At 69.5% G+C, this 54,007-nt stretch carries 49 protein-coding genes and 2 pseudogenes (1 of these 51 only partly in view); 31 read left to right on the forward strand and 20 right to left on the reverse strand.

The window, feature by feature from the left end; genetic code table 11:
• Positions 1–438, reverse strand: the 5' portion of a protein-coding gene (locus tag ACYVO7_RS22180) for an RNA pyrophosphohydrolase (RefSeq protein WP_460451955.1). 90 nt of this gene lie to the left of the window's left edge; the window shows 438 of its 528 coding nt (coding positions 1–438); it begins with the start codon at positions 436–438; the stop codon falls past the left edge of the window.
• Positions 439–475: 37 nt separating this feature from the next.
• A complete protein-coding gene (gene putA, locus ACYVO7_RS22185; protein ID WP_460451956.1) occupies positions 476–3,559 on the reverse strand; it encodes a bifunctional proline dehydrogenase/L-glutamate gamma-semialdehyde dehydrogenase PutA in 3,084 nt (1,027 codons plus the stop codon).
• A 137-nt stretch (positions 3,560–3,696) separates the two neighbouring features.
• On the opposite strand from putA, the gene ACYVO7_RS22190 reads away from it, so the two are divergent.
• Complete coding sequence (locus ACYVO7_RS22190) at positions 3,697–4,158, forward strand: Lrp/AsnC ligand binding domain-containing protein (protein WP_460451957.1); 462 nt, start codon at positions 3,697–3,699, stop codon at positions 4,156–4,158.
• 10 nt (positions 4,159–4,168) lie between these two features.
• Here ACYVO7_RS22190 and ACYVO7_RS22195 read toward each other — a convergent pair whose 3' ends face one another.
• A complete protein-coding gene (locus tag ACYVO7_RS22195; protein WP_460451958.1) occupies positions 4,169–5,164 on the reverse strand; it encodes a TerC family protein in 996 nt (331 codons plus the stop codon).
• A 262-nt stretch (positions 5,165–5,426) separates the two neighbouring features.
• On the opposite strand from ACYVO7_RS22195, the gene ACYVO7_RS22200 reads away from it, so the two are divergent.
• Both ACYVO7_RS22200 and ACYVO7_RS22205 read left to right on the forward strand, forming a co-directional pair.
• Positions 5,427–6,479, forward strand: a complete 1,053-nt coding sequence (locus ACYVO7_RS22200; protein WP_460451959.1) for an ABC transporter substrate-binding protein — start codon at positions 5,427–5,429, stop codon at positions 6,477–6,479.
• Between the two features lie 63 nt (positions 6,480–6,542).
• A complete protein-coding gene (locus ACYVO7_RS22205) occupies positions 6,543–8,162 on the forward strand; it encodes an acyl-CoA synthetase (protein WP_460452001.1) in 1,620 nt (539 codons plus the stop codon).
• Here ACYVO7_RS22205 and ACYVO7_RS22210 read toward each other — a convergent pair.
• Entirely contained in the window at positions 8,159–9,313 is a 1,155-nt protein-coding gene (locus ACYVO7_RS22210) for a GNAT family N-acetyltransferase (protein WP_460451960.1), read from the reverse strand. The two genes, ACYVO7_RS22205 and ACYVO7_RS22210, sit on opposite strands and share 4 nt — an antisense overlap.
• Positions 9,314–9,392: 79 nt before the next feature.
• Here ACYVO7_RS22210 and ACYVO7_RS22215 point away from each other — a divergent pair, with 79 nt between their 5' ends.
• Complete coding sequence (locus tag ACYVO7_RS22215) at positions 9,393–9,638, forward strand: sulfurtransferase TusA family protein (RefSeq protein WP_460451961.1); 246 nt, start codon at positions 9,393–9,395, stop codon at positions 9,636–9,638.
• 5 nt (positions 9,639–9,643) lie between these two features.
• Here the strand turns inward: ACYVO7_RS22215 and ACYVO7_RS22220 are convergent, their stop codons facing one another.
• From ACYVO7_RS22220 to ACYVO7_RS22230, 3 genes are read right to left on the reverse strand one after another with little or no spacing between them, the layout of a single operon-like run.
• Positions 9,644–10,780, reverse strand: coding sequence for a CobW family GTP-binding protein (locus ACYVO7_RS22220; RefSeq protein WP_460451962.1), 1,137 nt, complete (start codon positions 10,778–10,780; stop codon positions 9,644–9,646).
• 6 nt (positions 10,781–10,786) lie between these two features.
• Entirely contained in the window at positions 10,787–11,683 is an 897-nt protein-coding gene (locus tag ACYVO7_RS22225) for a DMT family transporter (protein WP_460451963.1), read from the reverse strand.
• Between the two features lie 46 nt (positions 11,684–11,729).
• Entirely contained in the window at positions 11,730–13,412 is a 1,683-nt protein-coding gene (locus tag ACYVO7_RS22230; protein ID WP_460451964.1) for a D-alanyl-D-alanine carboxypeptidase family protein, read from the reverse strand.
• 275 nt (positions 13,413–13,687) lie between these two features.
• On the opposite strand from ACYVO7_RS22230, the gene ACYVO7_RS22235 reads away from it, so the two are divergent.
• Positions 13,688–14,587 carry a DMT family transporter gene (locus ACYVO7_RS22235; protein WP_460451965.1) on the forward strand — a complete coding sequence of 300 codons (900 nt, stop codon included), beginning with the start codon at positions 13,688–13,690 and terminating at the stop codon, positions 14,585–14,587.
• Between the two features lie 33 nt (positions 14,588–14,620).
• On the opposite strand, the gene ACYVO7_RS22240 is transcribed toward ACYVO7_RS22235, so the two are convergent.
• Positions 14,621–15,064 carry a hypothetical protein gene (locus ACYVO7_RS22240; protein WP_460451966.1) on the reverse strand — a complete coding sequence of 148 codons (444 nt, stop codon included), beginning with the start codon at positions 15,062–15,064 and terminating at the stop codon, positions 14,621–14,623.
• Between the two features lie 184 nt (positions 15,065–15,248).
• Here ACYVO7_RS22240 and ACYVO7_RS22245 point away from each other — a divergent pair, with 184 nt between their 5' ends.
• Positions 15,249–16,415, forward strand: a complete 1,167-nt coding sequence (locus ACYVO7_RS22245) for an acetyl-CoA acetyltransferase (RefSeq protein ID WP_460451967.1) — start codon at positions 15,249–15,251, stop codon at positions 16,413–16,415.
• A 27-nt stretch (positions 16,416–16,442) separates the two neighbouring features.
• Here the strand turns inward: ACYVO7_RS22245 and ACYVO7_RS22250 are convergent, their stop codons facing one another.
• Entirely contained in the window at positions 16,443–16,709 is a 267-nt protein-coding gene (locus ACYVO7_RS22250) for a BolA family protein (RefSeq protein WP_460451968.1), read from the reverse strand.
• A 148-nt stretch (positions 16,710–16,857) separates the two neighbouring features.
• Here ACYVO7_RS22250 and ACYVO7_RS22255 point away from each other — a divergent pair, with 148 nt between their 5' ends.
• The 4 genes from ACYVO7_RS22255 (at position 16,858) to ACYVO7_RS22270 (ending at position 21,627) form a co-directional block, all read left to right on the forward strand.
• The gene (locus ACYVO7_RS22255; RefSeq protein ID WP_460451969.1) at positions 16,858–17,484 is read left to right on the forward strand and encodes a J domain-containing protein; all 627 of its coding nucleotides are present in this window, start codon (positions 16,858–16,860) and stop codon (positions 17,482–17,484) included.
• Positions 17,485–17,654: 170 nt separating this feature from the next.
• Entirely contained in the window at positions 17,655–18,641 is a 987-nt protein-coding gene (gene cobS / locus ACYVO7_RS22260) for a cobaltochelatase subunit CobS (RefSeq protein ID WP_406855147.1), read from the forward strand.
• A gap of 35 nt (positions 18,642–18,676) precedes the next feature.
• Positions 18,677–20,584 (forward strand): cobaltochelatase subunit CobT, encoded by a 1,908-nt coding sequence (gene cobT / locus ACYVO7_RS22265; protein ID WP_460451970.1) that lies wholly within the window; start codon positions 18,677–18,679, stop codon positions 20,582–20,584.
• Positions 20,581–21,627, forward strand: coding sequence for an esterase-like activity of phytase family protein (locus ACYVO7_RS22270; RefSeq protein ID WP_460451971.1), 1,047 nt, complete (start codon positions 20,581–20,583; stop codon positions 21,625–21,627). The genes cobT and ACYVO7_RS22270 overlap by 4 nt, the downstream gene beginning before the upstream one ends.
• Positions 21,628–21,657: 30 nt before the next feature.
• On the opposite strand, the gene ACYVO7_RS22275 is transcribed toward ACYVO7_RS22270, so the two are convergent.
• The gene (locus tag ACYVO7_RS22275) at positions 21,658–22,269 is read right to left on the reverse strand and encodes a queuosine precursor transporter (RefSeq protein WP_406855150.1); all 612 of its coding nucleotides are present in this window, start codon (positions 22,267–22,269) and stop codon (positions 21,658–21,660) included.
• Between the two features lie 94 nt (positions 22,270–22,363).
• Positions 22,364–22,666 (reverse strand): 50S ribosomal protein L28, encoded by a 303-nt coding sequence (gene rpmB, locus ACYVO7_RS22280; RefSeq protein WP_406855151.1) that lies wholly within the window; start codon positions 22,664–22,666, stop codon positions 22,364–22,366.
• Positions 22,667–22,991: 325 nt separating this feature from the next.
• Here rpmB and ACYVO7_RS22285 point away from each other — a divergent pair, with 325 nt between their 5' ends.
• From ACYVO7_RS22285 to ACYVO7_RS22305, 5 genes are all read left to right on the forward strand, one after another.
• Positions 22,992–23,873, forward strand: a complete 882-nt coding sequence (locus ACYVO7_RS22285; protein ID WP_460451972.1) for a DUF3108 domain-containing protein — start codon at positions 22,992–22,994, stop codon at positions 23,871–23,873.
• A 510-nt stretch (positions 23,874–24,383) separates the two neighbouring features.
• A complete protein-coding gene (locus ACYVO7_RS22290; protein WP_460451973.1) occupies positions 24,384–27,845 on the forward strand; it encodes a helicase-related protein in 3,462 nt (1,153 codons plus the stop codon).
• 6 nt (positions 27,846–27,851) lie between these two features.
• Complete coding sequence (locus tag ACYVO7_RS22295; RefSeq protein ID WP_460451974.1) at positions 27,852–28,169, forward strand: RNA-binding S4 domain-containing protein; 318 nt, start codon at positions 27,852–27,854, stop codon at positions 28,167–28,169.
• Between the two features lie 139 nt (positions 28,170–28,308).
• On the forward strand, positions 28,309–28,647 hold the full coding sequence (fdxA, locus tag ACYVO7_RS22300; RefSeq protein WP_460451975.1) for a ferredoxin FdxA: 339 nt from the start codon (positions 28,309–28,311) through the stop codon (positions 28,645–28,647).
• A gap of 328 nt (positions 28,648–28,975) precedes the next feature.
• Positions 28,976–29,572 (forward strand): CarD family transcriptional regulator, encoded by a 597-nt coding sequence (locus ACYVO7_RS22305; RefSeq protein ID WP_460451976.1) that lies wholly within the window; start codon positions 28,976–28,978, stop codon positions 29,570–29,572.
• Positions 29,573–29,662: 90 nt separating this feature from the next.
• On the opposite strand, the gene ACYVO7_RS22310 is transcribed toward ACYVO7_RS22305, so the two are convergent.
• Complete coding sequence (locus ACYVO7_RS22310; protein WP_460451977.1) at positions 29,663–30,526, reverse strand: dienelactone hydrolase family protein; 864 nt, start codon at positions 30,524–30,526, stop codon at positions 29,663–29,665.
• Positions 30,527–30,752: 226 nt separating this feature from the next.
• On the opposite strand from ACYVO7_RS22310, the gene ACYVO7_RS22315 reads away from it, so the two are divergent.
• Entirely contained in the window at positions 30,753–31,622 is an 870-nt protein-coding gene (locus ACYVO7_RS22315; protein WP_406855157.1) for an RNA polymerase factor sigma-32, read from the forward strand.
• A 104-nt stretch (positions 31,623–31,726) separates the two neighbouring features.
• Here the strand turns inward: ACYVO7_RS22315 and ACYVO7_RS22320 are convergent, their stop codons facing one another.
• The gene (locus tag ACYVO7_RS22320) at positions 31,727–33,172 is read right to left on the reverse strand and encodes a M48 family metalloprotease (protein ID WP_460451978.1); all 1,446 of its coding nucleotides are present in this window, start codon (positions 33,170–33,172) and stop codon (positions 31,727–31,729) included.
• A 149-nt stretch (positions 33,173–33,321) separates the two neighbouring features.
• Positions 33,322–34,074 carry a thermonuclease family protein gene (locus ACYVO7_RS22325; protein ID WP_460451979.1) on the reverse strand — a complete coding sequence of 251 codons (753 nt, stop codon included), beginning with the start codon at positions 34,072–34,074 and terminating at the stop codon, positions 33,322–33,324.
• 225 nt (positions 34,075–34,299) lie between these two features.
• Here ACYVO7_RS22325 and ACYVO7_RS22330 point away from each other — a divergent pair, with 225 nt between their 5' ends.
• The 4 genes from ACYVO7_RS22330 to ACYVO7_RS22345 all read left to right on the forward strand — a co-directional run bounded on the left by ACYVO7_RS22330 (position 34,300) and on the right by ACYVO7_RS22345 (position 37,463).
• A complete protein-coding gene (locus ACYVO7_RS22330; protein ID WP_460451980.1) occupies positions 34,300–34,530 on the forward strand; it encodes a hypothetical protein in 231 nt (76 codons plus the stop codon).
• 81 nt (positions 34,531–34,611) lie between these two features.
• Positions 34,612–35,106: a YciE/YciF ferroxidase family protein gene (locus tag ACYVO7_RS22335; protein WP_460451981.1), complete on the forward strand. Its 495-nt coding sequence runs from the start codon at positions 34,612–34,614 to the stop codon at positions 35,104–35,106.
• Between the two features lie 153 nt (positions 35,107–35,259).
• Positions 35,260–36,279 carry an LLM class flavin-dependent oxidoreductase gene (locus ACYVO7_RS22340; protein ID WP_460451982.1) on the forward strand — a complete coding sequence of 340 codons (1,020 nt, stop codon included), beginning with the start codon at positions 35,260–35,262 and terminating at the stop codon, positions 36,277–36,279.
• A gap of 194 nt (positions 36,280–36,473) precedes the next feature.
• Positions 36,474–37,463, forward strand: coding sequence for a DMT family transporter (locus tag ACYVO7_RS22345; protein ID WP_460451983.1), 990 nt, complete (start codon positions 36,474–36,476; stop codon positions 37,461–37,463).
• Between the two features lie 73 nt (positions 37,464–37,536).
• On the opposite strand, the pseudogene arsC reads toward ACYVO7_RS22345, so the two are convergent.
• From arsC to ACYVO7_RS22360, 3 genes and pseudogenes are all read right to left on the reverse strand, one after another.
• Positions 37,537–37,943 (reverse strand): annotated as a pseudogene (gene arsC, locus ACYVO7_RS22350) (arsenate reductase (glutaredoxin)).
• Positions 37,940–38,641 (reverse strand): aquaporin, encoded by a 702-nt coding sequence (locus ACYVO7_RS22355; protein WP_460451984.1) that lies wholly within the window; start codon positions 38,639–38,641, stop codon positions 37,940–37,942. The pseudogene arsC and the gene ACYVO7_RS22355 overlap by 4 nt, the downstream one beginning before the upstream one ends.
• A 1-nt stretch (position 38,642) precedes the next feature.
• The gene (locus tag ACYVO7_RS22360; protein WP_460452002.1) at positions 38,643–38,981 is read right to left on the reverse strand and encodes an ArsR/SmtB family transcription factor; all 339 of its coding nucleotides are present in this window, start codon (positions 38,979–38,981) and stop codon (positions 38,643–38,645) included.
• A gap of 349 nt (positions 38,982–39,330) precedes the next feature.
• Here ACYVO7_RS22360 and ACYVO7_RS22365 point away from each other — a divergent pair, with 349 nt between their 5' ends.
• From ACYVO7_RS22365 to ACYVO7_RS22415, 11 genes are all read left to right on the forward strand, one after another.
• Positions 39,331–39,747, forward strand: coding sequence for a hypothetical protein (locus ACYVO7_RS22365; protein WP_460451985.1), 417 nt, complete (start codon positions 39,331–39,333; stop codon positions 39,745–39,747).
• A 139-nt stretch (positions 39,748–39,886) separates the two neighbouring features.
• Positions 39,887–40,138, forward strand: a complete 252-nt coding sequence (locus ACYVO7_RS22370) for a hypothetical protein (RefSeq protein ID WP_460451986.1) — start codon at positions 39,887–39,889, stop codon at positions 40,136–40,138.
• 1 nt (position 40,139) lies between these two features.
• Positions 40,140–41,597 carry a TolC family protein gene (locus tag ACYVO7_RS22375; RefSeq protein WP_460451987.1) on the forward strand — a complete coding sequence of 486 codons (1,458 nt, stop codon included), beginning with the start codon at positions 40,140–40,142 and terminating at the stop codon, positions 41,595–41,597.
• 16 nt (positions 41,598–41,613) lie between these two features.
• Positions 41,614–43,029, forward strand: a complete 1,416-nt coding sequence (locus ACYVO7_RS22380; protein ID WP_460451988.1) for a multicopper oxidase family protein — start codon at positions 41,614–41,616, stop codon at positions 43,027–43,029.
• 20 nt (positions 43,030–43,049) lie between these two features.
• A complete protein-coding gene (locus tag ACYVO7_RS22385) occupies positions 43,050–43,532 on the forward strand; it encodes a cupredoxin domain-containing protein (RefSeq protein WP_460451989.1) in 483 nt (160 codons plus the stop codon).
• Positions 43,533–43,600: 68 nt separating this feature from the next.
• Positions 43,601–44,269: a copper-binding protein gene (locus tag ACYVO7_RS22390; RefSeq protein WP_460451990.1), complete on the forward strand. Its 669-nt coding sequence runs from the start codon at positions 43,601–43,603 to the stop codon at positions 44,267–44,269.
• Positions 44,270–44,348: 79 nt separating this feature from the next.
• Complete coding sequence (locus ACYVO7_RS22395) at positions 44,349–46,121, forward strand: DUF3141 domain-containing protein (protein WP_460451991.1); 1,773 nt, start codon at positions 44,349–44,351, stop codon at positions 46,119–46,121.
• Positions 46,122–46,128: 7 nt separating this feature from the next.
• Entirely contained in the window at positions 46,129–48,507 is a 2,379-nt protein-coding gene (locus tag ACYVO7_RS22400; protein WP_460451992.1) for a heavy metal translocating P-type ATPase, read from the forward strand.
• Positions 48,508–49,073: 566 nt separating this feature from the next.
• A complete protein-coding gene (locus ACYVO7_RS22405) occupies positions 49,074–49,682 on the forward strand; it encodes a hypothetical protein (protein ID WP_460451993.1) in 609 nt (202 codons plus the stop codon).
• 211 nt (positions 49,683–49,893) lie between these two features.
• On the forward strand, positions 49,894–50,190 hold the full coding sequence (locus ACYVO7_RS22410) for a hypothetical protein (protein WP_460451994.1): 297 nt from the start codon (positions 49,894–49,896) through the stop codon (positions 50,188–50,190).
• A gap of 296 nt (positions 50,191–50,486) precedes the next feature.
• On the forward strand, positions 50,487–50,969 hold the full coding sequence (locus ACYVO7_RS22415; RefSeq protein WP_460451995.1) for a DUF411 domain-containing protein: 483 nt from the start codon (positions 50,487–50,489) through the stop codon (positions 50,967–50,969).
• 612 nt (positions 50,970–51,581) lie between these two features.
• On the opposite strand, the gene ACYVO7_RS22420 is transcribed toward ACYVO7_RS22415, so the two are convergent.
• The 3 genes and pseudogenes from ACYVO7_RS22420 to ACYVO7_RS22430 form a co-directional block, all read right to left on the reverse strand.
• Positions 51,582–52,037 (reverse strand): MarR family winged helix-turn-helix transcriptional regulator, encoded by a 456-nt coding sequence (locus tag ACYVO7_RS22420; protein ID WP_460451996.1) that lies wholly within the window; start codon positions 52,035–52,037, stop codon positions 51,582–51,584.
• Positions 52,038–52,664: 627 nt separating this feature from the next.
• A complete protein-coding gene (locus ACYVO7_RS22425) occupies positions 52,665–53,054 on the reverse strand; it encodes a DUF1330 domain-containing protein (RefSeq protein ID WP_460451997.1) in 390 nt (129 codons plus the stop codon).
• Between the two features lie 288 nt (positions 53,055–53,342).
• Positions 53,343–54,007, reverse strand: a pseudogene (locus ACYVO7_RS22430) (methyltransferase); the annotation flags it as partial.

The raw sequence follows: 54,007 nt of genomic DNA on the forward strand, positions 1-54,007 counted from the left end.
GACCAGCCGGGGCAGTTCGGTGAGCGGAAACCAGTCCCACGCCGTGAACTCCGGCGCGGCGCCGTTCGGCGGGTTGAGCACGTCGATGCCGCGCTCGTCGCCTTCCAGGCGCAAGGCCACCCAGCGCTGCTGCTGGCCGCGGAAGCCGGCGAGCCGGTGCGGCGGCCCCGCATAGGGCGGAAAGTCGTATCGCAGCCACTCGTGCGTGACCGCCAGCAAGGCGGTTCGGGTGACGCCGGTCTCTTCCGCCAGCTCGCGCCGCGCCGCGGCCACGATCTCCTCGCCGTCCTCCACGCCCCCCTGCGGCATCTGCCACTCGCGGCCGGGCTCCACCCGCTCGGGTCCGCTGGAGACCGAGCGGCCGGCGAAAACCAGGCCTGCCCGGCTGAAGAGGGCGATCCCGACATTCGGGCGATAGGGACGGTCGATCAGCGTCATGCGCCGATCCTAGAGCGCGGCCGTGAAGTGCGCCCGTCTATTCTCCCATCGCGATCAGGCTGGCGTTGCCGCCGGCGGCCGCGGTGTTCACCGTCACGGTCTGCTCGACGGCGAACCGCTTCAGGTAGTTGGGACCGCCGGCCTTAGGACCCGTGCCGGACAGGCCGGAGCCGCCGAAGGGCTGCGTGCCCACCACCGCGCCGATCATGTTGCGATTGACGTAGCAATTGCCGACGTCGAGGCGCGAGAGCACCTGCTCGATCGTCGTGTCGATGCGCGAATGGACGCCCAGCGTCAGGCCGTAGCCGGTCGCCTCGATGGCGTCGAGCACGGCCGGCAGGGAGCCGGCCTTCCAGCGCACGACATGCAGCACCGGCCCGAAGATCTCGTCCGTGAGGTCGGCCTGGGAGGCCAATTCGAAAACGTGCGGGGCGACGAAATAGCCCTGCTCGGGGGCGGGCGCGGCGAGATGGACGCGCGAGGCGCCCTTCTGGCGGGCGATATGCGCCTCCAGCCGCTCCTTCGCCTCCGCGTCGATCACCGGGCCGATCTGGACGCTGAGGTCGCGCGGATCGCCCAGCTTGAGCTCGCGCGCCGCTCCGACGATCATTTCGATCATCTTGTCGGCCACGTCCTCCTGCACGCAGAGGAGCCGCAGCGCCGAGCAACGCTGCCCGGCGGAGCGGAACGCCGACGTGACCACGTCGTCGGCCACCTGCTCGGGCAGGGCCGTGGCGTCCACCACCATGGCGTTGACGCCGCCCGTTTCAGCGATCAGCGGCGCGATCGGCCCGTCCTTCTCGGCCAGCATGCGGTTGATCCGGCGCGCCGTCTCGGTGCTGCCCGTGAACGCGACCCCGGCCACGTGCGGGCGCCCGACGATGCGCGCCCCGACGCGGCCGTCGCCGGCGACGAACTGGAGCGCCGTGGACGGGACCCCGGCCTCGTGCAGGATCCGGACGGCCTCATGCGCCACGAGGGGCGTCTGTTCGGCCGGCTTGGCCACGACGGCGTTCCCGGCCGCGAGCGCGGCCGAGACCTGGCCGAGGAAAATCGCGAGCGGGAAGTTCCAGGGGCTGATGCACACGAAGACGCCCCGTCCGCGATGCAGCAGCCGGTTGTCCTCGCCGGTCGGTCCCGGCATCGCCTCGCCCTCGCCGAAGATCGCCCGGGCCTGCGCCGCATAGTAGCGCAGGAAATCGACCGCCTCGCGCAGCTCCGCGACGGCGTCGTCCAGCGTCTTGCCCGCCTCGGCCTGGAGCAGGCCGAGCAGCAATCCGCGGCGGCTCTCCAGCAGGTCGGCGGCCTTGTCCAGGGCGGCGGCGCGGTCCCCCGCGGGCGTGCGTTCCCAGGCCCGGAACCCGCGGCGCGCCGCTTCCACCGCCCGGTCGGCGACGGCCTCGTCCGCCTCGGCGACCACCCCGACGACCGTGGCGCCGTCCACGGGCGACAGCACGGGCCGCGGCGGCCCCGGCTGCACGATCCCATCGATCAGGCTGGCCGCGGCCGAGGGGGCCGACGCCGCGCGGATCTCGCCCAGCAGCGCCTGCAGGCTGGCCTCGTGGCCGAGCTCGACGCCGCGCGAGTTGCGCCGTCCCGGCCCATAGAGGTCCTTCGGCAAGGGCAGGCGCGGATTGCGGGCCGCCTCGGGCCGCCCGATCACGGCGGCGGGCCGGCGCAGCAGTTGCTCCACCGGCACGTCGGCGTCGGCCGCGACGGAGACGAAGGACGAGTTGGCCCCGTTCTCCAACAGGCGGCGCACCAGATAGGCCAGCAGGTCGCGGTGTCCGCCGACCGGCGCGTAGGTGCGGCAGGCGAGGCCGGGCGTGGCCTCCATCAGGTCCTGGTAGAGCGCGTCGCCCATGCCGTGCAGGCGCTGGAACTCGAATCCGTCGACGCTTCCGGCGCGCTCCAGGATGGTCGCCACCGTCAGCGCGTTGTGGGTCGCGAATTGCGGATAGATCACGGGCCGCGCCGCCAGAAGCCGGTCGGCGCAGGCCACGTAGTTCAGGTCGGTCATCGCCTTGCGGGTGAAGACCGGATAGTCGTCCAGCCCGCGCTCCTGGGCGCGCTTCACCTCCGTGTCCCAATAGGCGCCCTTGACCAGCCGCACCATGAGCCGCCGGCCATGCGCCTTGGCGAGACCGGCGATCCAGTCGATCGCCTGAGGAGCCCGCTTCTGATAGGCCTGGATGGCGAGGCCGAACCCGTCCCAGCCGGCGAGTCCCTCGTCGGCCAGCACGGCCGCGATCACGTCGAGCGAGAGTTCGAGCCTGTCCGCCTCCTCGGCGTCGACCGTGAAATTGAGGTCGTAGCGCTTCGCCATCCGGGCGAGATCGATCACCACAGGGACCAGCTCGGCCATCACGCGGCCGCGGGACAGCGCCTCGTAGCGCGGGTGCAGGGCCGAGAGCTTCACCGAGATCCCTGGCCGGTTGGGGAGCGGCTCGTTGCCCGCCGCCTTGCCGATGGCCTCGATGGCGTCCGCATAGGACTTCGCGTAGCGCGTCGCGTCGGCCTGCGTGCGCGCGCCCTCGCCCAGCATGTCGAAGGAGTAGCGGAACAGCCGGCCCGAACCCGACCTGGCCCGCCCGAGCGCCTCGCCGATGGATTGGCCGAGCACGAAATGGCTGCCCAGGACGCGCATCGCCTGCCGGGTCGCGGTGCGCACCGCCGGGGCGCCGATGCGCTTGGCCAGGGAGCCCAGGATGCTCTCCGGCGTCTCTCCCGGCTGGATGATCCGGGCCGTGATCCCCAGAGCCCAGGACGATGCGGACACCAGCAGCGCGTCCGAATGGCTGCGGCGGTGGGTGAAGTCGCCCTGCCCGATCTTGTCCTCGATCAGCAGGTCCGCCGTGGCGGCGTCGGGCACGCGCAGCAGCGCCTCGGCGAGCACCATCAGGGCCAAGCCCTCGCGGCTGGAGAGCGAGTATTCCCGCAGAAGCTCCTCGACCCCGCCGAGGCCGCCGCTGCGCGACCGGATCGCCTCGACCAGCCGCGTCGCGGTCGCGTCGATCCTGGCCTCGCGGTTGGGCTCGAGGGTCGCGGTGGCGAGGAGGCTGCGGGCGACGGCCACGTCGTCCGGGGAGTAGGGCGCGCGAAACGGGGCGATGGCGGTCATGCGGGACTTCCTGGCGCAGACCGGAATGGACTGCGATTTGCCCACAATACATCAGGATTGACCGAGCCTAAACACACGTATGATGGACAGAATGCCATGATCACGCTACGGAAGAACGCTTTCGTAGGGAATTGCACATGGACGACCTGGACCGCCTCGACCGGAAGATCCTCACGCTGCTGCAGGAAGACGGGCGCATCACCACGGTGAACCTGGCGGACCGGATCGGCCTGTCGCCGACGGCGACCAGCGAGCGGGTGAAGCGGCTGTTCCGCGAGCGCTACGTCACCGGCTTTCGGGCGACGCTCGACCCGCAGAAGCTCGGCCGGGGCCTGCTCGTCTTCGTCGAGGTGAGCCTGGACAAGACGACGCCCGACGTGTTCGAGCGCTTCGCCGAGGCCGTCAGGCGCTCGCCCGAAGTGCTCGAATGCCACATGGTGGCGGGCGGCTTCGACTACCTGGTCAAGACGCGGGTGGCGGACATGCCCGCCTACAGGCGCTTTCTCGGCGACGTGCTCCTGTCGCTGCCGGGCGTGAAGGAAAGCCGCACCTACGCCGTCATGGAGGAGGTCAAGACGGACGGGCTCCTGCCCGTCTGAACGCGCCAGCTCACTCCGCCCCGTCCCGGACCAGGACCGGCGCGGCCCGGGTCTTCCAGAGCGACCACCCGACGCCCGCCCCCAGGATCGCGAAGGTGGCGCCCAGCGAGACGGCGGGCGGGATCTTGGCGACGCCCAGCATGTCGGCGACGACGATCTTCGACCCGATGAAGATCAGCACCGTCGCGAGGGCGTATTTCAGATAGGCGAACCGGTCGATCATGGCCGCCAGCGCGAAATACAGCGCGCGCAGCCCCAGGATGGCGAAGATGTTGGAGGTGAAGACGAGATAGACGTCCGTCGTAATCGCGAAAATGGCCGGGACCGAGTCCACCGCGAACACCACGTCGGCGACGTTCACCAGCACCAGCACCAGGAAGAGCGGCGTCATGCTGGTGACGAGCGCGCCCGTGGCCGGGTCCTTCTCCCGCACGAAGAAGCGCTCGCCCCGCAGCCGATCGGTCACGCGGAACCGCCGGCGCATGAACTTCAGCAGCGGGTTCGATTCGACGTCGTAGGCCTTGTCGGCGGCGATCAGCATCTTCACGCCGGTGGCGACCAGGAACGCGGCGAAGAGGTAAAGCACCCAGGAGAACTGCGCCACCAGCGCCGCCCCGACGCCGATCATCAGTCCGCGCAGCAGGATCACCGCCAGGATGCCCCAGAACAGCACGCGATGCTGATAGGCGCGCGGGACGCCGAAATACCCGAAGATCATCGCGATGACGAAAATGTTGTCCATCGAGAGGCTTTTCTCGATGACATATCCGGTCAAGTACTCAAGCCCGGCCTGGGGAGAGATCTGCCACCACACCCAGGCGCCGAACAGCACGCCCATCAGGATGTAGAAGCCCGAGAGCAGCAGGCTCTCGCGCACTGAGATGTCCTTGGAGCCGCGATGCAGCACCCCGAGGTCGAAGGCCAGGAGGGCGACGACGACCAGCGTGAAGGCCAGCCACATCCAGACAGGCTTGGCGAGGACCGGAAGGGTCAGGAGTTCGAGCATGACGGGCCCATGGTTGAAAGCTTCAACGATTGCGCCGACATCGCGGGAGCCTTGAACTCACGCCAGAGGGGCCCGGTCGCCGCTGCTCAGGTGGGAGGGGTTGCGGCGAAGGTCAAGGGAGGCGGGCCCCCTTCATCATTGGTTCAGTTCGCGCAGCATCGCGGCTGGACGCGGACCGCGCGAGGGCGGCATGATCGCCCGGACGCAACACCGACCTGCCGCAGCGACGGGCGTCCCGCCCGCCGCCATGGAGGCTGTCGCCATGACCCTGTCGTCCGCCGGTCGCGCAACCGGCCCCCTTCTCGTCCTGGCGGCGCTCGCCCTGCTGGCGCACGCCTGGACGCTCGCGCCTGCGGTCGCCCAGGCGCCCGTCCCGATCCGGGTGCTGCTGGACTGGCGGTTCGACGGGTCGGCCGCGCCCTTCCTGGTGGCGGAGGACAAGGGCTATTTCCGCGCCGAGGGCCTCGACGTGACCATCGAGCCCGGCGGCGGCTCGCGCGAGACCGTGGCCAAGCTGGCGGCCGGCGCGTACCAGCTCGGGGTGGGCGACGTGAACACGCTGATCCGCTACCGGGACGAGAACCCCGGAACGGACCTCACCGCCGTGCTGATGATGCAGGACGCCCCGCCTTTCGCGATCATCGGGCGCAAGAGCCGGGGCGTCACCGCGGACCCGAACAGCCTGGTCGGGAAGGTGCTGGGCGCCTCCTCGGCCGACGGGGCGGCGGCGCAGTGGCCGGTCTTCAAGGCGCTGACCCGCATCGAGCCGCGCGGCGCCCGCATCGAGATCGTCGGCCAGGCGGTGCGCGAGCCCATGCTGGCCTCCGGGGAGCTCGACGGCGTGTTCGGCTCGGCCGTCTCGACCCTGGTGACGCTGAAGAGCCGCGGCGTGCCGGCCGACGACCTGATCGTGCTGGCCATGAGCGACTACGGGCTGGAGCTGTATGGCGACGCCCTGATCGCGAATAATGGCTTCGCCGCCCAGCATCCGGCCGCCGTCCAGGGCTTCATCCGCGCCCTGGTGCGCGGCATGCAGGACGCCGTCACGGATCCCGAGGGCGCCGTTCAGGCCGTGCTGCGCCGCAATGAGCAGGCCCGGCGGGAGGTGGAGTTGGACAGGCTGCGGCTCGGGATCGCCCGCAACGTCTTCACGCCCTGGGTGAAGGAGCAGGGCTGGGGCGGCATCGACCCCGCCCGGTTCGCGCGGGCGATCGACCAGATCGGGCTGGCGTTCACCTTCAAGTCCAAGCCGAAGCCGCAGGACATCTTCACCGAAGTGTTCCTGCCTCCGCCCGCCGATCGCCAGATCGACTAGGCCTTTTCGCTGCACTGCAAAACGCGTAACGTCCGCGCCGGCTTGGCTCCAGGCGTACCGATGATGCTGTCTACTTCGCGTGATTTCGATCGGCTCAGGGCTGAATTCCGCTGGGACATCCCGGCCCGCTACAATATCGGCGTGGACGTCTGCGACCGCTGGGCCCGCTCCCAGCCGGACCGGCCGGCCATCATCGACGTCGCGCCGGGCGGCGCGTCGCGCGTCATGACGTTCGGGGCGATGCGGGACGCTTCGAACCGCCTCGCCAACCTGCTGCGCAGCCGCGGGGTCGGCCCGGGGGACCGGATCGGGATCCTGCTTCCCCAGTCCAGCGAAGTGGCCGTGTCGCATGTGGCGGCCTACAAGCTCGGCGCGATCGCGCTGCCGCTGGCCGTGCTGTTCGGCGCGGACGCCCTCGCCTACCGGCTGGCGGACGCCGGCGTCTCGACGCTGATCACCAACGCCGCCGGCCTCGCGAGGGTCGCCCCGCTGCGGGACCAGCTCCCCGGCCTTTCGCTGCTGGTCTCGATCGACGGTCCCGACGGCCCGGCTCTCGGGTTTCATGAGGCGCTGGCGCGGGAGGGCGCGGAGTTCGCGCCCCTCGACACCACGCCGGACGATCCGGCGCTGATGATCTACACGTCCGGCACGACGGGGCCGCCCAAGGGCGCCCTGCACGGCCACCGCGTGCTGCTGGGCCACCTGCCCTGCTTCCAGCTCGTGCACGAGTTCTTCCCCCAGGCCCAGGACGTCATGTGGACCCCGGCCGACTGGGCCTGGGCGGGGGGGCTGCTGAACGGGCTCCTGCCCTCCCTGCATTTCGGCGTGCCCACCGTGGCGCGCAAGTTCGAGAAGTTCGATCCGGACGAAGCCTATGCGCTCATGGCGGAGCACAAGGTCCGCAACATCTTCGTCCCGCCCACGGCGCTGCGGATGCTGCGCGCGGTGGAGAACCCGCGCCTGCGCTATCCGGGGCTGAACCTGCGCACCGTGGCCTCGGCCGGCGAGGCGCTGGGCGTGGAGACCCTGGCCTGGGGCCGCGACGCGCTCGGCCTCACCATCAACGAGGCCTATGGACAGACCGAGTGCAACCTCGTGCTGGGCTCCTGCGCCGCCATCGGGGTGGTGAAGCCGGGCTCCATCGGCAAGCCCATCCCGGGCCACGACGTCGCGGTGATTCGCCCTGACGGCTCGCGCTGCGACCCGGGCGAGCTCGGCCAGATCGCCGTGAAGCGGCCGGACCCCGTCATGTTCCTGGGCTACTGGAACCGTCCCGAGGCCACCCGGGACAAGTTCATCGGGGACTGGATGACGACCGGCGACCAGGGCGAGTGCGACGCCCAAGGCTATGTGCGTTTCGTCGGCCGCGACGACGACGTCATCACCTCCGCGGGTTATCGGATCGGCCCGACCGAGATCGAGGACTGTCTCCTGCGCCACCCCGCGGTCGCCAATGCGGCCGCGGTCGGCAAGCCGGACGCGCTGCGCACCGAGATCGTGAAGGCCTTCGTGGTGCTGAAGCCCGGGCATGCGGGCTCGCCCGGTCTCGCCGACGAGATCCAGCGCTTCGTCCGCGACCGGCTGTCGGCGCACGAATATCCGCGCGAGATCGCCTTCGTGCCGGACCTGCCCCTCACCACCACCGGCAAGGTGATCCGCCGCGAATTGCGGGCCCGCGCCTAGCGGATCAGCCGCCGCAAGGCGGACTTGGCCATGCTTCGCGCCGTCCGCTTGGCGCGCAGCATGGCGAGGAGCGCCGGGCCGGTGGGCCGCAGCTCGATCCACCAGTCCGCAATGGCGATCCGGTCGGGCCAGATCCGGTCGATCATCGGATGATCGGCGACGGCGCAGCTGTCGGTGAGCGCGACGCCGTCGGCCAGCTGCCGCCGGGCGACGTCGATGGTCAGCAGCGCGCCGGGCGAGAAGGCCGCGAAGCTTTCATCATAGGCGGTCTTCCAGTAGAGCGCGCGCCGGCGCCCGCCCAGCATGATCGCGGCCGCGACCGGCGCCGCCCCGGCGTGCAGCACGTCGATGCGGCAGGCGCCCTGCTCCGCCAGGCCGCGCGTGACGCCCCGCAGAAACTCGGACCCGCGACGGCTGGCGGCGAACGCCGTTCCGCGACGGCCCTTCCAGCCTTTCGCCTCGATCGCCATGAAAGCGTCGCAGGCGCGCTCCACCTCGGCCGGGATCTTGGCCGAGGACACCCGCAAGGCGCCTGCCTCGGCGAGCCTGCGGCGGAGCCGGCCGAACTCCTTGCGCTTCTTGGCCGACAGTCCGCGGTCCAGCAGCGCCTCGGACCCCTCCCCGCCCATCAGCGCGGCGCGCCGGTGAGGATCGAGGCGCGACAGGGGGAAATCCCGGCCGCAGGCCTCGCGGATGGCGGCCGCGGCCGCGCCTTCCTCGGCGATGAAGGGCAGCAGCAATCCGCCCGCCGCAGGGTTGCGGCGTCTGAGCCAATGCAGAATGGCCCGGAAACCGTCCCGGCCGTCGTCAGGGTCCAGCAAGGGCGAGCCCAGCACGGCCTGGTCGTGCGTCCACGCCGCCAGCGCGGGCGCGAGCCGCCCCAGGCGCGGCCCCGCAAGCGGCAGCAGCGCGACCATCCGGCCTCCGCGCCAGGCGGCCGCGAAGCGCGGACCGCCTGCGCCGGCGAGCAGGCGCGCCGCGGGGCCCGCGAAGGCGCTTTCGAAGAAGGGGTTGGGCTCGACCGCCCGGCTTGCGAGGTCGCTCCACGCCTGCGCGGCCCCCAGGGCCTCGTCGGTCCCGAGCGCGACGACGCTGAGCGCCCCGCTGTCGTCGGCGGGCGGCGGGGTCCGGGGGGCGGCGGGAGCTTGCATCGCGCCAGAATGGCCCGGAGCCGTTAAATCGCCGTTCAGGCGCTTCCTGCGCTGTGCGCCACCGTGCTAGTCAGCCGCGATGGACCACGCCTCCGCTCCGCCGCCGATGGTGCAGCTCGACCTGCGCGGCCTGAAATGCCCGCTGCCGGCGCTGCGCGCCCGCAAGGCGCTGGCGCGAGCGGCGTCCGGGAGCCTGCTGATGGTCGAGGCCACGGACCCGATGGCGGCGATCGACATCCCGCACATGGCCCGGCAGGAGGGCGCGGCCCTGCTGTCGAGCGAGCGCGACGGCGACACGCTGCGCTTCGTCCTGCGGAAGCCCTGATCGGGTCAGGCGTCGCCGCGGCTGAGCGCGAGCGGATTGTCCATCAGGGCCGCCCTGTCCGGCGTGTCGACGGCGACGACCCCGCTGAACGCGTCCCACATCCGCCGGACGAAGCTCTCGTCGAGGTCGCGGGTGATGAACACCAGCCGGGTGCGGTGATCCTGATCCGGCCAGCGCTCCAGCATCACGGGCGGATGGACGACGTGCTGCACGCCGTGGATCACCACCGGACGGCCGGGATGCTCGGCCACGTCGACAACGCCCTTCATGCGCAGCAGCTTGGCTCCGTGCGCGGAGGGCAGGAGCGTCAGGAACATGTCCAGCGCCGCCATCGGGATCGGGGTGGAGGAGGTGACGCTGAACGCCCGGATCGAGGCGTCGTGGCGGTTCACGTCGTGCGCGTCCTGGTCGCGCGGGTCATGGGCGTGGTCGTGGCCCGCATGGGCGTGGCCGTCGCGGTAGGCCTCCTCATGCAGCCAGCCCGCCACGTCGGGGATCTTCCGCGACGGATCGAACGGGCCGGAGCCCATCACGGCCGCCGCCGTGGCCTCGCCCGCCGCGGCGTCGAGCAACGGCGCCCCCGGGTTCAGCCGCGCGAGGCGACGCCGCAGCGCCGCCACGTCCGCATCGGCGCGGCCTGCGGCCAGATCCGTCTTGGTCAGCACGATCCGGTCCGCCACCGCGGCCTGCTTCACGGCCTCGGGCTGCGCGTCCAGGGCGCCGAGGCCGTTCACGGCGTCCACCAGCGTCACGACGCCGTCGAGCGCGTAGCGCGACAGCAGCGTCGGATGCGACATCAGGGCGTGCAGGATGGGGGCCGGGTCGGCCAGTCCCGTGGTCTCGATCGCGATCCTGCGGAAGGGGGCGATGCGGCCGTCGTCGCGCTTGGCGGCGAGATCCTCCAGCGTATTGACGAGGTCGCCCCGGACCGTGCAGCACAGGCACCCCGACGAGAGCAGGATCATGCCCTCGTCCCCGGTTTCGACGAACAGGTGGTCGAGGCCGATCTCGCCGAACTCATTGACGATCACCACCGTGTCGGACAGGGCGGGATCGCGCAGCAGGCGATTGAGCAGCGTCGTCTTGCCGGCGCCCAGGAAGCCGGTGATCACGGTGACGGGGATGCGGGCTTCTCTCGCCATGGGGCCTCAGGCGGTCGCGACGCGTCGGCTGCGCCGGTGGCTGGCCGCCACATTGATCATGATGGCGAGCACCACCAGCAGGCCGCCAGCATACTGGACGGGCGCAAGCCGCTCGCCAAGCACGAGCGCGGAGGTGACGGCGGCCACGACCGGCTCCAGGCAGAAGGCGAGCCCGCCCGCGACCGCGCCGACCCGGCCCAGCGCCGCCATCTGGAGGACGAAGCCGAGCACGAAGCCGCCGATGGTGAGCGTCACCGCCCAGGGCGCTGCCAGCAGGACCTCCGGGCCGCGCATTCCGCCGGTCGCCACGGCGGCCAGCATCGCGGCCGGAAGGCACACCACGTGAACCCACAGGATCTTCGGCGCGGTCGGCACGGGGCCGCAGCGCGCGGCGACGAAGAACTGGATCACGGCGGACGCGCTCGCCCCGAGGGCCAGCGCGACGCCGCGCGGGTCGAGGCTGTCGAAGGCCGGCCCCAGCACCAGCACCACGCCGACGAAGGCCAGGCACGCGACGCCCAGCAACCCGGGCGAGAGCCGCCCCCTCTCCACCAGCGGGCTGACCAGCACGATGATCACCGGATAGGTGTAGAACAGCACCGCCGCGACGGTGACCGGGATGAAGGCCACCGACGACAGGTAGCAGACGCCCACCCCGGCGCTCGTCAGCCCCAGCACGAGCAGGGACGACCAGTAGCGGCGGTCCACCCGCAGGCTCTCGCGCAGCGCCAGCCCCAGCGCGACGCTGACCAGCAGCATCACGACCACCCGATAGGTCACCAGCACCGGCCCCTGCACGCCCTCGCCGGCGGCGATGCGCGCGAAGGTGATGTTGAACCCGTAAGCCGCAGCGGCGCCGAGGGCGAGCGTGAAGCCGCCTGCGGCGGAAACGGGGGCGCTCATGCGGCGGACGGCTTTCGGGGAATGGGCCTGGAGGCGGGCGGATCGGTCAGTCCGGCGTAGCGGCTTTCTTCGGCTTGGTCGAGGCCGCTTTCACGTGAGGCTTGGCGGGAGGCTTCGCGGCGGTCCCGCCGACGGCGCCGCGATTGCCGGGCTCGAAGGTCGCCGTCTTGCGGGCGCTGGACGCCTCGGCCTTGGCGCCCGTCCGTTTGCCGCGGATGTGGACCTTCAGGGTCGCGGCGGATTGCGGCATGGGGGCGGTGGCCGCCTTGCCCTGCGTGGTCAGCGCCTTCGAGGGCTCGGCCTGGTCGTTGAGGTCGGCGGCCTTCGGTTCGGCCCTGGCCGCCGTCTGGGGCGCGCGCCGCTGGATTGCGCCGTGCTTGACGGCGTCGCGTCCCTTGGCCCCGTGGCCGATGCTGGTCGCCGCGGACGCCTTGAGCGGCGCGACATTCGCCGGATTGGTCTTGATCGGGCTTGCGGGCGCGTCGCCGGTCTCGCCCGTATAGGCCGTGGCGGTCTTGGGCGCGCCGGCCTTGGCGCCGGCCGTCCGAGGCGCCTTCTCGACGGGCTTCCTGGCGACCATCACGGGCGTGATGGCGGCGTTCGCCGCCGCCGGAGCGCTCGCCGACTTCTCCGACCGGCCGAAATAGACAGGCACGGGATCGAAGGCCATGCGCGGGCCCAGCGAGCGGGGTCCGGAGCCGCTCACGCTGCTGGGCGTGCTGACGGCGGCGGCGGCGAGCGGAGCCGTGCGGCTGTCGTCGTTCCCGCCCGGAAGCGACACGGAGGTCTGCGGCTCGGCCTCGTCCTCGGAGGCCGGGGCGCCCTTGCGGTGAACGCAGATGTCCTCGCGCATGTTGGGCGGCGTCGCCACCGAGGAGGCCGGCAGGCTCTGCAGCGTGCCGCCGCCGACGCCGAGCAGGCCGCCATAGCTGCCCGAGAAGCCCTTGTCGAGGAACTGGGCGGCCTTCAGCGTCCGGTCCGTCCCGGAGGACGCGCCCATCACCACCGCCACCAGGCGCTGCCCGTTGCGGCTCGCCACCGCGACGAGATTGAAGCCCGACGGGCAGATGAAGCCCGTCTTCATCCCTTCGATGCCCGGATAGCGGCCGACGAGGCCATTGGTGTTCTTCAGCACGCGGTTGCCGAGCTTCACGGCGCCGATGTTGAAGAAGCTGGAATATTCGGGAAATTCGAGCAGGAGCGCCCTGGCCAGCACCGCCATGTCGCGGGCGGAGGTCTGCTGCCCCTCCGCGAAGAGGCCGTTCGGATTGACGAAGTGGCTCTCCCGCATGCCGAGATTAGCCGCCTCGCGGTTCATCATCTCGGCGAAGTCCTCCACCGTGCCGCCCACGCCCTCGGCGATGACGACGGCCATGTCGTTGGCCGACTTCACCAGCAGGATCTTCATCGCGTTTTCGAGCGTGATCTCCTGCCCGGGCTTCGCGCCGCTCTTGGAGGGCGGGACCGCGGTGGCGCGCTTGGAGATGGGGATCGCGGTGTCGAGCGAGATGCGCCCCTCGCGCATCTTCTTCAGCGTGACGTAGACGGTCATCAGCTTGGTGACGGACGCCGGGTACCACGGCATCGTGGCGTCCTCGGAGAACAGCACCCGGCCCGTGTTCACGTCAGCGACCACATAGGGCGCCGCCGCCAGCGAGGCCGCCGTCCACCCCAGGAAAGCCGCCGCCGAGACGCCGACCACCGATACGCAACGCGTCACTCGTGTCATCAGATCGTTCCAGATCGCGAGCCGGCGCATTGGCGCGTCGGACAGGCCAAGGGAAAAAGCGTGCTCACGGACGAGGAGGCCGCCCGCTCGCTCTGGCGATCACGGCGGTCGCGCAGGACCACCCGATGCGGTTGCAAGTCGTACCGCGCCCCCCGCGATTTGCCTAGAGTTGCACTGAGTGCTACCCGCCGATCGTGGCCGCGATCGGGCGACGGGGGGCGGCGTCGCCGTCCCGGTCCGGTCCGGCAGGGCCGAAGCGGCGGGACGCAGCATCGATGGACTCTCTCTGGATCGCCACCACCCTGGTCGCCTCGGTGGCCCAGACCGCGCGCAACGCCATGCAGCGCAGCCTCACCGAGACGCTCGGCACGGTCGGCGCGTCGCAGGTGCGCTTCCTGTACGGCTTTCCGTTCGCGCTGCTCTTTCTGCTCGTCGTGGTGGCGATCGGCGGCGACCCGGTTCCCGCGCCCACCGGCCGCTATCTGGCGTTCGTGCTGGCCGGCGCGGTGACGCAGATCCTGGCCACCGTGCTGATGCTCGCCGCCATGAAGGAACGCTCCTTCGCGGTGACCACCGCCTATATCAAGACTGAGCCCGTCCAGGTGGCCCTGTTCGGGGTCGTGGTGCTGGGCGACCATCTCGGCCTCGGGACGGCTCTCGCCGTGCTGATCGCCACCGCGGGCGTCGTCCTCATGGCGATGAAGCCGGGCGGCGCGAAGATGAGCGCCGCGGGCCTCCGGCCCGCCGCCATGGGCATCGTGTCGGGCGCGTTCTTCGCCCTGTCGGCGATCGGCTTCCGCGGCGCGATCCTGGCGATGCCGGAGGGGTCTTTCGTGCTGCGGGCCACCAGCACGCTGGCGTGGTCGCTGGCGATCCAGACGGTGCTGCTCTTCTTCTGGCTGGGCGCGTTCGATCGACAGGCCTTGCTGAAGAGCTTCAGGGCGTGGCGCCCCTCTCTCCTGGCCGGTTTCCTGGGCGCGTTCGCGTCGCAGTTCTGGTTCCTCGGCTTCTCGCTCACCAGCGCCGCCAATGTGCGGACGCTGGCGCTGGTGGAGGTCCTCCTGGCGCAGATCGTGTCGCGCCGCCTTTTCGCGCAGCAGACCAGCGCCCGGGAGATCGTCGGCATGGGGCTGATCGTCGGCGGCGTCGCCCTGCTGCTCTGGGCGCATGGCTGACGCGGAACCCGCCCTGCGCCGGCGCCGGCCCGTTCAGTCCCGCCGGGCCGCGTTCGGCTTCTCTCCGCCGCCAGGCGCGTCGGACTTCTGCCCCCCGGTGCCGTCGGTCTCCTGGATCTTCTTCAGCTGGGTCGGATCCGAAGCGGCCGTGCTCGGCCCCTCCCGGCATTCGTCCGCATTCTCGGGCGGGGCGCCGGCCACGGAGGCGCCCGCCATGTAGGAGGGCGGGTCGCTGGCCGGGAAGGACATCTCGGACCCGGCGTCCACGAGATCCTCCTGGCGCGAGCGCTGGTCGTAGGCTTCGCAATAACGCGCGAACACCGCGTCGTTGTCGCTCGCCGACACCCGGACGCCCTGTTCGGCGAGGAAGGTGACGAGTTCGTCGCGGGTGCGCCGGGTCAGGCCCGCCTGGGCGTCGCCCAGCCCATGACGCTGCGCCTCGTCGAGGCCGCTGCGATCCGCCGTTGTGGCTGACATTGTCGTTCTCCCGGTCCGTGTTCTGTCGGCTCTCAACGCGCCCGTGATCGCGGGCGTTCCGCTCCGGCTTCGACGGGGCCATGACGGGCGGGCGCAAACCCGCATGCGGGCCTTGCGGCCGAGCGTCTTGCGAACGCCGGGCGTCGGGGCCATTCTCCCGGCGGACACGCGAGGAGCACGATCGATGACCGCTTGCATCGTGGGCTGGGCCCACACCCCGTTCGGCAAGATGGACGCCGAAACCGTCGAGAGCCTGATCGTGCGCGTCACCAACGAAGCGCTCGAGAACGCCGGGATCGAGGCCGGCGACGTCGACGAGATCGTGCTCGGCCACTACAATGCGGGCTTCTCGGCGCAGGACTTCACCGCGTCGCTCGTGCTGCAGGCGGACGACGGGCTCAGGTTCAAGCCGACGACCCGCGTGGAGAACGCCTGCGCGACCGGCTCGGCCGCCGTGCACAGCGCCCTCAAGAGCATCGCGGGCCGGCAGTCCAAGATCGTGCTGGTCGTCGGCGTCGAGCAGATGACCAGGACGCCGGGGGCCGACATCGGCAAATACCTGCTGAAGGCCAGCTACCTTCCCGAGGACGGCGACACCCCCGGCGGCTTCGCCGGCGTGTTCGGCCAGATCGCGGCCGCCTATTTCCAGCGCCACGGCGACCAGTCCGACGCGCTCGCGATGATCGCCGCCAAGAACCACAAGAACGGCGTCTCGAACCCCTATGCGCAGATGCGCAAGGACCTCGGCGTGGAGTTCTGCCGCCATCCCAGCGAGAAGAACCCCTATGTCGCCGGGCCGCTGAAGCGCACCGACTGCTCGCTCGTGTCGGACGGCGCGGCGGCGCTCGTCATCGCGGACGTGGAGACGGCGCTGAAGATGAAGCGCGCCATCGCCTTCCGGGCCGCCGCCCATGTGCAGGACTTCCTGCCGATGTCCAAGCGCGACATCCTGAAATTCGAGGGCTGCGCCGAGGCTTGGAGGCGCGCCCTGCTGCAGGCGGGCGTCACGCTGGATCATCTCTCCTTCGTGGAGACGCATGACTGCTTCACGATCGCCGAACTGATCGAGTACGAGGCCATGGGGCTCGTTCCGGAAGGCCAGGGCGCGGTGGCCATCAAGGAAGGCTGGACGCAGAAGGACGGCAAGCTGCCCGTCAACCCCTCCGGGGGCCTCAAGGCCAAGGGCCACCCGATCGGCGCCACCGGCGTCTCCATGCATGCGCTCACGGCCATGCAGCTCGCCGGCGAGGCGGGCGAGATGCAGATCCCGGCGGCCTCGCTCGGCGGCGTCTTCAACATGGGCGGCGCGGCCGTGGCCAACTACGTCAGCGTGCTCGAGCGGCTGCGCTGAAGCCGTCGGCCCGCCTCTGTGGGCCGGCTACTCCCCCGGCGCCCTGGCGCTGATCGCCAGGGCGTGGACGCGGCCGGCCAGCTCGTCGGCCAGGACGGCGTTCACCATGCGGTGGCGCTCGACCCGGGACTTGCCGGCGAAGGCGTTCGACACCACTTTGACGGTGAAGTGAGTTTCGCCTCCTTCCCGCCACCCTGAGTGGCCCAGATGGCGATCCGAATCGTCGGCCACCTCCAGCTCCAGCGGAGCCAGGGCGCGGGTCAGCTTCTCGGTTATCGCGTCCTTAACGCCCATCGGTCAGCCTCTTTGGTCGGGATCGGTCCTGATCAGGCAGCCACGATGTGGCCGCGATGTCGCGGCCTCCTCGCCAACGACGCGATACGGACCATCCGTGTCGCACCCGTCTTGCCCCGATCGTCCGACACCTCATAATGCCAGCGTCATGAATCTCAACTCGCCCATTTTCGACCGCATCCGAAGCCGCCCCCGCCGGGCCGAGCAGGCGCAGCCCAAGAGCGCCAGCCAGAACGGCCCGCGCTGCGAGCATCCGGGCTGCCAGGGCGCGGGCGAGCACCGGGCCCCCAAGGGCCGGTCCAACGAGGGCGAGTACTGGCGCTTCTGCCTGGAGCACGTGCGCGAGTACAACGCCTCCTACAACTACTTCGCCGGCATGACGGACGACGCCGTCGCCCGCTACCAGAAGGAGTCGCTGGTCGGCCATCGCCCGACCTGGTCCATGGGCGTCAAGGCGCCCGGCAAGGGTCCGGGCGCGCCGGAGGCCAGCACGGAATTCGTCTTCGAGGACCCGCTGGGCGTGTTCCGCGCCGCCGGCTTCGCCCATCGGGCGGAGGCCGAGCCGCGCAAGCCGACCGTGGGTCCGGTCGCCCGCAAGGCCTATGACGCGCTCGGCCTCGACGAGACCGTGGACGCCGCCACCGTGAAGGCCCGCTACAAGCAGCTCGTGAAGCAGGTCCATCCCGACGCCAATGGCGGCGACCGATCCCTCGAGGATCGCCTGCGCGAGATCATCAACGCCTACAACACCCTGAAGGCCGCCGGCCGGGCCTGAGCCCGTCCCGGCGCCGACGCAGGGCGGCCCAGCGCGCCGCGCATAAAGGCCGCAATTCCCGGGGGCTGTCGCGAATTGCTTCGCGTCGCCGCAGCCTCTAAACAAGGTTCGGGCTCAAGGCCGCCGAGCCGGGCCCCGGGGTTGTCCCCGTCGTTCGTCTGTGAGGATCCATGTCTGCCACGACTGCACTGGCGCCGGGGCTGCCGGACACGACGGTGTCCGCCCGCAAGCTTTTCAACATCGGACTCGACATGGACGTGCCGGCCTATTCCGAGCCGGACGCGCATGTTCCCGATCTCGATCCGGACTATCTGTTCGACCGGGACACCACGCTGGCCATCCTGGCGGGCTTCGCCAAGAACCGCCGCGTCATGGTCACGGGCTATCACGGCACCGGCAAGTCGACCCATATCGAGCAGGTCGCGGCGCGCCTGAACTGGCCCTGCATCCGCATCAATCTCGACAGCCACGTCTCGCGCATCGACCTCGTCGGCAAGGACGCCATCGTCCTGAAGGACGGCAAGCAGGTGACCGAGTTCCAGGACGGCATCCTGCCCTGGGCGCTGCAGAACAACATCGCGCTGGTGTTCGACGAATATGACGCCGGCCGCCCGGACGTGATGTTCGTGATCCAGCGCATCCTGGAGATTTCCGGCAAGCTGACGCTGCTGGACCAGAAGCGCGTGATCCGGCCGCACGGCGCGTTCCGGCTGTTCGCCACCGCCAACACGGTGGGCCTGGGCGACACGTCCGGCCTCTATCACGGCACGCAGCAGATCAACCAGGGCCAGATGGACCGGTGGTCCATCGTCACCACGCTGAACTACCTGCCGCACGACAAGGAAGTCGACATCGTGCTCGCCAAGGCGAAGCACTACACCGGCAAGGAAGGCCGCGACATCGTCAACAAGATGGTGCGCGTCGCCGACCTCACCCGCAACGCCTTCATGAACGGCGACCTGTCGACCGTCATGAGCCCGCGCACGGTGATCACCTGGGCCGAGAACGCCGACATTTTCAAGGATATCGGCTTCGCGTTCCGCCTCACCTTCCTGAACAAGTGCGACGAGCTGGAGCGGCCTTTGGTCGCCGAGTTCTACCAGCGCTGCTTCGGGCACGATCTTCCCGAAAGCGCCGTCAACGTGGCGCTGACCTGAAGGCCTGACGAGAGGCCGAACCTCCAAGAGGCCGAATGAGCTCCTCCAACCGCAAGCCCGCACAGCCGAAGGAAGCCCCCGCCGAGCCCTTCAAGCGTTCGGTCGCGGGGTGCCTGCGGGCGATCGCCCGGCAGCCGGAGCTGGAGGTGACCTTCGCGTCGGACAGGCCGGCCCTGACGCCGGACCGGGCGCGCCTCGCCGAGCCGCCGCGCAAGATGACCGCCGCCGACGCCGCGATCGTGCGCGGCCAGGCCGATTCGATGGCGCTGCGGCTGGCCTGCCACGACACCGCCGTGCACCGGCGTCTCGCGCCCGAGGGCCAGCAGGCCCGCGCCGTCTATGACGCGGTCGAGCAGTCGCGGGTCGAGTCGATCGGCTCGCGCCGGATGGCCGGGGTCGCCTCCAACCTCACCGCGATGCTGGAGGACCGCTATCACCGCGGCGCCTATCACGAGATCACCGACCGCGCCGACGCGCCGCTGGAGGACGCCGTCGCCATGATGGTGCGCGAGCGCCTCACCGGCCTCAAGCCCCCGCCCGCGGCGCAGAAGATCGTCGATCTCTGGCGTCCCTGGGTGGAGGAGAAGGCCGGCAAGGACCTCGACAAGCTCGTCTCCAACCTGGAGGACCAGCGCCACTTCGCCCGGTCCGTCCGCGAGATGCTCGCCAGCCTCGACATGGCCGAGGACTCCAGCCTCGACCCGGAGGACAGCGAAGACCAGGACGATTCGAACGAGCAGAGCCAGGACCAGCAGCAGCAGGACGGCGAATCGGAGGAGCAGTCGGCCTCCGAGCGCGCCGAGATGGAGCGCTCCGAAGAGGCCTCCGAGGAGATGGAGGAGGGCCAGTCCGAGACCTCCGAGGGCCCCACCGGCGAGATGCCGGAGGACTCCGACGAGGCGGAAGGCGACGAGCCGTCGGAAGCCTGGCGGCCGCCCGTGTCCAGCGCCCGCGAGGCGCGCGGACCGGACTACAAGGCCTTCGTGACCCGCTTCGACGAAATGATCGGGGCCGAGGAGCTGTGCGACGCCGACGAGCTGGCGCGCCTGCGCAGCTATCTCGACAAGCAGCTCGGCCATCTGCAGGGCGTCGTCGCCCGCCTGGCGAACCGCCTTCAGCGCCGCCTCATGGCGCAGCAGAACCGCGCCTGGGAGTTCGATCTCGAGGAGGGGTCGCTTGATCCCGCCCGGCTGACCCGCATCGTCATCGACCCGTTCCAGCCGCTCTCGTTCAAGCGCGAGAAGGACACCAATTTCCGCGACACCGTGGTGACGCTGCTGATCGACAATTCCGGCTCCATGCGCGGACGGCCGATCACGGTGGCGGCGACCTGCGCCGACATCCTGGCCAGGACGCTCGAACGCTGCGGCGTCAAGGTGGAGATCCTCGGCTTCACGACGCGCGCCTGGAAGGGCGGCCAGTCCCGCGAGGCCTGGCTCCAGTCGGGCAAACCCGCCAATCCGGGCCGCCTGAACGACCTGCGCCACATCGTCTACAAGCAGGCCGACGCGCCGTGGCGCCGGGCCCGGAAGAATCTCGGGCTGATGATGCGCGAGGGGCTCCTGAAGGAGAACATCGACGGAGAGGCGCTCGACTGGGCCCACAAGCGGCTGCTCGCCCGCAGCGAGCAGCGCAAGATCCTGATGATGATCTCGGACGGCGCGCCGGTGGACGACTCCACCCTGTCGGTGAACCCGGGCAACTATCTCGAGCGGCACCTGCGCTGGATCATCGAGGAGATCGAGACCCGGTCGCCCGTGGAGCTGATCGCCATCGGCATCGGCCATGACGTGACGCGCTACTACCGCCGCGCGGTCACGATCGTGGACGCCGAGGAGCTCGGCGGCGCGATGACCGAGAAGCTGGCCGAGCTCTTCGATGACAAGGCGACGCCCCCCAAGGTCGTCGCGGCTCCGCGCAGGGCCGCGGGCGGCCGGGGATGAACCACGACCGGCGCGCGTTCGGCCGCGGCGTGCTGTGCGCCGGCGCCCTCGCCGTCGCGGCGGCGACGCGGGCCAGCCCGGCGCTGGCCGCCTCCGGCCCCAAGAGCGGCCCGACCGAGCAGCAGCGGCTCGAGATCCGCGCGCGCCCGGTCGAAAGCTTCTCGATTCTGGCGCCGGAGGTGAGGCGCTTCGGCGCGCTGGAGTTCATCGGCGGGCTCGACCTGTCCAGCGACAATCCGCATTTCGGCGGCTGGTCGGGCCTGTCCGTCAGCCCTGACGGCCAGCGCATCCTCGCCATCAGCGACGTGGGCTCCTGGCTGACCGCCCGGATCGCCTATGCGGAGATGACCCCGACGGGGCTTGCGGACGCGGTCCTGGCGCCGGTGCTGGGCGCGGACGGGACGCCGTTGTGGAAGACCGACGCCTGGGACAGCGAGTGCGTCTGCGTCCATGACGGCGTGGCCTATGTCGGCTTCGAGCGCGTCCACGAGGTGCGGCGCTTCGAGATCGCCCGCGACGGCCTGCGCGCGCGGGGGCAGATCGTCCCCGTCCCGCCCGCCGTCAAGACGCTGCGGGGCAACCGCAGCCTCGAGGCGATCGGCGTCGCCACGGCCGGAGCCCTCGCCGGGAGCCTCGTCACGATCGCCGAGCGGGCCGCGAAAGGCCCGGAATCGCCCACCAAGGGCTGGATCCTGACAGGCGCCCTCAAGGGCGAGTTCAAGGTCGCCCGGCACGACGACTTCGACGTGACCGACCTCGCCTTCCTGCCCGGCGGCGACATGCTGCTGCTGGAGCGCAGTTTCGGCTGGCTGGACGGCGTCGGGATGCGGATCCGGCGGATCGCCGCCGGGGCGATCAGGCCCGGCGCGGTCCTGGACGGACCGACGCTGATCCACGCCACCATGCGCCAGCGCATCGACAACATGGAAGGCCTGAGCATCCATGTCGCGGCCGACGGCTCGACCGTGCTGACGATGATCTCCGACGACAATTTCTCGTTCCTGCAGCGCACCACCCTGCTGCAGTTCCGCCTCGTCGGGTGAGCCGCCCCGGCGAGCCGGGCCATCGCGGCCTCAGCCGGCCGCCTGGGGCTTCAGCTTCTCGACCGGCATGATCACCGACATCAACGCCCCATAGGGCAGCAGCGCCAGCAGGGCGATCAGCACCTTCACGCCGAAATCGCTGATCGCGAGGCTTTGCCACAGCGCCATCGGGTGCTGTCCGAGGAACGGGATGAGCGCCGACATCTCGGGGTCTCCCGCGAAGGCGATGGAGAAGAACAGCGCCGTGTCGACCGCCGAGCCCAGCAGGCTGCCGACCAGCGGCGCGCGCCACCACGCCTGGCGGCGCAGGGTGTTGAACACCGTCACGTCCAGGAGCTGGCCGACCAGGAAGGCGGTTCCCGACGCCAGCGCGATCCGGGGCGTCGCCAGCGCGATGGAGAGGATGACGGCGAGCACGAACCCGACCGCCACGAGCTTGCGGGCCGTCGTGACGCCGTAGCGGCGGTTCGTGAGGTCCGTCACCAGGAAGGACACCGGATAGGTGAACGCGCCCCAGGTCAGGTAGTCCTGCAGCCCCAGGAAGCCGAACGGATGCTGGACCAGGATGTTCGACGCCACCACCACCAGCGTCATCGCCGTGACGGGGAGCGCGAGGGACCGGACTTCGGCGTTGATCGACATCGGCGTTCTCCCGGGCGGACCAGCAGGACCTATGCGAAAAGCCCCGCCGGACCGGGCGAGGCTTTCACGCAGAAGGCGGAATGGGTCGGCGCGCTTACTGCGCGGCGACGGCCGCGTCGGCGGACTTCTTGGTGATCTCGCGCTTCAGCTCGCGCACGTTCTGCGAGAGGTCCTCGTCCGAGGCCTTCTTCAGGAACGCGTCGAGGCCGCCGCGATGCTCGACCGAGCGCAGGGCGTGGGCCGACACCCGCAGGCGCACGCCCTTCTGCAGCGCGTCCGACTGGAGCGTCACATGCAGCAGGTTCGGCAGGAACCGCCGCTTGGTCTTATGGTTCGAGTGGCTCACCAGATGTCCGCTCTGGACACCCTTGCCCGTCAACTCACACCGACGCGCCATGGTCGATCGTCCTTATGTGTCTAAGCTTCCGCAGTCGCCCTGAGCCCGACGAGCACCCTCGCCGATAGACAGAAGGCGGCCGAAGCCGCCGCCGGGAACCACGCAGCATTCAATGGTCGGTGCTCTATAGTGGCGGGCCATGCCAGCGTCAACCCGGCAGATGCCTCCCGCGGATTGCGTCGCTTCGCGTGTCGCATTCGCCCGCCGGGGCGAGAATCAGTCATGATTACCCCATGGCGCCCCGCCACGAAACCGACTTGATCCGGCGCGAGACAGGACCCCGATCCTCGTCACGCGGCGGCCGAGCCGCAGAGACATGCGACTGATGACGATGCCCCCCCTCCGCCGCGCCCTCCCCCGGACCCGCGCCGCGGCCCAATGCTTCGGGATCGCGGCTCTGGCCGCGGCGCTCTCGGGAACGGCGCGCGCCGAGACGGTCGACATCCAGTACGGACTCACCCTCGCGGGCCTGCCGATCGGCACGGCGTCGCTCGCCGGCGCGCTGACGCGCGACGCCTACAAGCTGGACGTGAAGGCGCGCATGACCGGCCTCGCCGGCATGCTGACCAGCGGGCGGGGCGCGGGGACCGCCACCGGCGTCAACGCCGGCGGCAAGCTCCTGCCCTCCACCTACGCGCTGACCTCGGGCGGCGGCAGCCAGGTCTACACGGTCCGGATGGCGCTGAAGGCCGGCGACGTCGCCGCCGTCGACATCAGCCCTCCCCTGGACGCCAAGGTCGACCGCGTGCCCGTGCTGGAGACGCACAAGCGCGGCGTGCTCGACCCAGTCAGCGCGCTGCTGTTTCCCGTGGCCGGACGTGGGCCGCTGCTGGAGCCAGCCTCCTGCAACCGCACCATCCCGGTCTTCGACGGCGCCGGCCGCTTCGACGTGACCATGAGCTTCTCGGAGACGCGGCAGGTCGACGTGCCCGGATACAAGGGCCCGGTGCTCGTCTGCGCGGCGCGGTACAATCCCATCTCCGGCCACCGGGTGAACCGCAAATCGACCCAGTTCATGGCCGACAACCGCGACATGGAGGCGTGGCTCGCCCCGGTGGACGCGGCCCACACGCTCGTTCCGGTCAAGATCGCCGTCCGGACCCAGGTGGGGACCACCGTCATCGAGGCGACCCGGTTCAGCGTCGGGCGGGCCGCAGCCGTTCCCGGCGGGTCGACCACGGCGTCCCGAACCGCTCCGGCCGAGTAGGACCCGGTTTCCCGATTCAGCACCGTCCCTTAACGGCCGACCGGCCCGCACGGCGTCCGGCGACGTTTCCGCCGTCGCCTGTGGGCGTTGGAATCATGCGTAGATCTGCCCTTCGTACGGGATGCGTTCTGCATTGCGTCCAATCGTTAAAATCCGTGCGAAGTTTTTCCCTCATCGACGTAAAGCTCTCGTTCATCGGAGCCGAGTCTTTCCGCCTCGCGGTCCTGCCGGACTGAGTCACGCCGGATAGCCGGGATTCTCTCGTCCGGATCGCCGTCTGGTAGGGACCAGAGTAGATCCTGTCCACATCTTGGGGTGAACGAAACTAGACTCACGCCGAGTCACCGATTCGGGCCCGGTTCGTTCCAGACTCGTTCGCCTCTCGAAAAACTTTGGCCCGGCCCGCGGGCGATGTGCTACAGGGAGGCCCCGCCCCGCCCAGACGCCCTGGAGCGCCCCGGCCGCGCTGACGCTCGCAGCCGTCCCTGCTCTTTCCCATATCCAGGACCGATGCTGCCTCGCTCACTCCCGACATCTGTTCGCGCGCGCGGCGTCACGGCCGTGCTCGGGCCGACGAACACCGGCAAGACGCACCTGGCGATCGAGCGGATGGTCGCGCATGGCGGCGGCCTGATCGGCCTGCCCCTGCGCCTGCTGGCGCGCGAGGTCTATCAGCGGCTCGTCGAGCGGACCTCGGTCGACGCCGTCGCGCTGATCACCGGCGAGGAGAAGATCAAGCCGCCCGGCGCGCGCTTCTGGGTCGCCACCGTGGAGGCGATGCCGCGGGACCTCGAGACCCCCTTCGTGGCGATCGACGAGATCCAGATCGCGGCCGACCGCGACCGCGGGCACGTTTTCACCGACCGGCTCCTGAACATGCGCGGCCGGGCCGAAACCCTGCTGATTGGCGCCGCCACCATGAAGCCGCTGATCGAGCGGCTGCTGCCGGGCGCGAACATCGTGTCGCGGCCTCGGCTCTCCAGGCTTACCTTCGCGGGGGAGAAGAAACTGACGCGGCTTCCGCGGCGCAGCGCCATCGTGGCGTTCTCGGCCGAGGAGGTCTACGCGATCGCAGAGCTGATCCGCCGCCAGCGCGGGGGAGCCGCCGTGGTCATGGGCGCGCTGTCGCCCCGCACCCGCAACGCCCAGGTGGCGCTCTACCAGTCGGGCGACGTCGACTACCTCATCGCCACCGACGCGATCGGGATGGGGCTGAACCTCGACGTCGACCACGTCGCCTTCGCGGCGGACCGGAAATTCGACGGCGCCATGCACCGCCGGCTCAACCCGGCGGAGTTCGGCCAGATCGCAGGACGCGCGGGACGGCACCTCCGGGACGGGACCTTCGGCACCACGGGGCGGTGCGAGCCCTTCGACACCGAGCTTGTCCGCTCGCTCGAGGACCACGCCTTCGACGCGGTGAAAGTCCTGCAATGGCGCAATCCCGAGCTCGACTTCCGCACCGTCGCCCGGCTGGTGTCCTCCCTGGAGCGAAATCCCGCCGAACAGGGCCTGACCCGGGCCCTCGCGGCCGACGACGTCATCGCGCTCGAAACCGTCTCGCACGACGAGGACCTCAAGCGCTTCGCCGCGAGCCCGGAGGCCGTCTCGCGGCTGTGGGACGTGTGCCAGGTGCCGGATTACCGCAAGGTCGCGCCCGCCGCGCATTCGGACCTCGTCGCGACCATCTTCCGCCAGCTGATGCGCGACGGCCGCCTCTCGGACGACTGGTTCGCCAGCCGCGTGAAGGAGGTCGACCGCACCGACGGGGAGATCGACACGCTGTCCGCGCGCATCGCGCAGGGCCGCACCTGGACCTTCGTGGCGAACCGTCCGGATTGGTTGCGTGATCCTGAGCATTGGCAGAGGGTCACCCGTCAGGTAGAGGACAGGCTGTCGGACGCCTTGCATGAGCGTCTGGCGCAACGTTTTGTGGACCGCCGCACGAGCGTGCTCATGCGGCGTCTGAGAGAGAACGCGATGCTCGAAGCGGAAATCACGGCGGCGGGCGACGTGCTCGTCGAAGGCCATCATGTTGGCCGTCTGCACGGATTCCAGTTCGCGCCGGATCCGCAGGCTGGCGGATCCGAGGCGAAGGCGCTTCGCAACGCGGCGATGAAAGCGCTCGCGGGCGAGATCGAGACCCGCGCGTCCCGGATCGCGGGCGCGGGCGACGACCAGTTCGTCCTCGCCAATGACGGGTCGGTCCGCTGGCAGGGGGAAGTCGTCGCCAAGCTGACGGCCGGCGACAAGCTGCTGGAGCCTCGGCTGCGGCTGCTGGCCGACGAGCAGCTGACGGGCGGCGCGCGCGAGCAGGTCCAGGCCCGGCTCGACCTCTGGATGAAGGCTCATGTCGAAAAGCTGCTCGGCCCGCTGCTGAAGCTGGAGGCGGCCGACGGCCTCAGCGGCATCGCGCGCGGCCTCGCCTTCCAGATCTCCGAGGCGCTCGGCGTGCTGGAGCGCTCCAAGGTCGCCGAGGAGATGAAGCATCTCGACCAGGAAGGCCGCGGCAGCCTGCGCAATTTCGGCGTCCGCTTCGGCGCCTACCATCTCACCGTGCCGGCGCTCCTGAAACCCGCGCCGCGCGGGCTCGCGGCCCAGCTCTGGGCGCTGAAGCACGGCGGCCCCGAGCCCAAGGGCCTGGACGACATCCTGCACCTGGCGTCCTCGGGCCGGACCTCGATCCCGGTGGACAAGGAGGTCGCGCGCGGCCTCTACCGCGCCGCGGGCTTCCGCGTGTGCGGCGAGCGCGCCGTGCGCGTCGACATCCTGGAGCGTCTGGCCGACCTGATCCGGCCTGCGATCCATTACCGGCCCGGCGTCACGCCCGGCGAGCCGCCGGCCGGCGCCGCCGACGGCGAGGGTTTCGTCGTCACGACCGCCATGACGTCGCTGTGCGGATGCGCGGGCGAGGACTTCGCCTCCATCCTCCGCTCGCTGGGCTATCTGGTCGACCGCCGTCCCGGGCCGGCCATCACGGTCCCGCTCGTGCCGGCCGCCGCCAAGGCGCCCGCCCCCGCTGCGCCGGCGGCTGAACCCGTGACCGAGGCGCCCGCATCGGCGCCGCAGGAGGCCGCCGCCCAGACGGACGACGCCGCTCCGCTCGACGCAGGCTCGGCGGCCGCCGAGCCGACGCCGCTGGACGCCATCGCGGCGGATTTCGCCTTGGGCGGAGTCGAGCCTGAGGCCCGCGACGCCATCCCGGTCGAGACCGAGGCGGCCCCTGACCTTCCCGCCTCGGACGAAGCCCTCGCGGCCCAGCCCAGCGTGGACGTCGCCGGCCAGGAAGCGACCGCCGACGGCGCCGCCGAGCCGGTCGCGTCCGAGACCGTCGCCCAGGAGAGCCCGGCGGAGGCGCAGCCTGCGGACGCGGAGTCCACGGCCGGGCAGGCCGAAGCGGCGGCTCCGGCGCTGATCGAGATCTGGCGGCAGCACCGCCACCATGGCGGCCAACGCCCCGCGCATCAGCGTGGACAGAGGCCTGGCCGCGGCGGCGAGCGGGCGTCGGTCGACGGCGCCGCAGCCGAAGGCCGGCAGGATCGCGGTCCGCGTCCCGACCGCGGCCCGCGGCCGGATCGGGGCCCGAGGCCCGACCGAGGCCCCAGGCCGGAGCGTGGCCCGAGGCCCGAACGGGCCCCGGCAGCCGACGGCCAGCCCGCCGAGGTCGCAGCCGCGCCGGACTCAGGGCGGCCCGAGCACCGCGGCCCGCGCCGGGACTTCGACAACCGCGGCGGCAAGTCGGGGCCGCATCGCGGCGGCAAGCCGGGCGATCCGCGCTCGGGCGACGGCTTCCGCAATGGCGGCCAGAAATTCGGCGGCCCGAAGCCGGGCGGCGGCGCCGGGCGTCCCGGCAAGCCGGGCGGCTGGACGGAGAGGCCGCCGCGCGAGAAGACGCCGGATCCCAACTCTCCCTTCGCCAAGCTTCTCGCCCTGAAGGCGGAACTCGAGGCGAAACAGGGCGAAAAGGGCTGAATTCGCGTGGCGCGCCGCAACGGCTCCGACAAAGGGTCGGACGACCGCGGGCCGGACAACGCCGCCGACCGTCAGCGCCTCGACAAATGGCTCGTCTACGCCCGGTTCGCGAAGACCCGCACCGTCGCGTCCGACCTGATCGAGAGCGGGCGGATCCGGCTCAACGGGGGTAGGATCACCAATCCGGCGCGCGGGCTGGCGATCGGGGACGTGCTGACCATGGCGCTTCCGCACGCCACCCGGGTCGTGCGGGTTCTGGCGGTGGCCGAGCGTCGCGGCTCCTTTCCGGACGCGCAGGCCCTGTACGAGGATGTCGCGCCTTGAGCGCGACCGCGCTTGGTCGTCTTGCAACAGCGTGGGTTCTCGGCTACGCAACGGCAGCGCTGAGGGAGCCTGCCGGCGCGATCGCGAAACTGGCTCGTGGATGCCCAAAGCCGGCCTTGACCCGGCCCGGGAGTTTGCAATGACGTACGTCGTCGTCGAAAACTGCATCAAGTGCAAGTACATGGACTGCGTGGAGGTGTGTCCGGTGGACTGCTTCTACGAGGGCGAGAACATGCTCGTCATCCACCCGGACGAGTGCATCGACTGCGGCGTGTGCGAGCCCGAATGCCCTGCCGAGGCCATCAAGCCCGACACCGAATCCGGCCTCGATCCCTGGCTCAAGCTGAACGCCGAATACGCCAAGAGCTGGCCCAACATCACCGTCAAGCGCGACGCCCCGGCGGACGCCAAGGAGCACGACGGGGAGGCCGGCAAACTGGACAAATATTTTTCGCCGAACCCCGGCGAGGGTGATTGACGTCAAGCTGAGTCGTGACTTTGCAACGCGGAGTCGCAACGGGAACAGGGCGATTGCGCCTTGAAACCTTTGATTTACCCACCATTTTGTGTTAGCGTCCGGGTGTAGTCGATTACCTCCGGCGCGCTTTGCCTCATTCTGAATCTTCCAATCAGAAAAACCCACTTGGGCTGAGTGGGTGCGGCATGCGTTTTTGAACTTCGGCTGAAATCCATAACGGCGTGAGTATCGAAATTCACGCTGCGGGGTATCTTGCGTCGGCGTTCGCGTCGACCTTCGCGTGTGGCAGCCGGGCGGTTCAGCCCGGCCTCAGGGAGATGACCTGAATATGACGAACGCTAAGAAACATTCCAATCGCCACGGTTACAAGACGGGTGAATTCGTCGTGTACCCGGCGCATGGGGTCGGGCAGATCATGGCGATCGAAGAGCAAGAAGTCGCCGGGTTCAAGCTCGAGCTTTTCGTCATCTCCTTCGAGAAGGACAAAATGACCCTCCGCGTGCCGACCGCCAAGGCCACGTCGGTAGGGATGCGCAAGCTCGCCGAGAACGCCCTCGTGGCCAAGGCGCTGGAGACCATCACTGGCCGTGCGCGCATCAAGCGCACCATGTGGTCGCGTCGCGCGCAGGAATACGAGGCGAAGATCAACTCCGGCGACCTGATCGCCATCGCCGAAGTGGTGCGTGACCTGCACCGGTCCGACGCGCAGCCCGAGCAGTCCTATTCCGAGCGCCAGCTCTACGAGGCCGCGCTGGACCGGATGGCCCGCGAGGTGGCCGCCGTCAACCGCCTGCACGAGACCGAAGCCCTCAAGCTGATCGAGGCGCAGCTCGCCAAGTCGCCGAAGCGCGTCAAGGGCGCGGAGGCGGAAGCCGAGGTCGAGGCCGCCAACGAGGGCGAGGACGAGCAGGAAGAGGCCGCCTGATCGGCGGGTCCGCTTCGTCAGGTTCAAGAGCCCGGCTTCGCGCCGGGCTCTTTCATGTGGCGCGCCCGTCGATCGGGCCGCCGGCCGCCCTCAAGCGAGGGTCTCCTTGAGAAACGCGACCGTGCGGTCGAAGGCCAGGGTTGCGGCGGCCTGGTCGTAGCGTTCGGCGCTGGTGTCGTTGTGAAAGGCGTGGTTCACGCCTTCATAGACATGGATCGTGTGCGGCTCGCCGGCGGCTTTCAGCGCCGCGTCGTAGCCGGCCATGCCGGCGTTCACGCGCTGGTCCAGACCCGCATAGTGCAGCAGGAGCGGCGTCTTGTAGCGGCCCACCGCCTCGGTGGGCGGGGCCACGCCATAGAAGGCCACGCCCGCCCCGAGCCTCGGTTCGCGGGTCGCCAGGACGTTGACCATCCCGCCGCCCCAGCAGAAGCCGACAGCCCCGACCTTGCCGTTCGCATGCGGGTTCTCGCGCAAGAGGGTCAGCATCGCGCCGGCCTGCTGGACGACGCTCTCGCCGCTCAGCTTCGCGAACAGGTCTCGCGCGGCGTCAGCGTCCTCCGGCGTTCCGCCCAGCGGCAGCAGGAAGTCGCCCGCCAGCGTCACGAAGCCGGCCACCGCGAAGCGGCGCGCCACGTCCTGGATGTGGGGGTTGAGTCCGCGGTTCTCGTGGATCACGATCACGGCGGGATGGCGGGCGTCGTCCTTCGGACGCGCCAGATAGCCGGACACCCCGACGTTGGCCACCGAAGTCCTGATGCGCTCGGTCACGATCCTGCCGTCCGTCTCGGGAACCAGAGCCGCGCGGGCGTAGTTCGGTTCGAGAACGGCCAGAGCCGCCCCAGCGGCCGCGGCGGAGCCAGCCAGGGCGCTGAGCCTTTCCAGGAACGTCCTCCTGGCCAGCGGCTTGTGGGTGTACTCGTCGTAGAGGTCGATGATTTTCTGATCGAGGGACATGCCGGAACCCTTCTTGTCACAGGTCCCATTTGGGACCAGCGCGTGACGGAAGCCAACGCGCTTGGAGGCCCTTTCGGGTTCCCGGGTGATCTGGCCGGTTCACAAATGCGTAGAAACACAGAGCGCCTCCCCCGGAGCCAGGGCTGGCTCGGGCCTGGAGAGCGCGTCGGCGAAATCGGGTTGCCTCAACCGGGCAGGCGGCCTTTGCGCAATGACGGAGGCCGGCATGGGTGAGATCGCGGGCGTGAGGCGAACCTTCGTCAGGGCCGCCATGAACGCTCCCTTCCTGAGCAGGGAAGAGGAGCACGGGCTGGCCGTGGCCTGGAAAGACCAGCGCGACCAGGTCGCCCTGCACAAGCTCGCTTCGGCCCATATGCGCCTCGTGATCGCTATCGCGGCGCGCTTCCGGCACTACGGCCTGCCCATGGCGGACCTGATCCAGGAGGGCCATGTGGGCCTGCTGGAAGCGGGGGCCAGGTTCGAGCCCGAGCGCGAGGTGCGCTTCTCCACCTACGCGACATGGTGGATCCGGGCGTCGATCCAGGACTACATCCTGCGCAACTGGTCCATCGTCCGCGGCGGCACCAGCTCGGCGCAAAAAGCGCTGTTCTTCAATCTGCGCCGCCTGCGCGCCAAGCTGTCGCAGTCGGCCGCCGGCGACGCCAGCATCGACGTGCATCAGGAAATCGCGACGGCGGTGGGGGTGTCCCGCAGCGACGTCGCCCTCATGGAGGCCCGCCTGTCGGGCTCGGACATGTCGCTGAACGCTCCGCTCACCGAAAGCGAGTCCGGCGCGGCCGAGCGGGTCGACTTCCTGGTCGACGGCGCTCCCCTCCCGGACGAGGCGGTGGGCGAAGCGATCGACTCCGAGCGCCGGGTCAAGTGGCTGCGTTCCGCCCTGACGGTGCTCTCCGAGCGCGAGCTGAACATCCTGCGGGCCCGCCGGCTGTCGGAGGAAGGCGCCACGCTGGAGTCGCTCGGCGACCGGCTCGGAATCTCCAAGGAGCGGGTGCGCCAGATCGAGAGCCGGGCCATCGAGAAGCTGAAGCGCGCGCTCCTGGAGCGCCACCCCGAACCCGGATCAGTTCTGGTCTAGAGCGTGCTGCGAAAAGGTGGAAACCGGCTTTTCGCGCCAAAGCATGCGACCATCAGGAAACGAGCGCATGCTGTGTTTCCGTCGAAACACGGCATGTGCTCGTCCTACTCCACGATGATCTTGTAGGTCGCGCCCTCGCGGACGGGACCGTTCCGGTCGATGCCGTTCAGGAGCTGGAACCGCTCGACCGGACGGTCCGTCGCCATCCGGGTCGCGAGGGTCTCGACCGTGTCGCCCTGACGCGCCACCACCAGCCCGACCCGCAGCGGCTTGACGGCCGCGGCTTCCTCGTTGGCCATCACGTGAAAGCTTTCGATCGCCTGGCGGAACGCCCGGTCGGACTCGGGCGTGTAGTTCTTGGCGGCCAGGATGAACCGATAGGTCGCCTGGCCGACCTGCACGGCCGCGAGCCGGAAGGTCCACTCGTCGCCCTTGGCCACCGCCGTCACGGCCGGCAGTCCGTTGACGTTCAGGGTCTCCACCGCCCCCACCTCGACGCCCTCGATCCATCCCGACGCGATGTAGCTTTCCAAGGTGGCGCCGTCCGGCATCTTGACGCTGTCGAAGCGCATCGCCTGCGCGCCGCCGGGCGCCAGGCCCAGCACGGCCGAGGCCGAATTCTCCAGCATGAAGTTGGCCGGCGCGGCGTAGGCGAAGCCGAGCTGCGGGTGCATGAAGCGGTTCCCCCGCACCACCCCCTCGGCCGGGTCGTCACCGAAGGTCATGCCCTCGATGGATTTGAGGTAGCGATCCCGATCGTTCTCCCCGATGCCCGGCGCCCGGATCTGGCGCGCGGCGGAGAGGGCCTGCGCCACCCTCTCGGGAGTCGAGGGATGCGTGGAGAGGAAATTGGGGCTCTGGTTGGATTTCTCGCCCAAGAGGGTGGCGCGCATCGCCGACTGGCGGCCCAGCGAGGCCAGGAAGCGGGCGGCCCCGAACGGGTCGAACCCCGCCTTGGCGATGGTCCTGACGCCGATCTGGTCGGCCTCGAGCTCCTGCGCCCGCGAGAAGCTCGCCAGCGTGATCTTGCCGCGCGCCTGCACCTGCTGCTCGGCGGCGCTGTCGTTCAGGACTTCCGCCACGACCCGGCTGACGATCTCGGACCGACGCTCGAGTTCGGCGCGCTGGATGGCGTGGCTCAGGGTGACGTGCGCCACCTCGTGGGCCATCACGGCGGCCACTTCGGAGGTGTCGTTCGCCAGCGCAAGAAGCCCGCGGGTGACGTAGAGATTGCCGTTGGGCAGCGCGAAGGCGTTCACCACCGGGGAGTTCAGGATGGTCACCTGATATTGCTGGTCGGGCCGCTCCGTCGCGGCCGCCACGCGGCGCATCACGTCGTTGAGCAGGCGCTCGGCCACCGGGGCGCGGTAGTCCCCGCCGAAGCTCGACACCAGCTTCTTGTGCTCGCGAGAGCCGAGGGGCTCCACGCCGGTGACGCGAGGGGCCGAGGCCGGCACGCTGGGCGCCGTGCCCGCGCCAAACCCGATCCGGTCGGAGGCGCATCCGGCGACGAGGCCCGCGACCACGATCGCGGCGAGACGCGCGCGCACGGACGGCGCGCCGAAACGGGCGCGCTGCGGTCCGCGAGCGACGTCCCCTTTGCTCACCATCTCGCCAGAAACACCCGCCGTCGATGCCGCACCAACACACCCGATTTTCGTCCGGCCGCGGCCGGGTTTGGCGAAGGTCGAGATCCCGGTCAGTCGAGACGCTCAATGTCCTCCGGCGCGGACGCCTCGATCAACGGTCCGCCGCTGTCCATCACGACGCCGCGCACGCGGACGCGCCGGCCCTTCAGCGTGGACCACCTCATGCCCGATGCCTCGAGTCTGTTCAAGGTCCGTTTCGAAACCGTGACCGTGAAGTCCTCGCTCCAGACCTCGCCGAAATTGAGATAGGCCTTCGTCTTGCGCTCGGTCGCGCCGAGAACGCGCCCTTCCACCACCACGTAGCGGCCGACATTCTCCAGGATGGCGGCGGGCGCCTCGGCGCTGAGATGGGCCTCCCCGTCCAGCCACAGGCCGCGCCGCGCCGTCCGGGCTTCGGCTTCCGCCGCCAGCACCGCCGCCGCGCAACCCGAGGGAAGATCTCCGGCCTTGGCCACCGCGAGCCCGGCCCTGGCGAGCGCCGCGGCGAGATCATCGCCCGATCCCTCGCGCCCGATCAGGGCGGGCATGCGCCCCCACCGGTCCGGCCGGCCCGCGACGGGCGAGATCCGGAACGGCCCGCTCGCGGCGAAGGCCGCCAGCAGGCTGCGCTGCGCCTCCGCCAGGCCGGGCTTGGACGGGTCCGCAACGACGATTCCGGCGGGCGTCCAAGTCTCCCCGTCAGGCGTCTCCAGATCGCCCGCGGCATTGAGGGCGAGGCGATCGACGTTCCGGGCCCCGGAGATCCGGCATCCGGAGTTCTGCGCGAAGGCGGCCGCGGCCGGGCCGAGGAGAACGAACGCCACGACGGCGCAGCCCGTGAGGCTGCCTCGGCGCAGGCCGGGTCGGGCGGTCGGGTCGCGTGTGTTCACGCACAACCTTACCAACCCTCAAGATGCGATCAATGGCGAAAGGCCCGGCTCGGACGCGTGGCGATCGTTAGCCGATGGTCAAGGTTTGACGCTCATCTTGAATCAAACCTGAGAACAAAAGCCTGAATGGCGCATTGAGAGCCGAAAGGAGAACGGCCCATGGAACGAGAGGCGCAACTGGGATCGGGCGCGGCTGAACCGCTCGGCATCCAGCAAGTCGCTCCGTCTCACGACGATTCACCCTTCAGCCGCGTCGGCCGCGGTTTGAGAGGCGAGTTGGGCCGTGTGCTCGTGGACCCCATTCCGGCCGCCTGGCACGGGCTGCTGCACCAGTTGGGAGAGGCCGAAGAACGCCATCTCGGCGAGGCTCACACGGGCCCGAAGGTCTGAATGGAGCGACCGGCGACGGCGGGGAACCCTGGGGGCGAACGATGGTTGTGAGACCACCAACCAACAGCCGGGAGACCCACCATGGCGGCCAAGCAGAAAACGATGGACGACCTCTTCCTCGAGACCCTGAAGGACATCTACTACGCTGAGAAGCAGATCCTCAGGAACCTGCCCAAGATGGCCAAGGCGGCCAAGACCAGCGAACTGAAACAGGCCTTCGAGCAGCACCGCGACGAGACCGAGCACCAGGTCGAGCGCCTCGACCAGATTTTCGAGATGCTGGGCAAGCCCGCGCGCGGGAAGACCTGCCAGGCCATCGTCGGCATCGTCGAGGAGAGCCAGGAGGTCATGGAGGACTTCAAGGACTCCGACGCGCTGGACGCCGGCATCCTGGCCGCCGCGCAGGCCGTGGAGCACTACGAGATTTCCCGTTACGGCACGCTCAAGACCTGGGCTGCGCAGCTCGGCATGAACGACGCCGTCAAGCTCCTGGACGAGACTCTCCAGGAGGAGAAGAAGACCGACGCCCTGCTGAGCAAGCTGGCCGACCAGGCCGTCAACCGCAAGGCCGCCTGAGGCCCTCGCCTCCGGCCCACGCCGCCGCGACGCTCGCCCGACAGGGCGGGCGCCGCGCCGTGCGCCCGCTCCGCCGGGCTGCGTTGCGCCAGCCGGGCTTGAAGCGCGGGCCCTGCGCATCACTTGCAGGAGACGCCAGCGCCGGAGCGTGCCATGCCGCCCCTTTCCATCCTCGATCTCTCCTTCGTGACGTCCGGATCCACCTGTGGACAGGCGTTGCGCAACACCATCGATCTCGCCGCCATGGCCGACCGCATCGGCTTCACGCGGTTCTGGGTCGCCGAGCACCACAACCTGCCCTCGGTGGCCAGCCCGGCGCCCGAAATCATGATCGGCCAGATCGGCGCCGCCACCCGGCGGATCCGCATCGGCTCGGGCGGGGTGATGCTGCCCAACCACGCTCCCCTGATGGTGGCGGAGCGCTTCCGCATGCTGGAGGCGCTGTTTCCGGGGCGCATCGACCTTGGAATCGGCCGCGCGCCCGGGACGGACCCGGTCACGTCCTACGCGCTGAGGCGCTGGCAGGGCGACCCGCAGGTCGACGATTTTCCGCAGCGCCTGGAGGAGTTGATGGCCTTCGGCGCCGACGCCTTCCCGCCCAACCACCCCTTCAGCAAGATCAAGGCGATGCCCGCCGACGTCCCGCTGCCGCCGATCCTCATGCTGGGTTCGAGCGATTTCGGCGGCAAGCTCGCGGCCCGCCTCGGGCTCGGCTTCGCCTTCGCGCACCACTTCGCCAGCCACGACGCGGGCGACGCGCTGTTGACCTACCGCGCCCGCTTCACGCCGGGCGCGCTGGACAGGCCGCACGCCATCCTGGCGACGGCCGCGATCTGCGCGGAGACGGACGAGGAGGCCCAGCGGCTGGCCTCCAGCGCCGACCTCAGCGCGCTGCGCCGCGCCCGCGGCGTCTACGGCCCGCTTCCCAGCCCCGAAGAGGCGGCAGCCCAGTCCTACGACGCCCAGGATCTCGCCTTCATCCGCCGCAACCGGGCGCGTCTCTTCGTCGGCGCGGCGGACGCCGTTCGGGACGCCCTCATGGACCTGGCCCGATCGGTCCAGGCGGACGAGGTGATGATCACCTCCGCGGTGCACGACCACGAGGCGCGCAAGCGGTCCTTCGCGCTGCTCGCGAAGTCCTTCGGGCTCACGACCCAGGCTGAAGCGGCCTGATCTTGAGCTTTCGGAAAGTCTTGCGCCCGCAATGCGGCGGCGCACACCTCAGGCGGCCGGTTTGCGACAAAGTCGAGGCGGTCGGATCGAAACGATCCTGCAACATTGCATAGCTATGGTTCGAACATAGCGCTTCTGATTCCGGTCCCGGGGGCGCAACAGTTCAGGACCGCCCAGAACACGCGAGCCCCGCCGTGAGTCCCCCGCCTGTGATCGCCGACGCCGCCGTCGAGCCCCGCCTCGTCGCTCCTTCGTCCGCCCCCCTCGTCAAGGCGCACGCCGCCCGCGCGAATGGGGCCGCCGTCGGCGACAACGCCTTCCTGGGCATCGGCTTCATCATCGCCTCGACGGTGTTCTTCGCCGGCTCGGACGTGGCCGCCAAGCTGCTCACCCACACGATCCCGCCGGTCGAGATCGCGTGGATGCGCTATGTGGTGTTCTGCCTGATGGTGCTTCCGGCCGTCGCGTGGACAGGCGGCCGCCGCGGCCTGGCGACGACCCGCCTGCCGATGCAGATCCTGCGCGCGCTCGGGATGGTGAGCTCGGCCGTGGTGTTCATGGTGGCGCTGGGGCATCTGCCGGTGGCCGAGGCCACCGCCATCAATTTCGTGTCGCCGATCTTCATCACCGCGCTCTCCATTCCTCTGCTGGGCGAGAAGGTAGGCCTGCGCCGCTGGATCGCGGCGGCGGTGGGCCTCGCGGGCGTGCTGATCGTGGTCCAGCCGGGTGGGGCCTCCTTCCAGCTCGCCGCGCTGCTGCCGGCCGTCTCGGCCGCCATCTGGGCCTGCTCGGCCATCCTGACCCGCCTGATGAGCAGCGAGAAGCCCGAGGTCACCCTGGCCTGGTCGGCCATCGTCGGCTTCGTGGCGCTCACGGTCGCGGTCCCCTATGCGTGGGTGACGCCCAACGCGATGGAGCTCTGGTACGGCCTGATCATGGGCGTCGGCTCCACCATCGGGCATTGGCTACTCGTGCTCGGCTATCGCCGCGCCGGCGCCTCCCTGCTCGCGCCCTTCTCCTACACGCAGCTCGTCTGGGCCAGCGGCCTCGGCTTCCTGGTGTTCGGCGCGATCCCGGGGCTCTGGACCCTGGTGGGCGGAGCCGTCATCGCCGCCAGCGGCCTCTACACGGCTCACCGCGAGCGCGTCCGCGCCCAGATGGAGCGAAGCGCCAAGGCGGCGTGAGCCGGCGTTCTCGGCGCATGCAGCGACGTGGCGGCGGCGGATCGGCGCCCCTGGCGGACGCCGTCCGCTCGAGCTAGAGCCTCACCTTCTCGCCGTCTTCCTTGGTGAAGCTCTCAGGCTTCCGGTCCAGCAGGTCCAGGACAGCTTCCGAGGGTCGGGAGACCTTCACACCCTTGGGCGTGACGACGATGGGCCTGTTCACCAGGATCGGGTGCTGGACCATCGCACTCAGGATCTGGTCGTCGGTCGCGTCCGGGGCAACAGCCCCAAATCGGCGGCCGGCGCGCCCTTCTCGCGCAGGATGTCGCGTGGGCGAGCGTTCATGGCCGCGAGCAGCTCCTCCAGCTGAGCGCGTGTCCAGCCCGCCTGGAGATAATCGACGATGGTGGGCTCGTATCCCGCCGCCCGGATCAGGCCAAGCGTGTTGCGGGACGTGCCGCAGGCCGGGTTGTGATAGATCGTGATCGGAAAAGCGGTCATGCGGAGCGCTCCTGTGCGAACAGCCAGCCGCAAAGCGCCGTCGCAGCGCCGGCGCCCGCGAGCTGGGCGATGATGAAAGCCGGCGCGGACGAAGGCGCGATGCCGGCGAAGGTATCGCTCAAGCAGCGAGCGATCGTCACGGCCGGGTTGGCGAAAGAGGTCGAGGCCGTGAACCAGTAGGCCGACGTGACGTAGAGGCCGACGACGAACGGGGTCGCCTCGGGCCGGAAGCGGAGCGAGCCGAGGATCGCGGCGATCAGACCGAAGGTCGCGACCGCCTCGGAGAACGCCTGCGCCGGACCTTCTCGGAGCTTGGCGGAGACCTGGACGACAGCCTCTCCGAACATCAGGTGCGCCACCCAGACGCCGAGGACGGCGCCGATCGCCTGGACGGCGACATAGGCGAGAGCCGTCCCGGCTCGAAGTTCGCGCCGAGCGGCGAAGACCAGCGTGACCGCGGGGTTGAAGTGCGCCCCCGACAACGGGCCGAACATGGTGATCAGCACCACCAGGCCGGCGCCGGTCGCAAGCGTGTTGCCCAGCAGCGCGATTGCGACGTTCCCGCCCGCGAGGCGCTCCCCCATGATGCCCGAACCGATGACAATTGCGAGCAGCAGCGCCGCGCCGAGCGCTTCGGCGACAAGGCGGCGCGGCAGGTCGAAGGGCTGGAGCGGCGGCTCAAGGCTTGGCGAGGGCATGTCAGCAGCACGCGGCGCGATTGACGATCTCGGCCAGCGGCGCGCAGATCGCGGCGGAGCCCTGACAGCAGTCCTCCGTCAGGAAGCCGAGCAGCTCCGCCATGCGCTCGAAGGCCGCCGTGTAGATGATCGATCGTCCATCCCGTCTGGACGCGATCAGGCCAGCATGCCCGAGCACGTTGAGGTTGGCCGACAGCGTGCTTGCCGGAACGCCGAGCCGCCTGGCGATCTCGCCGGCAGGCAGGCCCTCGCCGCCGGCCTGGACCAGCATCCGGAACACGTCGAGCCGGCCCTCATGGGCCAGGGCGGAAAGAGCGGCGACGGCGGATCTCACTTCCATACTTCCACGATAATGGAAATATAGTGCGCCGCCAACCCGCATAGCGATGTCTTCGCGCAGCTTCAGCGTGAGAGGGACAGCCCAGATTGTCTGGAGGACCACCGCGGACGGCCCTGCGGAGCAGAGGACGATTCCATGCCGCGAATGAGGAGGCGTCTAAGGGGGACGTCGTCGCCGGATGCAAGGTGGTGCCCCTGGCCGGAATCGGTCTCCATTATAACTACCTGTTTTGATACAATAAAAATGCAGAGATGATCTTTGGTCCCACATTTCGACCCACGTACTTCCTCCGCCTCCTTGCCGGATGCGCCCGATTGTGAAACACATTCGCGCTCACAGGAGCGTCGTTTTGCGCCTCAAGGCCGAGATCATCGCAATCCTGCTCGCTTTCGTCATGGCGTTGGCGCCCTTCGCCATGCCGCGGGCGATGGCGCATGAGGGGCATCGTTCGGCGCCCGCGGCGATCGCCGTCGAGGGCCACGAGGCCAAGGCGGGCCACGCGCATGCCCACCAGGTTGGCCGGGCCTTGGCCGGGCGCGGGGCGGCCTGCCACGCTGTCCCGACGGCGTGCGGCGACGCCCACGGCGACCGCTATGACGGAGCCCAGGGCTGCTGCGGAATGGGCCTTTGCCACGCCTTCCAGGTCAGCCCGGCTCTGTCCCTCGCTTCTCCGTCGGCCTCGTCCACGGTCCGGCTCCTGCCCAGGGACGAACAGGTCGAATCGTCGGCCCGAGGCGGCCTCGACCGCCCCCCGCGAACTGCTTGATCTAGGCGGCGGGCGCATGATCGCCCGCCTGAACCGGCGCGCCTACTCGACCGCGGCGTCCTGTCCTTGATCAGCCGGTCACATCCCGCAGCAACGGCCCTTGGGCCGCGCGACGATGTCGGCCGCGACGGAACTCACGATGAAAACGGTCACTCCCGTCGTCCTGGGACTGCTTGCGCCATTGGCGGGCTGCGTCGCCGAAACGTCACGCATGACGGGCGCGGCCGACCCTTCTCTCGGTCTGCGCCATTTCCGTTACGTGTCTGTGACGGCCGGCGTCCGCGGCTATGCGGTCGTCGAGCCCAAGGACTGGCGCGAGATGAACCGGGGCGTCGCCCCGGGCGCGCCGGAGCGCGGCGACGCCAACGACGACACCCGGCGGGCACGCTGACATGGCGCGTGGTCCCCAGCTCGCATCGCTTGCCCTCCTCTCCGGAATGCTGTCCGGCTGCGTCGGCCTCTCGCCTGACGGCGGTCTCTCGCCAGTCGCCGGCCTGACCCAGGCGGAGCTCGGCAAGGATGTCGTCAAGGTCGCCGACGACGCCTCCGCCGGCGAGGCCCAGCGCCGCGCCGAGGAGCTGCTGCGCCGGCCGCTCACGCCGGACAGCGCCGTCCAGGTGGCGCTGCTGAAGAACCGCGGCCTTCAGGCGTCCTTCAACGAGCTCGGCGTCTCCGAGGCGGCCTATGTGCAGGCCGCCCTGCCGCCGAGCCCCCGGATCTCGCTGTCGCGGATCGGCGGCGGGCTCGAGTTGGAGGTCGAGCGCCAGGTGCTGGTCGGCCTCTTCGACCTCCTCACGCTGCAGGCGCGCGCGGCGGTGGCGGAGCAGCGCTTCCGGGCGGCTCAGTTCCGCACCGCCGAGGCTGTGCTTCGCCTCGCCGCAGAGACGCGTCGCCAGTACTACCGCACGGTCGCCGCCAACCAACGCGTCGCCTTCATGCAGCAGGCGCTGGGGACGGCGGCCGCCGCCTCCGAGCTCGCCAAGCAGCTCGGCGAGACCGGCGGCCTCAACAAGCTGGAGCAGGCCCGCGAGCACGCTTTCTACCAGGAGCTCGGCGCCCAGCTCGCCCGGGCCCGCATCGACCAGCAGGTCGAGCGCGAGCGGCTGATCCGCCAGCTCGGAGTATGGGGCCCGGACATCAACTTCAGGCTTCCGTCCACCCTGCCGTCGCTCCCGCCCTCGGTCGCATCGGCTCGCGACATCGAAAAGCGCGCCCTGGAGAAGCGGGTCGATTTGCAGGCCCTGCGCCACGACCTCAACGCGACGGCGGGCCAGTACGGCCTCGCCAACGCCACCCGCTTCGTGTCGGACATCGAACTCCTGGGGCGGTCCACCTACGACCGGAGCAAGACCGTGGTCGAAGGCCCGGATGGCCCGAAGCTCGAACGCGACAAGGCCACCAAGCGGGGCCTGGAGGTCGAGTTCCAGATCCCCATCTTCGACTTCGGCGCCACAGGCGTCCGCAGCGCCGAGCAGACCTATATGGCGGCGGCCAATCGGCTCGCCGAACGGGCGGTCAATGCGCGGTCGGAGACGCGCGAGGCGTATCTGCGCTACCGCGGCCACTACGACCTGGCGCGGCAGTACCAGGGGCGTGTGCTGCCGCTGCAGAAGACTATCCAGGACCAGTCGCTGCTCCAGTACAGCGGCATGCTGGTCGATGTGACCACCCTGATCACCGACGCCCGCGCACGCATCCTCAGCAACGTCGACGCCATCAACGCGCGCCGTGACTACTGGATCGCGTCGACCGACCTCAAGGCCGCCCTCGTGGGCGGCGGGGTGAGCGGCGCCGACGCGGGCGGCGCGGCCGAGACGGCGTCGGCGGCTCCCGCCGCGGGCGGCCATTGAACACGAGGAGACCGACATGAACCTTTCGCGCAGAGGCCTGCTCGGCGCCGGGGGCGGCCTGGCCCTCGTCGGGGCGACGGCCATCAGCGGCCGCACGCAGGCGGCCGGCCTTCCAGAGGCGCCCACCATGGGCGAGGCCACGACCCAGCCGCCGCTGTCGCCTGCGAGCGGCCCCGACTACCAGCCCGTCGTCACCCTGAACGGCTGGACGCTGCCCTGGCGCCTGAACGGCGACTGGAAGGAGTTCCACCTCGTCGCCGAGCCCGTCGTGCGCGAACTCGCGCCGGGCATGAAGGCGCATCTATGGGGCTACAACGGCCAGTCGCCCGGCCCGACTATCGAGGCGGTCGAGGGGGACAAGGTCCGCATCTTCGTGACCAACAAGCTGCCGGAGAACACGGCCGTGCACTGGCACGGACAGCTGCTGCCCAACGGCATGGACGGCGTCGGCGGGTTGACCCAGCCCCATATCCCACCGGGCAAGACGTTCGTCTACGAGTTCATCCTGCAGAAGTCCGGCACCTTCATGTACCACCCGCACTCGGACGAGATGGTCCAGATGGCGATGGGCATGATGGGCTTCTTCGTGGTCCATCCCCGCGACCCGGCGTTCCGCCGCGTCGACCGCGACTTCGTGTTCCTTCTGAACGCCTTCGACATCGAGGCCGGCAGCTACGTGCCGAAGGTGAACACCATGACGGACTTCAACCTGTGGTGCTGGAACTCCCGGGTTTTCCCCGGCCTCGATCCGCTGGTTGTGCGCCAGGGCGATCGCGTGCGGGTGCGCTTCGGCAATCTCACCATGACCAACCACCCGATCCACATGCATGGACATGACTTCAAGGTCACCTGCACGGACGGGGGCTGGGTGCCGGAGGCGGCGGCCTGGCCGGAGGTGTCGATCGACTGCGCGGTGGGCCAGATGCGCGCCTTCGAGTTCGTCGCAGACCGGCCGGGCGACTGGGCGATCCACTGCCACAAGTCGCATCACACGATGAACGCCATGGGCCACAGCGTGAAGACTTATATCGGAGTCAATATGAAGAAGACCGCCCCGGCGCTGAAGAAGATCGCGCCCGGCTACATGCCGATGGGCGGCTCCGGCATGGGCGAGATGGGCTCCATGGAGATGCGGCTTCCCGACAACACGCTGCCCATGATGACAGGCTTCGCCCAGTTCGGGCCGGTGGAGATCGGCGGCATGTTCTCCGTCGTGAAGGTGCGCCCCGGGCTGGCCGCCGACGATTACCGCGACCCCGGCTGGTACAAGCACCCGGAGGGAACCGTCGCCTTCGAATGGAAAGGCGAGAAGCTCGCAGAGGCCCCGCGCGCGCCTGCATCCGACAGCGGCGTCCCGGCCGCGGAGTTCCACGCCGTCGATCCGCGCACCCGGCCCGCCAAGGCCGCGAGCGCCGGGCACGGAAACCACTGATCTACCCCGAGGAGAACTGCATGATCCTTCGTTTCATGACCACCGCCGCCGCCCTGGCCGTGTCCGCCGGGCTGGCGCTCGCCGGGCCCGGCGCGCCGGGTCACACGCACAGAAAATTCGAGGCCGGCGAACCGGGCGACCCGAAGAAGACCGTGGTGAAGACCGTGGAGGTCGGCATGCACGAGCATGCGGACGCCACCATGAAGTTCGTGCCTGACCGGATCGAGGTGAAGCGCGGCGAACAGGTGCGCTTTGTGCTCAAGAACCACGGCAAGGCGGACCACGAGTTCATGCTCGACAGCATCGAGCACAACGCCAGGCACAAGATCGCCATGGAGAAGAACCCGGACATGGAGCACGACGACCCGAACGGGAAGCGCCTCGCTCCGAACGGCTCCAACGAGATCGTCTGGCGTTTCACCAAGGCGGGCACCTTCGAGTACGCCTGCCTGATCCCCGGCCACTATGAGTCCGGCATGCACGGGCTCGTGGTCGTCAAATAGCCGAGACGGCGACGGAAGCAGGCCGGCCCGCTGGCGGGCGGCGTAACAAGGAAGAGCTCATGAAACGCATGCTCATCATGGCCGCGCTGGCCAGCGCCCTGGCGCCTACGGTCCTGCTCGCGCCCGCACCTGCCAACGCACAGGCGGCACGCGGCGCGGCGGCGTCGTTCGAACGCGTGCGCGAGGTGATGACGAACAGGGTCCGCGACACGCCGCTCGCCGGCGATCCGGACCATGACTTCGCAGCCCTTCTGCTGGCCCATCACGAGGACCTCGTGTTCCTCGCCCGCACGCAGCTGGAATATGGCGGGGACACACGCTTGCGCGAGATCGCCCAGAAAATCGCAGACGGCCAGCAGCGCGAGATCGCCGAGGTCAAGGACTGGCAAGTCCGAAATAAGCCGACGAACCTGCCCGCAGCCGCGCAGGCCGCCCCCGCCCCGGCCCTAGCCGCGCCGTCCCAGACCGCCCCGACCCGGGCGGCGGCGTCATCGCCGCCGCCCGCCACCGACCTGCCGACCGTCTCGGGCCGGGTCGAGAAGGTCGACCCTGCATCGGGCAAGATCACCATCGATCACCAGGCGATCCCGAACCTCGGGATGGATCCGATGACGATGGTGTTCCGCACGCCTGATCCAGCCGTGCTCAAGGGCGTGAAAGCTGGAGACAAGGTGCGCTTCCAGGCGGACCGGGTGAACGGTCAGATCTCCGTCGTGAAAATCCAGAAGGGGAAGTGAAACGGCCCCGGAATGCGCCAGCGCAAAGCGCGCCGAAGCGGATCCGGTGCAGGCTCCGGCCGAGAAGCAGGAGGACGCCATGGCAGTCGCGAAGCTCTCGGCAGAGGAAAAATCTGCGGCGCCTGAACCGCTCGTGCCGGCGAACGACGGCGAGCCTGCCGTCGGCGTCGAGAACCTGCTCGCCTACTCGTTGGACGTCGGCCGGCGCGCCGTCCTCTTCCTGGATACGCTGCGGCAGAGGGCCGAGAACATCGTCGCCCACGAGCGAGCCGGCAAGCCGCCGCTGCTCGACTTCGACTTCGAGGTGATCGCCGAGGCGCGCCACTTCGAGCGGCCGACCAACTACAGCCTGCTCAGGATCACACGGGTGGGCGAGGACTGCCTCGAAGACTGCGTCCAGCCCGGCCTGCGGCCCGTGGTCGTGTTCGATCCCCGCGCCGGCCACGGCCCCGGGATCGGCGGCTTCAAGCGCGAGAGTGAGGTCGGGCTGGCGCTGCGGGCCGGGCACCCGACCTACTTCGTCGCGTTCGCGCCGGAGCCCGTCGCCGGCCAGACCCTGCACGACGTACTCCGGACGCTGCGCCGCTTCGTGGAGGAGGTTGGACGCCGACACCCCGGCCAGCCGCCAGTGCTCTACGGCAACTGCCAAGCCGGCTGGGCCATCACCATCCTGGCGGCCGGCTGCCAGGGCCTCGTCGGGACGGCCGTGCTCAACGGCTCGCCCCTGTCCTACTGGGCCGGCGAGCCGGGCGTGAACCCGATGCGCACGGGCGCGGGCTTCACGGGTGGCATATGGACGGCGCACTTGCTGTCCGACCTGGGCGACGGCCGCTTCGATGGCGCGTGGCTGGTCCAGAACTTCGAGGCGCTCAAGCCGGAGGGCGTCTGGGCGAAGTACGCCGGCCTGTTCGAGAAGGGGCGGACCGAGCGCGAGCGCTTCCTGGAATTCGAACGGTGGTGGAACGGCTTCTACATGCTGGGACGGGACGAGATCTTGGCCATCACCGAGAACCTCTTCGTGGGCAACCGACTGGAGCAGGGCCTCGTGCGGCTGTGCAAGCATTGCAACGTGGACTTGCGCCGCATCCGCAACCCTCTGGTGATCTTCGCCTCCTATGGCGACAACATCACGCCGCCGGCGCAGGCGCTAGGGTGGATCCCCGTCGTCTATCCCACGACGGAGGCGCTGAAGGAGGCCAGCCAGCGGATCGTCTACCTGACCAACCCCCATGTCGGGCACCTCGGCATGTTCGTCTCGGCCAAGGTGGCGGACCGCGAGCACCGCGCCATCCTGGCCAGCGTCGAGCAGGTCGAGCTACTCGCTCCCGGGCTCTACGAGATGAAGCTCGCGCCCGCCGGCAAAGTCGGGTCGGCGCCCCGGGTCACCTTTGAGGAGCGGCGGGTCGAAGACGTCGCGCAGAGCTACCCGCGCGCCTCCTTTGAGCGGGTGCGCGACCTGTCCGAGGCCGCCGAGGCCTTCTACGCCACCTTCGTCAGCCCCTGGATCAGGGCCGCGGCCACGCCGTTCTCGGCGAGGCTGATGGAGGACCTTCATCCGATGCGCACGAGCCGCTTGGCCTTCGCCGAGGAGTACAATCCCTGGATGAGGCTCGTGCGCCGGTGGGCCGAGGCGGTGCCGCCTAGCGGGGACCTTCCTGAGGACAACCCGTTCCGGGCCGCCGAGCATGCGTGGCTAGCCGGCGTGGGCGCGGCCATCGACGCCGGCGGTCGCATCCGTGACGCCTGGGCCGAGCGGATCTTCGACGCCGCCTACGGCGGGCTCTCCGTCCCTGTTGACCTTGCCACGGTTAGAAGCCCCACAACGCCTGCCGACACCGCCGCTTCCGCGTGAGGACGCCATGAGCCACGACCACGCCGCGCACACCCACCACCACTCCCCGGGCCATGGGCATGACCACAATGTCCACGGCGTAGGGCCCGCTCCTGAGGGGATGGTCAAGGACCCGGTGTGCGGGATGGCCGTCGATCCGCACGCGACCAAGTTCCGCGCCGAGCACGCCGGCAAGCCCTATTACTTCTGCTCGGCCGGCTGCCAATCCAAGTTCAAGGCCGACCCCGGGACATACGTCACGCCGAGCGCCAAGGCGGCTGCGCCCGTGCCGGAAGGGACGATTTACACCTGCCCGATGCACCCGCAGATCCGCCAGGTCGGTCCGGGCTCCTGCCCGATCTGTGGCATGGCGCTGGAGCCCGTGGTGGCCGCCCCCGGCCAGCACGAGAACGCCGAACTTAAGGACATGACCCGTCGCTTCTGGGTGGGCCTCGTCCTGAGCCTGCCGGTGCTGGCGGTGGAGATGGGCGGCCACCTCACGGGGCTCGACCACGACGTCCCGCGTAGCGTCTCGAACTGGGTGCAGATGGCGCTGGCGACCCCCGTCGTGCTGTGGGCCGGCTGGCACTTCTTCGTGCGGGCCTGGGCCTCGCTGGTCAACCGCAGCCTGAACATGTTCACGCTGATCGCCATGGGAGTCGGCGTGGCGTGGGCCTACAGCATGGTCGCCGCGCTGGCGCCCGGCGTGTTCCCGCCGGCATTCCGTGGCCACGACGGCTCGGTCGCGGTGTACTTCGAGGCCGCAGCCGGGATCACGGTGCTGGTGCTGCTCGGGCAGGTGCTGGAGCTGCGGGCCCGCGAGAGCACCGGCGGCGCGATCCGGGCCCTGCTCGACCTCGCGCCCAAGACGGCGCGCCTGATCCGGCCGGACGGGAGCGAAGAAGAGGTCCAGCTCGACGCCGTCGAGGTCGGGGCGCGCCTGAGGGTGCGGCCGGGCGAAAAGGTCCCGGTGGACGGGGCCGTGGTGGAGGGCCGCAGCGCCGTGGATGAGTCGATGGTCACCGGCGAGTCCATGCCGGTCACCAAGGCCGTGGGCGACGCTGTGATCGGCGGAACCATGAACCAGTCGGGCGGGCTGGTTATCGAGGCCCGCAAGGTCGGGCGCGACACCATGCTGTCGCAGATCGTGCAGCTCGTGGCCGAGGCCCAGCGCAGCCGCGCGCCGATCCAGCGGCTCGCCGACCAGGTCTCCGGCCGGTTCGTCCCGGCGGTGATCGCCGTCGCCGTGCTGGCCTTCGTCGCCTGGGCGATCTGGGGGCCCGAGCCGCGCTTCGCCTTCGGACTCGTCGCAGCCGTGTCGGTGCTGATCATCGCCTGCCCCTGCGCGCTGGGCCTGGCCACGCCGATGTCGATCATGGTCGGCGTCGGACGAGGCGCCCAGGCCGGGGTGCTGATCAAGAACGCCGAGGCGTTGGAGCGCATGGAGAAGATCGACACGCTCGTTGTCGACAAGACCGGCACCCTGACCGAGGGCAAGCCGGCCGTTACGGCCATTATCCCGGCCGAGGGCTTCTCCGAATCAGATATCCTGGGCCTCGCCGCCACCGTGGAGCGGGCGAGCGAGCATCCGCTGGCGGTGGCCATCGTCGCCGCAGTTGACGCGAGGGGCATCGCCTTCGGCCAGCTCGCCGGCTTCGACTCCCCGACCGGCAAGGGCGCGTTGGGCACAGTGGGCGGCCACGCTGTTGTGCTCGGCAACGCCCGCTTTCTGGCAGAGAAGGGCGTCGATGTCGGGGCCCTCGCGGCTCGGGCGGACGAACTCCGCAAGGACGGCGCAACCGCCATTTTTGTCGGCGTCGACGGCAAGGGCGCGGGCATCCTGGCCATCGCCGACCCCGTCAAGGCGACCACGCCGGACGCCCTGAAGGCCCTGCGCGCGGAGGGCGTGCGCGTCGTCATGCTCACCGGCGACAACCGCACGACGGCGGAGGCCGTGGCGCGTCGGCTCGGCATCCCGGACGTCGAGGCCGAGGTCCTGCCTGAGCAGAAAAGCGCCGTCGTCGAGAGGCTGAAGCGCGAGGGCCGGGTCGTCGCCATGGCCGGCGACGGCGTCAATGACGCCCCGGCGCTAGCCGCCGCCGAGGTCGGCATCGCAATGGGCACCGGTACGGACGTGGCAATCGAGAGCGCCGGCGTGACGCTGCTCAAGGGCGACCTGACCAGCATCGTGCGGGCGAGGCGGCTCTCCGAGGCGGTTATGAGCAACATCCGCCAAAACCTGTTCTTCGCCTTCGTCTACAACGCTCTTGGCGTTCCGGTCGCGGCGGGCGCGCTCTACCCGGCCTTCGGGGTGCTGCTGTCGCCGATCATCGCAGCTGCCGCGATGGCGCTCTCCTCGGTGAGCGTGATCGGCAACGCCATAAGGCTCAGGGCCGTGCGGTTGTGAATCCGGCTGGTTTTCAGCCACGTTCACCTGTGATCCCGGCTCCTGAGCACAGGAGAACAACGCTCGACCCTTGCCCCGCATCGCGACTTAAGCCCCGGGCGCGTTTGACGCATCGCAATGCAGTCCGGGTGTTCTGGGCATCGAATGTCAACATGAGCGCCCGGCTGCTTCCCACCGGTCTACTGGCCCGCTTCGTTGCGGCGCGGGGTCTGCTCTTCCTTGTGCTGGCGTCCGCCGGTCCTGCGGCCGCGCATGGTTCAATTCCCGCCGATCCCTCGATACGGCTGCACCATGCTGAATCCTTGCGGATCCGGCCTTGGCGCCTGCCGCCGCCATGGCGCCCTGTCCATGCTGCGTGGCTGGCCCATGCTGCTGCGCGCTCGTCGGCGCGACAGCATCGGGGACGGCCGTCCTGATGGCCAGCCTCTCGCGTCCGCTGACCAACCCACGGTCGCTGCGGGGCGTCCAGTCTTCCCCCGGCGAGCGTCCCCCAAGATCCCCTCACGGTTGAGCCTAATCCGTCCGCGCTGCGCGGCGGCCCTTTCCCGTTGACGAGGACTTGAACTATGCGCATTGCAGCGATTCTTCTCACCATCGGCGCGCTCTCCGCGCCCGCCTACGCCCAGACGGGCGACGCCCAGGATCATTCCGCCCACCATCCGGCCGGCGAAGCGGCCGCCGCGCCTTCAACTGACGGCGCCGCGTCGCCGCCCGTATCGCCGGCACCGTCCGTTCGGGCGGAGGGCGGCGCGGGCGCATCGACTGCGATGGGCTGCCCGATGATGTCCGACATGATGCAGTCCATGATGAAGGGCATGGCCGGTGGCTCGGCGGCAGCCGGCACGGGGACGCCGGCTGGCATGGGAATGGGCTCCGGAATGGGTGGCATGGGTCCGGGCGGAGCGCGGGCCGCCGCCTCCGACCAGAGCCTCTCGGGCATCACCTACCGGGCCATCGCCCAACGCGCGGTGGCCGCCCTGCAGGCGAGCCCGGCCCGAAACGACGCCGAGTTCGCCCGCCTGGCCGTCGCCCTGGAGGAGGCGCTGGCCGACGCGGCCAATGCGGCCGCCGCCTTCTCGGACGACCCGGAGACCCGACGCCGGGCCCAGCAGCTAGCGGCTTCGCACCAGGACGGCCTCCAGGCGCTGCGGGCCTGGTCGGCGACAACCAAGTAGGAGACGCTCATGTCCGCCATGCCCTCTCCGAGCCACGGCAGGGGCGTCGCGACGGCGGAGGGCTGGTTTCATGGGAGCGTCGCCAAGGTCTCTCGAAAAGCCTGCCGAGACTCGGCGATTGGCTTGCGCTTTCCCACGATAGGCAGGTCAAGAACTTCTTGGCCGGGTAGGCCCCCAAGGGGAGGCGTCAGAAGCCTTCAAGGAGGGTGACATGACTACGTTGAACACGCGCCTGGAGGGCGCGCATTCCGCCCCACTAGGGAGGGTCAACTTGGTGGCGACAGGAGCCGCCCTGACCATTACCCTGGTGGGCCTGTTCGTGCTCTGCGAGTTGGCCGCCCTGGTGTGGCCGACCGCAGGGTTGGCGCACGGCTGGGTCCGCCTGTTCGCCAGTGAGCCGGACCACGTGATCCGCACCTTCGTCGAGGGCGTACTGGGCAGCATCGCCGGGGCGTGGGTGGCGACGCTGCTGTTCGTGCCGGCTTACAACCGGCTGGTTCGGCGTTGATGCTGCAGGCCGGGCGGCTTAGTCGCTGCCCGGCGCAGCGGCGGCGGGGTGGCCGCCATTCGTCCTCGGTAAGCGCCGCGTAAGCGTCGCGCGAGACCGGTCGCTTTGAGGCCAGACGGTCGCCCCTTTGATCTCCTGCTTCTTTCGCGTGTCAGGACCTCTTCTGGGCGACAGCCTGGCAAATCGCGATCGCGCCAGCCGTGTTCCCGTCCTGACGCCGCATAAACGCTCCTGTTAGAGTCGTCGACGCTAGCTGTAAACGCTGGGGCGCTCGCCACCCAACGTAAGGAAGTGAAATGAACACGACGAAGCATCCCGACCGCCGCGCCACGTTACTGATGTTGGCCGCCCCGTTGGCGCTCGCCGCCGCACCGACGCGGGCTGAAGCCTTGCCCAGGGTTTCGGTCATCAAGGACCCCGCCTGCTCGTGCTGCGGGGGCTGGGTTTCACATATGCGCCGTGCTGGGTTTCCGGTGGCCGTCACGGAGTCGCGTGACTTGCAGATGCTGAAGCAGCGCCTCGGCGTGCCCGACGATCTGGCGTCCTGCCACACCGGGCAGGTCGAGAGCTACGTGCTCGAAGGCCATGTCCCGCCGGAGGCGGTCAAGCGTCTCCTCGCCGAGCGTCCGGCCGGAAAGGGCTTAGCTGTTGCGGGGATGCCAGTCGGCTCGCCTGGGATGGAGGTCGCGGGCGCAGCGGCGGACGCCTATGACGTGATCCTATTCGGCGGCGAGAGCCCTAAGGTGTTCGCCCGCTACAGGGGCCCAAAAGCGCTCTGATCGGAGGGACTGCTGACGCGTGTTGGTAAATGGCCGCGGGGAGCTCAGACCAGCGCAGGCGCAGTCAGGCTACCCAGAGCAGACAGAAGCTCCAGCCACGGCGGCTGGAGGGCTTCGCCCCGCTTGCTGCGGATGGGGGATAGCGGATCTCGCAATCGAGGTCGGCCGTGATCAGTGAACAAGTGGAGCTGCTGCCGCTCACCTAAGGCGTTTCTGACATCAAAACCGGCGCTCCGTAAGCGAGATGGGAGCGTTCCGGCCATCTTTCGACGTAAGCAGTCGCCCTGAATTGCTTCGCCATGGCCGCCGAAACATCCTCCCTGGGTCGGCAGAGTGGTCGTGCCCCCCACCATTAGTCCAGCGAAGCCGGCGAGCTCGATCGAGTGCAGCCATCGAGCCCCAGCACAGAGTGGTTCGGCATGGGATCCCCCGAGCTGCCGCCTTCATGCAGGCCTCCCGACAGTAGTTCGCATCGGCCCGCCTGGTGCTTTCGAGCTCCCACCCACACCAGCGGCACAGCTACCCGTCCCGCCGCATTCGGAGAGCGATCGCATTCGCCCGCCGTTCCCGGAAGATACCGCCCCGCTGCAGCAATAATCGGCCTACCGGTGGTCAGGATACTTCCCTGCTTCGCCGTGACAACGCCGTTTGCAGCTCGTCCACCAACGTTTTGAGCTTCTGGACTTCAGCTTCGGATTTGCCGAGCGCACAGACGACATCTCCGCGAGCCGTCAGGGCCTCAGCCTGAATGCTCCAGCCGCGGTCGGTGAGCGTCACCAGCACCTGCCGCTCGTCGGCTGGATTGCGCCGCCGGATGACGAACCCTGACGTCTCAAGGCGCTTGAGGAGCGGCGTCAGCGTGCCAGAGTCGAGGCCAAGCCGCTCGCCAATGGCCGAGACGGTTAGGCCATTGGTCTCCCAGAGCACCATCAGCACGAGGTACTGGGTGTAGGTCAGGCCCACTCGGTCGAGAAACGGCTTGTAGGCGGCCGTGAAGGCCTGGGCGGTGGAGTAGACCGAGAAGCAGAGCTGATTGTCGAGCTTGAGGCGTTCGAATGAGTCAGGCATGCCATCGTACATAGAACGGGAGTGAAGCAAAATCAAATTGACATCTAATCAATTGCACGCAATTTGATTGCATGCAATTTACGAGATGAGCGATGGCGCTGCGCTTTGTACTTGGGCCCCCGTTAGCGGGCGTAGGATTGGTGGCCGGGTTCAAAGCCCTGGATTCTGGCTCGGCAACCGTCGCTCAACCGAAAGCGAAGCTGGCCGTCGTGAACAGCTCGGCGCCGGAGGTGTCGCCTGGAAGTCTGCGCAACGTCATGGTGCAGCCCGGCCTTCAGCCTGGTTCGGCCGTGCAAGCGCCGCCAGCTCTTCCGACCATCGGACCGCAGGCAGTGGCCCCGCTTCGGCCAGAACCGGGCCCAACGCCATCTCAGGCCCCGGCCACGGGATTGGGCTCCACCGGGACAAAAAAGTGGCCAAGGCTGATGCGAGGACGGGCGCGAGCGCTGACGAGTGGGCGTCCCAAGGCGTGCCGGGGAGCATCCTGATCGGGAAGCCGTTCACATCGGCCCAGATCACTGCTGCCGTGTCCCAATTGCTGGGCTCGGAAAGTTCAAATGGCCAAACCTCCGCACCGAGGCTTTGACAAGGCGCGCCGGCGCGGAGTGAGCTAGGTCTGGCGCAGCCCTACGGCTCGGTCTCGACAATGTAGCGGCGGATGGTTTTCGCCGTTTTCTCACCCTCGGGCGCGAGGTCTTTCCACGCCTTGGATTGGAAGAATGCCTGGGCTTCCTCGGCGCTGTCCCACTCCGTCATTGCCACGCTGACCGGAGGGGCCTCGCCCTCAGCGTGAAGAACTCTGCCTTTCAAGGTGCCCATGGAGCGCCCATGGGCGTCGGCCAGCGCCTTCCTGGCGGCCGCGAGATAAGCCGGCGATACCGTCGAGCCCGCAATCGGCACGATCTCGCCAATGCTGTAGGCCTTCAGTTTGGCCTGTGCGTGCAGGCCTTGGACGGCCAATCCGCCGAGAGCGACGCCAGCGAGCAGTGACAATGCGAGCGCGTACGGAGTCCTCATGGTTTCCTCCTGCTCAGTGCCGGTCATATTGGATCGCGACTACCGATCATAAGCTCTGTCATCGTTATTGTCGTGGTCAGGGTCGATCGCGGGTTGAACGGGCCATGCGGCCGGAGGCGGCGGGGTCATGGCCGCGCGAAGAGCGATGCACAACCGGTCCGGAACGGTCTGGCGAACATCCGCATCAACTCCGGACGGGGCCTCCTGGGCCCTGTCGGGTGGGAGTGATCGTGCTCCGCAGGCGGGACAGAGCCCGCCTGACCTTTCAAGGGGCATCCGGGCCGAAGCTCAGCATCCGGCGCCTGCGTGCGACGCTTCGAGGATATGGATCGGCGCCCCCGTAGGGATGATCCTCAAAAGCGACAGGCCGGCCTTCTCGAAGAGCGCCGCATACCCGTCTTTGCTCCGCTCTAGGCCACCCGTGACAGTGAGCATCGTGAGGTCGATGAGTTTGATCGTGGCGTAATCGTCCCCGAGCGGCACCAGGGTTTCGGCGACGAGAAGCCGCCCATGTGCCGGCAACACACGCCGAACCGCCTCGAGGATCGCGACCGATCTCTCGTCGTTCCAATCGTGGATGACCTTTTTTAGGATGTAGACGTCGGCTCCCTCCGGCACGCTCTCGAAGAAATCCCCCGTGACGAATGACGTTCGCGGGAGCGGGCCACCGACCCCTTTCTGTGCCTCGGCGACGCCGCTCGGAAGATCGAACAGGATGCCGCCGAGGTGTGGGTTGCGGCGAGAATATTCGAGAGGAGCCGGCCATGGCCGCCGCCGATGTCCGCCACTACGGAGAACGGCGAGAAGTCGTAGGCCGCGGCGACGGCTTCGTTCAACCCGCGTCCATAGGCGATCATGGCCGCTTGGAAGACCTCGGCCGCTTCGGGGTTCTGGCCGAGCCACGCGAAGCGCGGTTGCCCGAAGACCCGCTCGAAGGTCGGTTCACCAGTCTG

Source organism: Alsobacter sp. SYSU BS001988 (assembly GCF_054796215.1).

Bases quoted from the DNA above. Each gene is read 5' to 3' on its own strand.
- putA (WP_460451956.1), bottom strand. From the start codon at position 3,559: ATGACCGCCATCGCCCCGTTTCGCGCGCCCTACTCCCCGGACGACGTG.
- ACYVO7_RS22190 (WP_460451957.1), top strand. From the start codon at position 3,697: ATGGACGACCTGGACCGCCTCGACCGGAAGATCCTCACGCTGCTGCAG.
- ACYVO7_RS22195 (WP_460451958.1), bottom strand. From the start codon at position 5,164: ATGCTCGAACTCCTGACCCTTCCGGTCCTCGCCAAGCCTGTCTGGATG.
- ACYVO7_RS22200 (WP_460451959.1), top strand. From the start codon at position 5,427: ATGACCCTGTCGTCCGCCGGTCGCGCAACCGGCCCCCTTCTCGTCCTG.
- ACYVO7_RS22205 (WP_460452001.1), top strand. From the start codon at position 6,543: ATGCTGTCTACTTCGCGTGATTTCGATCGGCTCAGGGCTGAATTCCGC.
- ACYVO7_RS22210 (WP_460451960.1), bottom strand. From the start codon at position 9,313: ATGCAAGCTCCCGCCGCCCCCCGGACCCCGCCGCCCGCCGACGACAGC.
- ACYVO7_RS22215 (WP_460451961.1), top strand. From the start codon at position 9,393: ATGGACCACGCCTCCGCTCCGCCGCCGATGGTGCAGCTCGACCTGCGC.
- ACYVO7_RS22220 (WP_460451962.1), bottom strand. From the start codon at position 10,780: ATGGCGAGAGAAGCCCGCATCCCCGTCACCGTGATCACCGGCTTCCTG.
- ACYVO7_RS22225 (WP_460451963.1), bottom strand. From the start codon at position 11,683: ATGAGCGCCCCCGTTTCCGCCGCAGGCGGCTTCACGCTCGCCCTCGGC.
- ACYVO7_RS22230 (WP_460451964.1), bottom strand. From the start codon at position 13,412: ATGACACGAGTGACGCGTTGCGTATCGGTGGTCGGCGTCTCGGCGGCG.
- ACYVO7_RS22235 (WP_460451965.1), top strand. From the start codon at position 13,688: ATGGACTCTCTCTGGATCGCCACCACCCTGGTCGCCTCGGTGGCCCAG.
- ACYVO7_RS22240 (WP_460451966.1), bottom strand. From the start codon at position 15,064: ATGTCAGCCACAACGGCGGATCGCAGCGGCCTCGACGAGGCGCAGCGT.
- ACYVO7_RS22245 (WP_460451967.1), top strand. From the start codon at position 15,249: ATGACCGCTTGCATCGTGGGCTGGGCCCACACCCCGTTCGGCAAGATG.
- ACYVO7_RS22250 (WP_460451968.1), bottom strand. From the start codon at position 16,709: ATGGGCGTTAAGGACGCGATAACCGAGAAGCTGACCCGCGCCCTGGCT.
- ACYVO7_RS22255 (WP_460451969.1), top strand. From the start codon at position 16,858: ATGAATCTCAACTCGCCCATTTTCGACCGCATCCGAAGCCGCCCCCGC.
- cobS (WP_406855147.1), top strand. From the start codon at position 17,655: ATGTCTGCCACGACTGCACTGGCGCCGGGGCTGCCGGACACGACGGTG.
- cobT (WP_460451970.1), top strand. From the start codon at position 18,677: ATGAGCTCCTCCAACCGCAAGCCCGCACAGCCGAAGGAAGCCCCCGCC.
- ACYVO7_RS22270 (WP_460451971.1), top strand. From the start codon at position 20,581: ATGAACCACGACCGGCGCGCGTTCGGCCGCGGCGTGCTGTGCGCCGGC.
- ACYVO7_RS22275 (WP_406855150.1), bottom strand. From the start codon at position 22,269: ATGTCGATCAACGCCGAAGTCCGGTCCCTCGCGCTCCCCGTCACGGCG.
- rpmB (WP_406855151.1), bottom strand. From the start codon at position 22,666: ATGGCGCGTCGGTGTGAGTTGACGGGCAAGGGTGTCCAGAGCGGACAT.
- ACYVO7_RS22285 (WP_460451972.1), top strand. From the start codon at position 22,992: ATGACGATGCCCCCCCTCCGCCGCGCCCTCCCCCGGACCCGCGCCGCG.
- ACYVO7_RS22290 (WP_460451973.1), top strand. From the start codon at position 24,384: ATGCTGCCTCGCTCACTCCCGACATCTGTTCGCGCGCGCGGCGTCACG.
- fdxA (WP_460451975.1), top strand. From the start codon at position 28,309: ATGACGTACGTCGTCGTCGAAAACTGCATCAAGTGCAAGTACATGGAC.
- ACYVO7_RS22305 (WP_460451976.1), top strand. From the start codon at position 28,976: ATGACGAACGCTAAGAAACATTCCAATCGCCACGGTTACAAGACGGGT.
- ACYVO7_RS22310 (WP_460451977.1), bottom strand. From the start codon at position 30,526: ATGTCCCTCGATCAGAAAATCATCGACCTCTACGACGAGTACACCCAC.
- ACYVO7_RS22315 (WP_406855157.1), top strand. From the start codon at position 30,753: ATGGGTGAGATCGCGGGCGTGAGGCGAACCTTCGTCAGGGCCGCCATG.
- ACYVO7_RS22330 (WP_460451980.1), top strand. From the start codon at position 34,300: ATGGAACGAGAGGCGCAACTGGGATCGGGCGCGGCTGAACCGCTCGGC.
- ACYVO7_RS22335 (WP_460451981.1), top strand. From the start codon at position 34,612: ATGGCGGCCAAGCAGAAAACGATGGACGACCTCTTCCTCGAGACCCTG.
- ACYVO7_RS22340 (WP_460451982.1), top strand. From the start codon at position 35,260: ATGCCGCCCCTTTCCATCCTCGATCTCTCCTTCGTGACGTCCGGATCC.
- ACYVO7_RS22355 (WP_460451984.1), bottom strand. From the start codon at position 38,641: ATGCCCTCGCCAAGCCTTGAGCCGCCGCTCCAGCCCTTCGACCTGCCG.
- ACYVO7_RS22360 (WP_460452002.1), bottom strand. From the start codon at position 38,981: ATGGAAGTGAGATCCGCCGTCGCCGCTCTTTCCGCCCTGGCCCATGAG.
- ACYVO7_RS22370 (WP_460451986.1), top strand. From the start codon at position 39,887: ATGAAAACGGTCACTCCCGTCGTCCTGGGACTGCTTGCGCCATTGGCG.
- ACYVO7_RS22375 (WP_460451987.1), top strand. From the start codon at position 40,140: ATGGCGCGTGGTCCCCAGCTCGCATCGCTTGCCCTCCTCTCCGGAATG.
- ACYVO7_RS22380 (WP_460451988.1), top strand. From the start codon at position 41,614: ATGAACCTTTCGCGCAGAGGCCTGCTCGGCGCCGGGGGCGGCCTGGCC.
- ACYVO7_RS22385 (WP_460451989.1), top strand. From the start codon at position 43,050: ATGATCCTTCGTTTCATGACCACCGCCGCCGCCCTGGCCGTGTCCGCC.
- ACYVO7_RS22390 (WP_460451990.1), top strand. From the start codon at position 43,601: ATGCTCATCATGGCCGCGCTGGCCAGCGCCCTGGCGCCTACGGTCCTG.
- ACYVO7_RS22395 (WP_460451991.1), top strand. From the start codon at position 44,349: ATGGCAGTCGCGAAGCTCTCGGCAGAGGAAAAATCTGCGGCGCCTGAA.
- ACYVO7_RS22400 (WP_460451992.1), top strand. From the start codon at position 46,129: ATGAGCCACGACCACGCCGCGCACACCCACCACCACTCCCCGGGCCAT.
- ACYVO7_RS22405 (WP_460451993.1), top strand. From the start codon at position 49,074: ATGCGCATTGCAGCGATTCTTCTCACCATCGGCGCGCTCTCCGCGCCC.
- ACYVO7_RS22410 (WP_460451994.1), top strand. From the start codon at position 49,894: ATGACTACGTTGAACACGCGCCTGGAGGGCGCGCATTCCGCCCCACTA.
- ACYVO7_RS22415 (WP_460451995.1), top strand. From the start codon at position 50,487: ATGAACACGACGAAGCATCCCGACCGCCGCGCCACGTTACTGATGTTG.
- ACYVO7_RS22420 (WP_460451996.1), bottom strand. From the start codon at position 52,037: ATGCCTGACTCATTCGAACGCCTCAAGCTCGACAATCAGCTCTGCTTC.
- ACYVO7_RS22425 (WP_460451997.1), bottom strand. From the start codon at position 53,054: ATGAGGACTCCGTACGCGCTCGCATTGTCACTGCTCGCTGGCGTCGCT.